Annotated in this window: 47 protein-coding genes, 2 tRNA genes, 3 rRNA genes and 2 pseudogenes (2 of these 54 running past the window's edge); 26 read left to right on the top strand and 28 right to left on the bottom strand. The window is 61.0% G+C overall.

What is annotated here, in order from left to right; all coding sequences use genetic code 11:
• From recC to ABTV87_RS03510, 8 genes are all read right to left on the bottom strand, one after another.
• Positions 1-1,173, bottom strand: partial view of an exodeoxyribonuclease V subunit gamma gene (gene recC / locus ABTV87_RS03545; RefSeq protein WP_258713586.1) — the 5' portion only. Its footprint begins 2,280 nt before the window's first position; only the first 1,173 of its 3,453 coding nucleotides appear in the window; it begins with the start codon at positions 1,171-1,173; its stop codon lies off the left edge, out of view.
• A 154-nt stretch (positions 1,174-1,327) separates the two neighbouring features.
• Positions 1,328-1,443: ribosomal RNA gene (gene rrf, locus ABTV87_RS03540) — 5S ribosomal RNA — on the bottom strand.
• Positions 1,444-1,599: 156 nt separating this feature from the next.
• Positions 1,600-4,490 (bottom strand): 23S ribosomal RNA (locus tag ABTV87_RS03535).
• Between the two features lie 244 nt (positions 4,491-4,734).
• Positions 4,735-4,810, bottom strand: a tRNA-Ala gene (locus ABTV87_RS03530).
• A gap of 30 nt (positions 4,811-4,840) precedes the next feature.
• Positions 4,841-4,917, bottom strand: a tRNA-Ile gene (locus ABTV87_RS03525).
• A gap of 81 nt (positions 4,918-4,998) precedes the next feature.
• A 16S ribosomal RNA gene (locus ABTV87_RS03520) occupies positions 4,999-6,535 on the bottom strand.
• Together the 16S, 23S and 5S rRNA genes with 2 tRNA genes alongside form the textbook arrangement of a ribosomal RNA operon.
• A gap of 633 nt (positions 6,536-7,168) precedes the next feature.
• Positions 7,169-8,662: a CoA-acylating methylmalonate-semialdehyde dehydrogenase gene (locus ABTV87_RS03515; RefSeq protein WP_011332326.1), complete on the bottom strand. Its 1,494-nt coding sequence runs from the start codon at positions 8,660-8,662 to the stop codon at positions 7,169-7,171.
• A gap of 77 nt (positions 8,663-8,739) precedes the next feature.
• Positions 8,740-10,089, bottom strand: coding sequence for an aspartate aminotransferase family protein (locus ABTV87_RS03510; RefSeq protein WP_433899002.1), 1,350 nt, complete (start codon positions 10,087-10,089; stop codon positions 8,740-8,742).
• A gap of 139 nt (positions 10,090-10,228) precedes the next feature.
• On the opposite strand from ABTV87_RS03510, the gene ABTV87_RS03505 reads away from it, so the two are divergent.
• The 6 genes from ABTV87_RS03505 (at position 10,229) to ABTV87_RS03480 (ending at position 16,618) form a co-directional block, all read left to right on the top strand.
• On the top strand, positions 10,229-11,149 hold the full coding sequence (locus ABTV87_RS03505) for a LysR family transcriptional regulator (RefSeq protein WP_007958517.1): 921 nt from the start codon (positions 10,229-10,231) through the stop codon (positions 11,147-11,149).
• 95 nt (positions 11,150-11,244) lie between these two features.
• Positions 11,245-11,895, top strand: coding sequence for a TetR/AcrR family transcriptional regulator (locus ABTV87_RS03500; protein WP_221535684.1), 651 nt, complete (start codon positions 11,245-11,247; stop codon positions 11,893-11,895).
• 8 nt (positions 11,896-11,903) lie between these two features.
• Positions 11,904-12,485, top strand: a complete 582-nt coding sequence (locus ABTV87_RS03495; RefSeq protein ID WP_433899001.1) for an IMPACT family protein — start codon at positions 11,904-11,906, stop codon at positions 12,483-12,485.
• 537 nt (positions 12,486-13,022) lie between these two features.
• A complete protein-coding gene (locus tag ABTV87_RS03490) occupies positions 13,023-14,573 on the top strand; it encodes an ABC transporter ATP-binding protein (RefSeq protein WP_433899000.1) in 1,551 nt (516 codons plus the stop codon).
• Positions 14,574-14,585: 12 nt separating this feature from the next.
• A complete protein-coding gene (locus tag ABTV87_RS03485) occupies positions 14,586-15,692 on the top strand; it encodes an ABC transporter permease (RefSeq protein WP_433898999.1) in 1,107 nt (368 codons plus the stop codon).
• Positions 15,692-16,618, top strand: coding sequence for an ABC transporter permease (locus ABTV87_RS03480; protein WP_433898998.1), 927 nt, complete (start codon positions 15,692-15,694; stop codon positions 16,616-16,618). The genes ABTV87_RS03485 and ABTV87_RS03480 overlap by 1 nt, the downstream gene beginning before the upstream one ends.
• Here the strand turns inward: ABTV87_RS03480 and ABTV87_RS03475 are convergent.
• Positions 16,615-17,031, bottom strand: a complete 417-nt coding sequence (locus tag ABTV87_RS03475) for a hypothetical protein (RefSeq protein ID WP_375745273.1) — start codon at positions 17,029-17,031, stop codon at positions 16,615-16,617. The genes ABTV87_RS03480 and ABTV87_RS03475 overlap by 4 nt on opposite strands.
• An 83-nt stretch (positions 17,032-17,114) precedes the next feature.
• Here ABTV87_RS03475 and ABTV87_RS03470 point away from each other — a divergent pair, with 83 nt between their 5' ends.
• The 3 genes from ABTV87_RS03470 (at position 17,115) to ABTV87_RS03460 (ending at position 19,804) form a co-directional block, all read left to right on the top strand.
• On the top strand, positions 17,115-17,465 hold the full coding sequence (locus tag ABTV87_RS03470; protein WP_064593282.1) for a MerR family transcriptional regulator: 351 nt from the start codon (positions 17,115-17,117) through the stop codon (positions 17,463-17,465).
• A 27-nt stretch (positions 17,466-17,492) separates the two neighbouring features.
• Complete coding sequence (locus ABTV87_RS03465) at positions 17,493-18,188, top strand: SDR family oxidoreductase (RefSeq protein ID WP_258712833.1); 696 nt, start codon at positions 17,493-17,495, stop codon at positions 18,186-18,188.
• A 257-nt stretch (positions 18,189-18,445) separates the two neighbouring features.
• A complete protein-coding gene (locus tag ABTV87_RS03460; RefSeq protein ID WP_433898997.1) occupies positions 18,446-19,804 on the top strand; it encodes an 8-oxoguanine deaminase in 1,359 nt (452 codons plus the stop codon).
• A 143-nt stretch (positions 19,805-19,947) separates the two neighbouring features.
• Here the strand turns inward: ABTV87_RS03460 and ABTV87_RS03455 are convergent, their stop codons facing one another.
• Entirely contained in the window at positions 19,948-21,039 is a 1,092-nt protein-coding gene (locus tag ABTV87_RS03455) for a calcium:proton antiporter (RefSeq protein ID WP_085609260.1), read from the bottom strand.
• A 287-nt stretch (positions 21,040-21,326) separates the two neighbouring features.
• Between ABTV87_RS03455 and ABTV87_RS03450 the strand changes: the two genes are divergently transcribed.
• From ABTV87_RS03450 to ABTV87_RS03440, 3 genes are all read left to right on the top strand, one after another.
• A complete protein-coding gene (locus tag ABTV87_RS03450; RefSeq protein WP_433898996.1) occupies positions 21,327-22,400 on the top strand; it encodes a BMP family ABC transporter substrate-binding protein in 1,074 nt (357 codons plus the stop codon).
• A gap of 143 nt (positions 22,401-22,543) precedes the next feature.
• Positions 22,544-23,509 (top strand): isopenicillin N synthase family dioxygenase, encoded by a 966-nt coding sequence (locus tag ABTV87_RS03445; RefSeq protein ID WP_433898995.1) that lies wholly within the window; start codon positions 22,544-22,546, stop codon positions 23,507-23,509.
• An 80-nt stretch (positions 23,510-23,589) separates the two neighbouring features.
• Entirely contained in the window at positions 23,590-24,543 is a 954-nt protein-coding gene (locus tag ABTV87_RS03440) for an adenosine deaminase (RefSeq protein WP_007958502.1), read from the top strand.
• A gap of 121 nt (positions 24,544-24,664) precedes the next feature.
• On the opposite strand, the pseudogene ABTV87_RS03435 reads toward ABTV87_RS03440, so the two are convergent.
• The 3 genes and pseudogenes from ABTV87_RS03435 to ABTV87_RS03425 all read right to left on the bottom strand — a co-directional run bounded on the left by ABTV87_RS03435 (position 24,665) and on the right by ABTV87_RS03425 (position 28,144).
• Positions 24,665-26,048: pseudogene (locus ABTV87_RS03435) on the bottom strand (MFS transporter).
• A 126-nt stretch (positions 26,049-26,174) separates the two neighbouring features.
• A complete protein-coding gene (locus tag ABTV87_RS03430) occupies positions 26,175-26,909 on the bottom strand; it encodes an ArsR/SmtB family transcription factor (RefSeq protein ID WP_007958496.1) in 735 nt (244 codons plus the stop codon).
• A 305-nt stretch (positions 26,910-27,214) separates the two neighbouring features.
• The gene (locus ABTV87_RS03425; protein ID WP_007958495.1) at positions 27,215-28,144 is read right to left on the bottom strand and encodes a LysR family transcriptional regulator; all 930 of its coding nucleotides are present in this window, start codon (positions 28,142-28,144) and stop codon (positions 27,215-27,217) included.
• 116 nt (positions 28,145-28,260) lie between these two features.
• On the opposite strand from ABTV87_RS03425, the gene ABTV87_RS03420 reads away from it, so the two are divergent.
• The 3 genes from ABTV87_RS03420 to ABTV87_RS03410 all read left to right on the top strand — a co-directional run bounded on the left by ABTV87_RS03420 (position 28,261) and on the right by ABTV87_RS03410 (position 29,939).
• Positions 28,261-28,554 carry a putative quinol monooxygenase gene (locus ABTV87_RS03420; protein ID WP_011332308.1) on the top strand — a complete coding sequence of 98 codons (294 nt, stop codon included), beginning with the start codon at positions 28,261-28,263 and terminating at the stop codon, positions 28,552-28,554.
• Positions 28,555-28,585: 31 nt separating this feature from the next.
• Complete coding sequence (locus ABTV87_RS03415) at positions 28,586-29,599, top strand: zinc-binding alcohol dehydrogenase family protein (protein ID WP_433898994.1); 1,014 nt, start codon at positions 28,586-28,588, stop codon at positions 29,597-29,599.
• Between the two features lie 166 nt (positions 29,600-29,765).
• Complete coding sequence (locus ABTV87_RS03410; RefSeq protein ID WP_011332306.1) at positions 29,766-29,939, top strand: hypothetical protein; 174 nt, start codon at positions 29,766-29,768, stop codon at positions 29,937-29,939.
• Between the two features lie 10 nt (positions 29,940-29,949).
• On the opposite strand, the gene ABTV87_RS03405 is transcribed toward ABTV87_RS03410, so the two are convergent.
• Together ABTV87_RS03405 and ABTV87_RS03400 are read right to left on the bottom strand one after the other, a co-directional pair.
• Entirely contained in the window at positions 29,950-31,152 is a 1,203-nt protein-coding gene (locus ABTV87_RS03405) for a multidrug effflux MFS transporter (RefSeq protein WP_127800812.1), read from the bottom strand.
• Positions 31,153-31,268: 116 nt separating this feature from the next.
• Positions 31,269-31,466 carry a heavy-metal-associated domain-containing protein gene (locus tag ABTV87_RS03400; protein WP_007958490.1) on the bottom strand — a complete coding sequence of 66 codons (198 nt, stop codon included), beginning with the start codon at positions 31,464-31,466 and terminating at the stop codon, positions 31,269-31,271.
• 148 nt (positions 31,467-31,614) lie between these two features.
• Here ABTV87_RS03400 and ABTV87_RS03395 point away from each other — a divergent pair, with 148 nt between their 5' ends.
• The 3 genes from ABTV87_RS03395 (at position 31,615) to cueR (ending at position 35,030) form a co-directional block, all read left to right on the top strand.
• Positions 31,615-31,998, top strand: a complete 384-nt coding sequence (locus ABTV87_RS03395; protein WP_085609268.1) for a hypothetical protein — start codon at positions 31,615-31,617, stop codon at positions 31,996-31,998.
• 228 nt (positions 31,999-32,226) lie between these two features.
• Positions 32,227-34,620 carry a heavy metal translocating P-type ATPase gene (locus ABTV87_RS03390; RefSeq protein WP_433898993.1) on the top strand — a complete coding sequence of 798 codons (2,394 nt, stop codon included), beginning with the start codon at positions 32,227-32,229 and terminating at the stop codon, positions 34,618-34,620.
• Positions 34,617-35,030, top strand: a complete 414-nt coding sequence (gene cueR / locus ABTV87_RS03385) for a Cu(I)-responsive transcriptional regulator (protein WP_007958485.1) — start codon at positions 34,617-34,619, stop codon at positions 35,028-35,030. The genes ABTV87_RS03390 and cueR overlap by 4 nt, the downstream gene beginning before the upstream one ends.
• On the opposite strand, the gene ABTV87_RS03380 is transcribed toward cueR, so the two are convergent.
• Together ABTV87_RS03380 and ABTV87_RS03375 are read right to left on the bottom strand one after the other, a co-directional pair.
• Entirely contained in the window at positions 34,984-36,201 is a 1,218-nt protein-coding gene (locus tag ABTV87_RS03380; protein ID WP_433898992.1) for an MFS transporter, read from the bottom strand. The genes cueR and ABTV87_RS03380 overlap by 47 nt on opposite strands.
• Before the next feature lie 56 nt (positions 36,202-36,257).
• Positions 36,258-37,154 carry a PA4780 family RIO1-like protein kinase gene (locus ABTV87_RS03375; RefSeq protein ID WP_007958482.1) on the bottom strand — a complete coding sequence of 299 codons (897 nt, stop codon included), beginning with the start codon at positions 37,152-37,154 and terminating at the stop codon, positions 36,258-36,260.
• A 442-nt stretch (positions 37,155-37,596) separates the two neighbouring features.
• Here ABTV87_RS03375 and ABTV87_RS03370 point away from each other — a divergent pair.
• Together ABTV87_RS03370 and ABTV87_RS03365 are read left to right on the top strand one after the other, a co-directional pair.
• A pseudogene (locus ABTV87_RS03370) lies at positions 37,597-38,637 on the top strand (cache domain-containing protein); the annotation flags it as partial.
• 138 nt (positions 38,638-38,775) lie between these two features.
• Positions 38,776-39,543, top strand: a complete 768-nt coding sequence (locus tag ABTV87_RS03365) for a methyl-accepting chemotaxis protein (RefSeq protein WP_371850984.1) — start codon at positions 38,776-38,778, stop codon at positions 39,541-39,543.
• Between the two features lie 49 nt (positions 39,544-39,592).
• On the opposite strand, the gene ABTV87_RS03360 is transcribed toward ABTV87_RS03365, so the two are convergent.
• Positions 39,593-40,870 carry an acetyl-CoA C-acetyltransferase gene (locus tag ABTV87_RS03360; protein WP_085666542.1) on the bottom strand — a complete coding sequence of 426 codons (1,278 nt, stop codon included), beginning with the start codon at positions 40,868-40,870 and terminating at the stop codon, positions 39,593-39,595.
• Positions 40,871-41,047: 177 nt separating this feature from the next.
• Between ABTV87_RS03360 and ABTV87_RS03355 the strand changes: the two genes are divergently transcribed.
• The 4 genes from ABTV87_RS03355 (at position 41,048) to ABTV87_RS03340 (ending at position 46,914) form a co-directional block, all read left to right on the top strand.
• Positions 41,048-42,400 carry a 3-oxoacyl-ACP reductase gene (locus ABTV87_RS03355; protein ID WP_433898991.1) on the top strand — a complete coding sequence of 451 codons (1,353 nt, stop codon included), beginning with the start codon at positions 41,048-41,050 and terminating at the stop codon, positions 42,398-42,400.
• A 2-nt stretch (positions 42,401-42,402) separates the two neighbouring features.
• Positions 42,403-43,257 (top strand): MaoC family dehydratase, encoded by an 855-nt coding sequence (locus tag ABTV87_RS03350; RefSeq protein WP_433898990.1) that lies wholly within the window; start codon positions 42,403-42,405, stop codon positions 43,255-43,257.
• Positions 43,258-43,575: 318 nt separating this feature from the next.
• A complete protein-coding gene (locus ABTV87_RS03345) occupies positions 43,576-45,108 on the top strand; it encodes a collagen-like triple helix repeat-containing protein (protein ID WP_433899832.1) in 1,533 nt (510 codons plus the stop codon).
• 135 nt (positions 45,109-45,243) lie between these two features.
• Positions 45,244-46,914, top strand: a complete 1,671-nt coding sequence (locus tag ABTV87_RS03340; RefSeq protein ID WP_433898989.1) for a ShlB/FhaC/HecB family hemolysin secretion/activation protein — start codon at positions 45,244-45,246, stop codon at positions 46,912-46,914.
• 40 nt (positions 46,915-46,954) lie between these two features.
• On the opposite strand, the gene ABTV87_RS03335 is transcribed toward ABTV87_RS03340, so the two are convergent.
• The 8 genes from ABTV87_RS03335 to cpaB are packed head-to-tail and all read right to left on the bottom strand — an operon-like array spanning position 46,955 to position 54,423.
• Positions 46,955-47,224: a DUF3613 domain-containing protein gene (locus ABTV87_RS03335; protein ID WP_007958460.1), complete on the bottom strand. Its 270-nt coding sequence runs from the start codon at positions 47,222-47,224 to the stop codon at positions 46,955-46,957.
• A gap of 16 nt (positions 47,225-47,240) precedes the next feature.
• Positions 47,241-47,963 carry a tetratricopeptide repeat protein gene (locus ABTV87_RS03330; protein ID WP_007958459.1) on the bottom strand — a complete coding sequence of 241 codons (723 nt, stop codon included), beginning with the start codon at positions 47,961-47,963 and terminating at the stop codon, positions 47,241-47,243.
• 34 nt (positions 47,964-47,997) lie between these two features.
• Positions 47,998-48,882, bottom strand: a complete 885-nt coding sequence (locus tag ABTV87_RS03325; protein ID WP_007958458.1) for a type II secretion system F family protein — start codon at positions 48,880-48,882, stop codon at positions 47,998-48,000.
• Position 48,883: 1 nt separating this feature from the next.
• Positions 48,884-49,768: a type II secretion system F family protein gene (locus ABTV87_RS03320; protein WP_433898988.1), complete on the bottom strand. Its 885-nt coding sequence runs from the start codon at positions 49,766-49,768 to the stop codon at positions 48,884-48,886.
• A gap of 18 nt (positions 49,769-49,786) precedes the next feature.
• Entirely contained in the window at positions 49,787-51,055 is a 1,269-nt protein-coding gene (locus tag ABTV87_RS03315) for a CpaF family protein (protein ID WP_085609188.1), read from the bottom strand.
• The gene (locus ABTV87_RS03310; protein ID WP_007958455.1) at positions 51,052-52,242 is read right to left on the bottom strand and encodes a Flp pilus assembly protein, ATPase CpaE; all 1,191 of its coding nucleotides are present in this window, start codon (positions 52,240-52,242) and stop codon (positions 51,052-51,054) included. Before ABTV87_RS03310 ends, ABTV87_RS03315 begins: the two co-directional genes overlap by 4 nt.
• Positions 52,239-53,462: a type II and III secretion system protein family protein gene (locus ABTV87_RS03305; protein ID WP_085609189.1), complete on the bottom strand. Its 1,224-nt coding sequence runs from the start codon at positions 53,460-53,462 to the stop codon at positions 52,239-52,241. Before ABTV87_RS03305 ends, ABTV87_RS03310 begins: the two co-directional genes overlap by 4 nt.
• Positions 53,463-53,478: 16 nt before the next feature.
• On the bottom strand, positions 53,479-54,423 hold the full coding sequence (gene cpaB / locus ABTV87_RS03300; RefSeq protein WP_433898987.1) for a Flp pilus assembly protein CpaB: 945 nt from the start codon (positions 54,421-54,423) through the stop codon (positions 53,479-53,481).
• A gap of 340 nt (positions 54,424-54,763) precedes the next feature.
• Here cpaB and ABTV87_RS03295 point away from each other — a divergent pair, with 340 nt between their 5' ends.
• The gene (locus ABTV87_RS03295) at positions 54,764-54,970 is read left to right on the top strand and encodes a Flp family type IVb pilin (protein WP_240665000.1); all 207 of its coding nucleotides are present in this window, start codon (positions 54,764-54,766) and stop codon (positions 54,968-54,970) included.
• Between the two features lie 71 nt (positions 54,971-55,041).
• Positions 55,042-55,449, top strand: a complete 408-nt coding sequence (locus tag ABTV87_RS03290; RefSeq protein ID WP_007958451.1) for a response regulator — start codon at positions 55,042-55,044, stop codon at positions 55,447-55,449.
• 22 nt (positions 55,450-55,471) lie between these two features.
• Here the strand turns inward: ABTV87_RS03290 and ABTV87_RS03285 are convergent, their stop codons facing one another.
• The gene (locus ABTV87_RS03285; RefSeq protein ID WP_309475633.1) at positions 55,472-56,248 is read right to left on the bottom strand and encodes a response regulator transcription factor; all 777 of its coding nucleotides are present in this window, start codon (positions 56,246-56,248) and stop codon (positions 55,472-55,474) included.
• A 125-nt stretch (positions 56,249-56,373) separates the two neighbouring features.
• A protein-coding gene (locus tag ABTV87_RS03280) for a prepilin peptidase (RefSeq protein WP_085609191.1) crosses the window boundary here: on the bottom strand, positions 56,374-56,707 show its 3' portion. It continues 137 nt past the right edge of the window; the window shows 334 of its 471 coding nt (coding positions 138-471); its start codon lies off the right edge, out of view — the gene reads right to left on this strand; it ends in the stop codon at positions 56,374-56,376.

Raw genomic sequence — 56,707 nt, 5'->3', positions numbered from 1 at the left:
GTGAAAGCGGATCGAATCGTCTTGAGTCAGATCGACTGCCGGCCAGAGCGTTCGAGTCTCGCTGAGCGGCCGCAGCTCCAGAATGTCGTCCTGTAACTGATTCAGCATGTTCTTCGGCTGGTTTTCGCTGAACAGATCGATACGTCCGTTGCGAAATGCTGCGCGATAGCTGTCCGGCTCGTCGTAGCTGTCGAGAAGGTTGATGTAATCGCGACCTTGCTTACCCCACGCTGCGAGGAGCGGGTGAGCATGTTGGTGGAGCGATTCCGAATCCAGCACCACAGGCATGCCGTTTTTTCGGGCCTGCCGCTTGTACTGATGACGCAAGAGATCCTTGTCGGCAACGATATCGGCCCAGTGATAACGACAGGGGTTATGGACGCACAATAAAACCTGGCTGAAACGAGACAACCCGGCCAATGCTTCCAGTACCTGGGCGGGCAACGAGGAAATTCCGAAAACGATCACTCGCTGGGGAAGTCCGGTCGGTGCGCGTTCAAGACTGTTGATGCGCTCCATGAACCGCTGGTGCACGCCCGCGCGACTCTGGGCCATGCCTTGCTCGCCCACATCGTCCAGCAGAGCGCGCCACAATTCTGCCTGCCAGCAACTGGTCGGTGAGAGCGGCTTCGCTTCACCTCTTACATTTCGGAGTTGATGATGCCCCTCTGCCCAGTCCTCAAGCCAATCAGCGCGGTAAACCTGGTATTGGTCGAAGAGGTCTGCCAGACGTTCGGACAACTGGTAGCGTTTGCGTAGATCGGTGTCATGGGTGAGGAAGCGCTGTAGCGGTTCGAAATGCGGTCGGGTGATGACCTGTGGCAACAGGCGCATCAGACGCCAGGTCAACGGTGCCTTATCGAGCAGCGACTTTGCCGGAATGTCCTCTCGTCCCAGAACCATCCGGTAAAGCTGCCACATGAAACTGCCCGGCAGTTGCACATCAATAGCGGCGGCGATACCACAGCCGCCGGAGTCGTCCTCTTCAGGATCCTCAGCCAGTGCCAGCTTGAGCCATTGAGCGATGCCGTTGCTCTGTACAAGCGCGATTTCGTTCTCCAGGGGAGCCAGTGGATAGCGCCGCATGATGCTGATCACAAGGCTGCGCAGTTCATCCAGGCTGTTGCTCTGAACGACCATGAATGCAGCGTTGAGGGACTGGGTGTCCGGCATGAAGGCTTCCTTGGAAAAGTACAAAAGCTAGGGCTGAACCTTAGCATTGTCGGCAGGCGACGACAGCCGCAAGGCGGCTGAGAATGCTGTAAGAACTTTCCTGCGGGCAAAACAAAACCCCAACTGCTTTCGCAATTGGGGTTTCGGAATTTAATCTTGACGATGACCTACTCTCACATGGGGAAACCCCACACTACCATCGGCGATGCATCGTTTCACTTCTGAGTTCGGGATGGGATCAGGTGGTTCCAACGCTCTATGGTCGTCAAGAAATTCGGGTACTGAGTCGTGACCAGATGGCCTCGCTTCAGCAAATTGGGTATGTGACAGCTTTCGGTGTTTTTTGAGCGTCGAACTTTCGGTTCATTGCGTCTTCACACACCGCAATCTGGTCTCTTTCGAGTCTACAGATTGCTTGGGTGTTATATGGTCAAGCCTCACGGGCAATTAGTATTGGTTAGCTCAACGCCTCACAGCGCTTACACACCCAACCTATCAACGTCGTAGTCTTCGACGGCCCTTCAGGGAACTCAAGGTTCCAGTGAGATCTCATCTTGAGGCAAGTTTCCCGCTTAGATGCTTTCAGCGGTTATCTTTCCCGAACATAGCTACCCGGCAATGCCACTGGCGTGACAACCGGAACACCAGAGGTTCGTCCACTCCGGTCCTCTCGTACTAGGAGCAGCCCCTCTCAAATCTCAAACGTCCACGGCAGATAGGGACCGAACTGTCTCACGACGTTCTAAACCCAGCTCGCGTACCACTTTAAATGGCGAACAGCCATACCCTTGGGACCGGCTTCAGCCCCAGGATGTGATGAGCCGACATCGAGGTGCCAAACACCGCCGTCGATATGAACTCTTGGGCGGTATCAGCCTGTTATCCCCGGAGTACCTTTTATCCGTTGAGCGATGGCCCTTCCATACAGAACCACCGGATCACTAAGACCTACTTTCGTACCTGCTCGACGTGTCTGTCTCGCAGTCAAGCGCGCTTTTGCCTTTATACTCTACGACCGATTTCCGACCGGTCTGAGCGCACCTTCGTACTCCTCCGTTACTCTTTAGGAGGAGACCGCCCCAGTCAAACTACCCACCATACACTGTCCTCGATCCGGATAACGGACCTGAGTTAGAACCTCAAAGTTGCCAGGGTGGTATTTCAAGGATGGCTCCACGCGAACTGGCGTCCACGCTTCAAAGCCTCCCACCTATCCTACACAAGCAAATTCAAAGTCCAGTGCAAAGCTATAGTAAAGGTTCACGGGGTCTTTCCGTCTAGCCGCGGATACACTGCATCTTCACAGCGATTTCAATTTCACTGAGTCTCGGGTGGAGACAGCGCCGCCATCGTTACGCCATTCGTGCAGGTCGGAACTTACCCGACAAGGAATTTCGCTACCTTAGGACCGTTATAGTTACGGCCGCCGTTTACCGGGGCTTCGATCAAGAGCTTCGCGTTAGCTAACCCCATCAATTAACCTTCCGGCACCGGGCAGGCGTCACACCCTATACGTCCACTTTCGTGTTTGCAGAGTGCTGTGTTTTTAATAAACAGTCGCAGCGGCCTGGTATCTTCGACCGGCGTGGGCTTACGCAGCAAGTGCTTCACCCTCACCGGCGCACCTTCTCCCGAAGTTACGGTGCCATTTTGCCTAGTTCCTTCACCCGAGTTCTCTCAAGCGCCTTGGTATTCTCTACCCAACCACCTGTGTCGGTTTGGGGTACGGTTCCTGGTTATCTGAAGCTTAGAAGCTTTTCTTGGAAGCATGGCATCAACCACTTCGTCGCCTAAAGGCAACTCGTCATCAGCTCTCGGCCTTGGAATCCCGGATTTACCTAAGATTCCAGCCTACCACCTTAAACTTGGACAACCAACGCCAAGCTGGCCTAGCCTTCTCCGTCCCTCCATCGCAATAACCAGAAGTACAGGAATATTAACCTGTTTTCCATCGACTACGCTTTTCAGCCTCGCCTTAGGGACCGACTAACCCTGCGTCGATTAACGTTGCGCAGGAAACCTTGGTCTTTCGGCGTGGGTGTTTTTCACACCCATTGTCGTTACTCATGTCAGCATTCGCACTTCTGATACCTCCAGCAAGCTTCTCAACTCACCTTCACAGGCTTACAGAACGCTCCTCTACCGCATCACTTACGTGATACCCGTAGCTTCGGTGTATGGTTTGAGCCCCGTTACATCTTCCGCGCAGGCCGACTCGACTAGTGAGCTATTACGCTTTCTTTAAAGGGTGGCTGCTTCTAAGCCAACCTCCTAGCTGTCTAAGCCTTCCCACATCGTTTCCCACTTAACCATAACTTTGGGACCTTAGCTGACGGTCTGGGTTGTTTCCCTTTTCACGACGGACGTTAGCACCCGCCGTGTGTCTCCCATGCTCGGCACTTGTAGGTATTCGGAGTTTGCATCGGTTTGGTAAGTCGGGATGACCCCCTAGCCGAAACAGTGCTCTACCCCCTACAGTGATACATGAGGCGCTACCTAAATAGCTTTCGAGGAGAACCAGCTATCTCCGAGCTTGATTAGCCTTTCACTCCGATCCACAGGTCATCCGCTAACTTTTCAACGGTAGTCGGTTCGGTCCTCCAGTCAGTGTTACCTAACCTTCAACCTGCCCATGGATAGATCGCCCGGTTTCGGGTCTATTCCCAGCGACTAGACGCCCTATTAAGACTCGCTTTCGCTACGCCTCCCCTATTCGGTTAAGCTCGCCACTGAAAATAAGTCGCTGACCCATTATACAAAAGGTACGCAGTCACAGAACAAAGTCTGCTCCCACTGCTTGTACGCATACGGTTTCAGGATCTATTTCACTCCCCTCTCCGGGGTTCTTTTCGCCTTTCCCTCACGGTACTAGTTCACTATCGGTCAGTCAGTAGTATTTAGCCTTGGAGGATGGTCCCCCCATATTCAGACAAAGTTTCTCGTGCTCCGTCCTACTCGATTTCATGACTAAGAGATTTTCGCGTACAGGGCTATCACCCACTATGGCCGCACTTTCCAGAGCGTTCCGCTAATCTCAAAGCCACTTAAGGGCTAGTCCCCGTTCGCTCGCCACTACTAAGGGAATCTCGGTTGATTTCTTTTCCTCAGGGTACTTAGATGTTTCAGTTCCCCTGGTTCGCCTCTTGCACCTATGTATTCAGTACAAGATAACCATCTTATGATGGCTGGGTTCCCCCATTCAGACATCTCCGGATCAAAGTCTGTTTGCCGACTCCCCGAAGCTTTTCGCAGGCTACCACGTCTTTCATCGCCTCTGACTGCCAAGGCATCCACCGTATGCGCTTCTTCACTTGACCATATAACCCCAAGCAATCTGGTTATACTGTGAAGACGACATTCGCCGAAAATTCGAATTTCTCAACTAAGAGAACTCACAAATTTTACCTTAGCCTGATCACCACCAGTGAAAGTGGATCTCAGTCTATCTTTCTATCACATACCCAAATTTTTAAAGAACGAACTAGTCAAAGACTAGAAATCAACATTCACCATCACAACGATGGAATGCTCATTTCTAAGCTCTTACTTCAGAAGCAGTAGTGGTGGAGCCAAGCGGGATCGAACCGCTGACCTCCTGCGTGCAAGGCAGGCGCTCTCCCAGCTGAGCTATGGCCCCGTATTTCTACAGGCGTTTCCCACACAAAATTGGTGGGTCTGGGCAGATTCGAACTGCCGACCTCACCCTTATCAGGGGTGCGCTCTAACCAACTGAGCTACAGACCCAATTTCGGGCTGCTTCTTTCGTCTTCTTCAATGAATCAAGCAATTCGTGTGGGAACTTATGGAGCAGCTGATGTCGTCGATTAAGGAGGTGATCCAGCCGCAGGTTCCCCTACGGCTACCTTGTTACGACTTCACCCCAGTCATGAATCACACCGTGGTAACCGTCCCCCCGAAGGTTAGACTAGCTACTTCTGGTGCAACCCACTCCCATGGTGTGACGGGCGGTGTGTACAAGGCCCGGGAACGTATTCACCGCGACATTCTGATTCGCGATTACTAGCGATTCCGACTTCACGCAGTCGAGTTGCAGACTGCGATCCGGACTACGATCGGTTTTATGGGATTAGCTCCACCTCGCGGCTTGGCAACCCTTTGTACCGACCATTGTAGCACGTGTGTAGCCCAGGCCGTAAGGGCCATGATGACTTGACGTCATCCCCACCTTCCTCCGGTTTGTCACCGGCAGTCTCCTTAGAGTGCCCACCATAACGTGCTGGTAACTAAGGACAAGGGTTGCGCTCGTTACGGGACTTAACCCAACATCTCACGACACGAGCTGACGACAGCCATGCAGCACCTGTCTCAATGTTCCCGAAGGCACCAATCCATCTCTGGAAAGTTCATTGGATGTCAAGGCCTGGTAAGGTTCTTCGCGTTGCTTCGAATTAAACCACATGCTCCACCGCTTGTGCGGGCCCCCGTCAATTCATTTGAGTTTTAACCTTGCGGCCGTACTCCCCAGGCGGTCAACTTAATGCGTTAGCTGCGCCACTAAGAGCTCAAGGCTCCCAACGGCTAGTTGACATCGTTTACGGCGTGGACTACCAGGGTATCTAATCCTGTTTGCTCCCCACGCTTTCGCACCTCAGTGTCAGTATCAGTCCAGGTGGTCGCCTTCGCCACTGGTGTTCCTTCCTATATCTACGCATTTCACCGCTACACAGGAAATTCCACCACCCTCTACCATACTCTAGCTCGCCAGTTTTGGATGCAGTTCCCAGGTTGAGCCCGGGGATTTCACATCCAACTTAACGAACCACCTACGCGCGCTTTACGCCCAGTAATTCCGATTAACGCTTGCACCCTCTGTATTACCGCGGCTGCTGGCACAGAGTTAGCCGGTGCTTATTCTGTCGGTAACGTCAAAACAGCAAAGTATTAATTTACTGCCCTTCCTCCCAACTTAAAGTGCTTTACAATCCGAAGACCTTCTTCACACACGCGGCATGGCTGGATCAGGCTTTCGCCCATTGTCCAATATTCCCCACTGCTGCCTCCCGTAGGAGTCTGGACCGTGTCTCAGTTCCAGTGTGACTGATCATCCTCTCAGACCAGTTACGGATCGTCGCCTTGGTGAGCCATTACCTCACCAACTAGCTAATCCGACCTAGGCTCATCTGATAGCGCAAGGCCCGAAGGTCCCCTGCTTTCTCCCGTAGGACGTATGCGGTATTAGCGTTCCTTTCGAAACGTTGTCCCCCACTACCAGGCAGATTCCTAGGCATTACTCACCCGTCCGCCGCTGAATCCAGGAGCAAGCTCCTTTCATCCGCTCGACTTGCATGTGTTAGGCCTGCCGCCAGCGTTCAATCTGAGCCATGATCAAACTCTTCAGTTCAAACATCTTTGGGTTTTTAAGAAACCCTAAACTTGGCTCAGCAATCGTTGGTTACATCTTTGATTTCTCGCGGAGTAACTTGTGATGCTGATAATCTTGTTGACTATCAGTCTGACTCCACAAGCACCCACACGAATTGCTTGATTCAGTTGTTAAAGAGCGGTTGGTTAAGACCTTTCGTCTCAACCGAGGCGCGCATTCTACAGCAGCCTCATTTGCTGTCAAGTGATTATTTTCAGAAGTTTTCGAAGATTTCTTCAACAACTTCAACCACTTGCGCTTCCGATCTCTCGTTAGCGGGAGGCGAATTCTACAGCGTTACACGCTGCTGTCAACACCTCTTTTTCTCCGCTTTCGACCGAGAAGATCGAACCGTTGAAAGCACCCAACAAACCGGCATTTCCAACTCCTTCCAGGCTTCGATGAACTGAAGCGACCCGCTCTCGAAACCTACTTAACTCATTGAATCTCAAGGAGTTTTCCGTTTCGACTGCGCCGGAAGTGGGGCGAATTATAGAGACTCAGAATCTGCCGTCAACCCTTAATTTCATAAATCTGTCATATCGGTCAAAAAAGTCCCGAAACGCGAAGGCCGACCTAAATAGGTCGGCCTTCTTTGTACTGCCCTTCTACTTACAAGCTAGGGAAAGCGAATTGCGAAGCCTCATGGCTCGCACGCTGTGGCCAGCGCTGAGTGATCGCCTTGCGACGGGTATAGAAGCGCACACCATCCGGACCATAGGCATGCAGGTCGCCAAACAGCGAACGCTTCCAGCCACCGAAGCTGTGGTAAGCCACCGGCACCGGCAATGGAACGTTGACGCCGACCATGCCGACTTCGATCTCGTCGCAGAACAGACGCGCCGCTTCACCGTCACGAGTGAAGATGCAGGTACCGTTGCCGTATTCGTGATCGTTGATCAGTTGCATCGCCTCTTCCAGGCTGTTCACCCGGACGACGCACAGCACCGGCCCGAAGATCTCTTCTTTATAGATGCGCATCTCAGGCGTGACGTTGTCGAACAGGCAGCCACCCAGGAAGAAGCCTTCTTCATGACCGGCAACGCTCAGACCACGACCGTCGACCACCAGGGTCGCACCCGCCGCAACGCCGTCTTCGACATAACCGCTGACCTTGTCGCGCGCCTGGCCGGTAACCAACGGCCCCATGTCCAGACCGCAAGAAGTGCCGGCACCGATTTTCAGCGCCTTGATCTGTGGAACCAGTTTGGCCACCAGTGCGTCCGCCACCTGATCGCCCACACACACGGCAACCGAGATCGCCATGCAGCGTTCGCCGCAAGAACCGTAAGCCGCGCCCATCAGTGCGCTGACCGCGTTGTCCAGATCCGCATCCGGCATCAGCACCGCGTGGTTCTTCGCGCCGCCCAGAGCCTGAACGCGTTTGCCGCGCTTGGTGCCTTCGGCATAGATGTATTCGGCAATCGGGGTCGAGCCCACGAAGCTCAACGCTTTGACTTCCGGCGCTTCGATCAGCGCGTCCACCGCAGTCTTGTCACCGTGGACCACGCTCAGCACGCCTTTCGGCAGGCCGGCTTCCAGCAGCAGTTGCGCGATCAGCAGGGTCGAGCTCGGATCACGCTCGGACGGCTTGAGGATGAAGCAGTTGCCGCAGACGATCGCCAACGGATACATCCACAGCGGCACCATCGCCGGGAAGTTGAACGGCGTAATGCCGGCCACCACGCCCAGCGGCTGGAAGTCCGACCAGGCATCAATGTTCGGGCCGACATTGCGGCTGTACTCGCCCTTGAGGATTTCCGGCGCTGCGCAGGCGAACTCGACGTTCTCGATACCGCGCTTCAGTTCACCGGCAGCGTCTTCCAGAGTCTTGCCGTGCTCTTCGCTGATCAATTGCGCGATGCGCGCTTCGTTCTGCTCCAGCAGTTGCTTGAAACGGAACATCACCTGAGCACGTTTGGCTGGTGGCGTGTTGCGCCAGGCCGGGAAAGCAGCCTTGGCGGCATCGATGGCGTGCTGGATAGTTTCGCGGCTGGCCAGCGGCAGCTTGTGGATAGCCTGACCGGTGGACGGGTTGAACACATCGACCGCGCGACCGTTCTCGGTCACCAGTTCGCCATTGATCAAATGCGGGATAACGCTCATCGGGAAACTCCTGAATTCTTGTGCGCAGACGCCCGCAAGGGGCGCCTGCTATTGGCGTATCTATATAGAAGGAAAAATCAGTCGAGCTTGTTCAGCACTTCGCCGACCGCGTCGAACAGACGATCAAGGTCCTGCGGCTTGCTGTTGAAGGTTGGGCCGAACTGCAGGGTGTCGCCGCCGAAGCGCACGTAGAACCCGGCTTTCCACAGCGCCATACCGGCTTCGAACGGACGCACGATGGCATCGCCATCACGGCCCGCGATCTGGATTGCACCGGCCAGGCCGTAGTTACGAATGTCGATGACGTTCTTCGCACCTTTCAGGCCATGCAGGGCATTTTCGAAATGTGGCGCGACTTCGGCCACGCTCTGCACGAGGTTTTCCTTTTGCAGCAGGTCGAGTGCCGCCAGGCCAGCGGCGCAAGCTACCGGGTGCGCCGAGTAGGTGTAGCCGTGCGGGAATTCCACGGCGTATTCCGGGGTCGGCTGGTTCATGAAGGTCTGGTAGATCTCGGAGCTGGCAATCACCGCGCCCATCGGGATCGCGCCGTTGGTGACTTGCTTGGCGATGCACATCAGGTCCGGGGTCACGCCGAAGGTGGTGGCGCCGAACATGGTGCCGGTCCGGCCGAAACCGGTGATCACTTCGTCGAACACCAGCAGGATGTTGTGCTGATCGCAGATTTCACGCAGGCGCTTGAGGTAGCCCTGTGGCGGAACCAGCACGCCAGCGGAACCGGCCAGAGGCTCAACGAACACCGCAGCGATGTTCGAAGCATCGTGCAGCTCGATCAGCTTCAGCAGCTCATCGGCCAGTGCGATACCGCCCTGCTCCGGCATGCCACGGGAGAAAGCATTGCTCGCCAGCAGAGTGTGCGGCAGGTGATCGACGTCCATCATCGCCTGACCGAACAGCTTGCGGTTGCCGCTGACGCCACCGAGGCTGGTGCCGGCGATGTTCACACCGTGGTAACCACGGGCACGGCCGATCATCTTGGTCTTGGTCGACTGGCCTTTCAGGCGCCAGTAAGCGCGGACCATTTTCACCGCGGTATCGGCGCACTCGGAACCAGAGTCGGTGAAGAACACGTGATTCAGGTTGCCGGGTGTCAGGTCGGTGATTTTCTCCGCCAACTGGAACGACAGCGGGTGGCCGTACTGGAAGCCCGGCGAGTAATCGAGAGTGCCCAACTGCTTGGCCACCGCTTCCTGGATTTCCTTGCGGGTATGCCCGGCGCCGCAGGTCCACAGACCGGACAGCGAGTCGTACACCTTGCGGCCCTTGTCGTCGATCAACCAGCTACCCTCGGCGCCGACGATCAGACGCGGGTCGCGCTGGAAGTTGCGGTTGGCGGTGTACGGCATCCAGTGCGCGTCCAGCTTCAGTTGGCTGGCCAGTGGCGACGACGCGTTTTCAGGCATGTTCATCGGGCAAAACCTCACAGGGCAATAAGCTTCAGAGAGATAGAAAGCGTTGTTGCAGCTAAATTGCCACGCGGATAAAGTCGGTGAAATTCAACTCTTCTAACCTTCAGTTAGAACTCTGCTAAACAATGAGAACCACAGCATGAGCAGCCGTCGCCCCGATCCACTGGCCCAGGTCAGTGACTTTGATATTCGCCTGCTGCGGATTTTTCGCAGCGTGGTGGAGTGCGGCGGCTTCTCGGCGGCGGAAACCGTGCTCGGCATCGGTCGCTCGGCGATCAGCCAACAGATGAGCGATCTGGAGCAACGCCTGGGCCTGCGTCTGTGCCAGCGCGGGCGCGCCGGTTTCTCCCTGACCGAAGAAGGTCGCGAGGTTTATCAATCGGCGTTGCAGCTACTAAGTGCGCTGGAAAGTTTCCGCACCGAGGTCAACGGCCTGCACCAGCACTTGCGCGGCGAGTTGATCATCGGCCTGACCGACAACCTCGTCACCCTGCCCCATATGCGCATCACCCACGCGCTCGCGCAGTTGAAGGAGCGCGGGCCGGACGTGCAGATCCAGATCCGCATGATCGCCCCCAACGAAGTCGAACAAGGCGTGCTCGACGGCCGCCTGCATGTCGGCGTGGTGCCGCAGGCCAGTGCGTTGTCGGGACTGGAATATCAGCCGCTGTACAGCGAACGTTCGTTGCTTTATTGCGCGGTGGGTCATCCGCTGTTTTACGTCGACGATAAACAGCTGGATGACGAGCGCCTCAACAGTCAGGACGCCATCGCCCCGACCTTCCGTTTGCCGGCGGAGATCCAGGCGCACTATCAAGCCCTCAATTGCACCGCCAGCGCTTCCGACCGTGAAGGCATGGCGTTCCTGATTCTGACCGGACGTTACATCGGCTATTTGCCCGATCACTACGCCAGTCTCTGGGTACAACAAGGTCGCTTGCGCGCACTCAAGGCCAGCACCCGTTTCTATGATTTGAGCCTGGCCTCGGTCACCCGCAAGGGTCGCCGCCCTCATCTGGTACTGGAAAGCTTTCTCGAAAGCCTCGCCGCCACCCGCTGACGACCGGGGTTTTATTCGCCCGGGGCTTGTCCCGCGCCGGTGGTTGCGCTATCAACGCAACTGGTTGCACCCCACAGACAAACCCGGAAGTGCCTATGACCTTTGAAGTCCCCGCTCACGGCGGCAAACCTGCCAGCCGCATTCGTCAGAAGAACGAAGAGACCATCATCAAAGCCGCCGAAGACGAGTTCGCCCGTCACGGGTACAAAGGCACGAGCATGAACACCATCGCCACCAAGGCCGGACTGCCCAAGGCGAATCTGCATTACTACTTCACCAACAAACTGGGACTGTACGTGGCGGTGCTGAGCAACATCCTTCAATTGTGGGACAGCACCTTCAACTCCCTCACGGCCGAGGACGATCCGGCCGAAGCGCTGACCCGCTACATCCGCGCGAAAATGGAATTTTCCCGTCGCCAGCCGCAAGCGTCGCGAATCTTCGCGATGGAAGTGATCAGCGGCGGCGAATGCCTGACCGAATATTTCAACCAGGATTACCGCGCATGGTTCCAGGGCCGCGCCGGAGTGTTCCAGGCCTGGATCGACGCGGGCAAAATGGACCCGGTCGACCCGGTGCACCTGATCTTCCTGTTGTGGGGCAGCACCCAGCATTACGCCGACTTCGCCACCCAGATCTGCCGGGTGACCGGTCGCAGCAAGTTGACCAAACAGGACATGGAAGACGCCGGCAACAATCTGATCCGCATCATCCTCAAAGGCTGCGGCCTCACTTCTTCTATATAAGTCGTTTTATGCCATTCACCCTCAGCGGCTTCTGCGAATTCCGCGAAGAGATTCGCAAAAGCCGTTTCATCACTTTCGCCGCGCCGATCGGCAGCCCCGCTGAGGCGCAAGCCTTCATCGAGCAGCACAGCGACTTGAACGCTTCGCACAATTGCTGGGCGTGGAAGCTCGGCGACCAGTACCGCAGCAACGACGACGGCGAACCCGGTGGCACTGCCGGGCGGCCGATTCTCGCGGCCATCGAAGCGCAGGACTGCGATCAGGTCGCGGTGCTGGTGATCCGCTGGTATGGCGGCATTCAACTGGGCACCGGCGGTCTGGCCCGGGCCTATGGCGGCGGCGCCAACAAATGTCTGCAGGCCGCGCCGAAGGTCGAGTTGATCAGTCGCGTGCCCGTACGTTGCGCCTGCGCTTTCAGTGAACTGGCGCTGGTGAAACTGCGGGTCGCGGATCTGGGCGGATTGGTGGTCGAGGAAAACTTCACCGCCAATGGTGTCGAGCTGCAACTGGCCGTGGGCGAAGCGCACATCGAGCTGTTGCAGAATCAGTTGGCCGACCTGAGCCGTGGGCGAATCCTGCTTCAGCGTTGAACCCTCGCCATGTTTTGGGGCACCAGCCCGTTTGCTTATGCCCGAGACTTGCCCACATCCGCTGTGCACCCGGCTGTGGATAACCTGAGCACAGGATGCTGTAACCCTTCTGTCACGTGGCTTTGCGGGATTTGTTCACTTTTCGTCCAATCGTCCATCACAACAAACAATTTCACGTAAAAACAATCGCTTAGCGTTGTTTATCGCCTTTAGAAGAAAGCCCGGCAGTGCTTATGCCCGGGATTTTGTCTTGCGCACAAATACTGTGGAGCAACCTGTGGATAAGCCGTTCATGGCTGGCGCAGTCGCAGGTTCTGCATGGCTTCGGCGAGGTTGTTCGTTTTTTGATCAGCCAGATGCGGGCAAAACTGGAGCCTGATCAAGGGCTTTGCCCTCAAGTGGTGCCGCGCAAGACGTCGAATTCATTCCACAGGCTCTACGCCACAGGCTGGCAAACAGCGGTCGCACAGGTTCCTGACTCAATGGCCAGGAAATTGCTTTATCCACAGGCACAACTCCAAGCGACCCGAGCCTGTCATGCCAAACCCCACGTCCACACCGCGCCTGCAACTGCGCCACATCAGCAAACGTTATCCCGGTTGCCTCGCCAATGACGCCATCGACCTGAGCATCGCCCCCGGTGAAATCCACGCGCTGCTCGGTGAAAACGGTGCAGGTAAAAGCACCTTGATGAAGATCATCTACGGCGTCACCCAGGCCGATTCGGGCGAGATGCTGTGGCAGGGTCAACCGGTGAGCATGCGCAACCCGGCCCAGGCCCGGCAGTTGGGCATCGGCATGGTGTTCCAGCATTTCTCGCTGTTCGAGACCCTGAGCGTGGCGCAAAACATCGCACTGGCGATGGGCGCAGGAGCCGGTTCGCCGAAACAGCTGGAGGCGAAAATCCGTGAAGTGTCGCGCCGATATGGCATGGCGCTGGAACCCCAGCGACTTGTCCACAGCCTGTCGATCGGCGAGCGGCAACGGGTCGAGATCGTTCGTTGCCTGATGCAGGACATTCGCCTGCTGATTCTCGATGAGCCGACCTCGGTGCTCACGCCGCAGGAAGCCGACGAGTTGTTCATCACCCTGCGCCGGCTCGCGGCCGAGGGCTGCAGCATTCTGTTCATCAGCCACAAACTCGGCGAGGTGCGCGCCTTGTGTCACAGCGCCACAGTTCTGCGCGGCGGCCGGGTGGCCGGGCATTGCGTACCGGCCGATTGCACTGATCGGCAACTGGCGCAATTGATGGTGGGCGACGCCGCGACATTGATCGGCGAGTTCACGAAGGTCACCGGTGGCGCAGCGTTTTTGCAAGTTAGCGGATTGAACTGGCACAACCCGGATCCCTTCGGCTGCTCCCTGAGCGACATCGACCTGCAGGTGCGCAGCGGTGAAATCGTCGGCATCGCCGGCGTGGCGGGCAACGGTCAGGACGAGTTACTGGCCTTGCTCAGCGGCGAGCAGACACTGCCCCGCGATGCAGCGCAAACCATCCGCTTCCGAGAACACGCCATCGCCGATCAGCGCCCGGATGCGCGACGCAGACTCGGCCTGGCGTTCGTCCCCGCCGAACGCCTCGGGCATGGCGCGGTGCCGGACATGAGCCTGGCGGACAACGCCCTGCTCACCGCCTTTCAACAAGGACTGGTCAACCACGGCTTGATCGAGCGCGGCAAAGTCGAAGCCCTCGCCCGAACGATCATCCAGCGCTTCGGCGTGAAAACCCCGGACACCCACACCGCCGCCCGCAGCCTGTCCGGCGGCAACCTGCAGAAATTCATTCTCGGCCGGGAAATCCTCCAGCAACCGAAACTGCTGATCGCCGCGCACCCGACCTGGGGCGTGGATGTCGGCGCGGCGGCCACCATCCACCGGGCGCTGATTGCCCTGCGCGATGCCGGGGCGGCGATTCTGGTGATCTCCGAAGACCTCGACGAACTGTTCCAGATCAGCGACCGCCTCGGCGCGCTGTGCAGCGGGCGCCTGTCGGCGTTGCAGGACACGGCGCAAACCCGCCTCAGCGACGTCGGCGGCTGGATGGCCGGCCAGTTCGACACCCCTCAATCACAACCGGCCACGGTTTAACGGAGTTTTCCCATGTTGCTTTCCCTCGAACCCCGTGGCCGGCAATCGCGCCTGATGCTGTGGTGCTCGCCGGTGCTGGCGGCGACGCTGACGCTGGTCTGCGGATCTTTGCTGTTCGTCGCCCTTGGCCACGATCCGCTGAAGACTTTGCACACCTTGCTGATCGCCCCGGTCAGCGATCTGTATGGAGTCTCCGAACTTCTGGTCAAAACCCTGCCGATCCTGTTGTGTGCGTTGGGCCTTGCAGTGACCTATCAGGCGCGGATCTGGAACATCGGCGCCGAAGGCCAGTTGCTGCTCGGCGCCCTGGCTGGCAGTGCGCTGGCGGTAAATATTATCGATATGCAAAGCCGCTGGGCGCTGGTGCTGATCCTGCTCACAGGCACCCTCGCCGGCGCCGCATGGGCCGGGCTCACCGCCTGGTTACGCACACGCTTCAACGCCAACGAAATCCTCACCAGCATCATGCTCAATTACATCGCGCTGAACCTGTTGCTGTTCTGCGTACACGGGCCGCTGAAGGATCCGGCCGGGTTCAATTTTCCCGAGTCGGCGATGTTCAGCGATGCCAGCCGCCTGCCGCTGTTGATGGAGGACGGTCGGGCGCACATCGGCGTGTATTTCGCCTTGCTCGCGCTGGTCGCGGTGTGGGTGTTGCTGCAGAAAAGCTTCGTCGGTTTCCAGATCAAAGTGTTGGGGCTGGACAAACGTGCGGCAGGATTCGTCGGGTTTCGCGAGAAGCGTCTGATCTGGCTCGCACTGCTGATCAGTGGTGGATTGGCGGGGCTTGCCGGTGTTTGCGAAGTCACCGGGCCGATCGGCCAACTGGTGCCGCAAGTCTCGCCGGGCTACGGCTATGCGGCGATCACCGTGGCATTTCTCGGGCGGCTCAATCCCATCGGCATTCTGTTTTCCAGCCTGTTGATGGCGCTGCTGTACATCGGTGGCGAGAGCGCGCAGATGACGCTGAATCTGCCGCAGGCGATCACCCAGTTGTTCCAGGGAATGATGCTGTTTTTCCTGCTGGCCTGTGACGTGCTGATCCTCTATCGGCCACGCCTGAACCTGCGCTGGGTGCGGCGCACTTCTACCACTGCCGTAACCGCCGGAGCGCTGTGATGGATATCAATCTGCTGAGCAATATTTTCTACGCCATGGTGCGCTGCGGTACGCCATTGCTGTTGGTGGCACTGGGTGAACTGATCTGCGAGAAGAGCGGCGTACTCAACCTCGGCCAGGAAGGGATGATGCTGTTTGGCGCGGTGATCGGTTTCATCGTCGCGTTCAACAGCGGCAACCTGTGGCTCGGCGTGGTGTTGGCGATGCTCGCCGGGATATTGCTGTCGTCGCTGTTTGCTCTGGTGGCGCTGGTGTTCAACGCCAATCAGGTGGCGACCGGGTTGGCGCTGACGATTTTTGGCGTCGGCCTGTCGACCTTTGTCGGCGCAGCGTGGGTCGGCAAACCGCTGGCGGGATTCGAGCCGATGGCTATTCCCTACCTGAGCGAAATCCCGCTGATTGGCCGCATGCTGTTTGCCCAGGATCTGCTGGTGTATCTGTCGTTCGCGCTGTTTGCGCTGGTGGCGTGGGTGATCGTGAAAAGCCGTGTCGGGCTGATCATTCAAGCGGTCGGCGAGAATCCTGATGCGGCCAGTGCCATGGGCTTGCCGGTGCTGACCGTGCGCACACTGGCGGTATTGTTCGGCGGCGCGATGGCCGGGTTGGCCGGAGCTTATCTGTCGCTGGCGTACACGCCGATGTGGGCAGAAAACATGACCGCCGGACGCGGTTGGATTGCCTTGGCGCTGGTGGTGTTCGCCAGTTGGCGGGTGTGGCGGTTGCTGCTCGGTGCGTATCTGTTCGGACTCGCCAGCATCCTGCACCTGGTGGCGCAGGGGTTGGGGCTGGCGATTCCTTCCAGCCTGCTGGCGATGCTGCCGTACGTCGCGACGATTCTGGTGCTGGTGCTGTTATCCCGCGATGCAGTGCGCACGCGGTTGTATGCGCCGGTGTCACTGGGACAACCGTGGCAGGCCGGACACTAAGCCGTGACGGCTCGCGACAGCGGCCGAACCGGCAACACCTGAGCAATGCCCCACGCCAGTTCGAAGACCAGGAAACCCACCAGCAACGAACTGGCGCCGTGGGCCAGGGCATACGTCATCCACGCGGCGAACAGAAACCGCGTCACCGCGTCATAGCGCCCATAAACCGGCTGCGGATCACGAATCCGCAGCACCGCCCACATGCACACCACCGAACCGAACAAATTGGCTATCAGCAGATGCGCAGGTTCGAACGGCGGCAGCTCGCCGGGCAGTTCCAGCGCCTGGCTCAGCGCCGTCAGCAACCCATGCAACACAGCAAAACTCCACGGCGTGACAAACGCCGCCGTCACGATCAAGTCATACCAGGCACTGCCGCGCACCAACTGCCGATACTGCGTTGAAGTCCACATCATCCTTGCTCCAAAATTTCAGGGAGCAACCACGGTAAAGCCTGGAGTATGCTCCAGGGTCAAACACTTTCGAGACCTGCAAGATGCGCATCGGTGAGTTGGCCCAGGCCTGCGATGTCAGCCGTGACACGCTGCGTTTTTACGAGGAGCGCGGATTGATCGCGGCGCAACGCAGCGCCAACGGTTATCGCGACTATCCGCCGGAGATGGTGCAATTGGTGCTCTACATCAAAACGGCGCAGCGTCTGGGCTTTACTCTCGGCGAGATCGGCAGCAGCGTTGGCGCGCTGTGGCAATCGCCAAATCCCGACACCACCGTCACGCAACTGCTGCAAGACAAACTCAAGCTGGTCGAAACCCGCATGGCCGAGCTCGGTGAGTTGCGCCAGGAGTTGCAGCATCGGCTCGGTCAACGCTGTCCATTGAACCCGTGATCTTTCAACTTTCAAGGAAAGCCAATCATGTCCGCACTTAATCCTGCCAAGCACGCACTGATCATCGGCGCCTCCCGGGGCCTGGGCCTGGGCCTGGTGAAAACCCTGCTGGCCGACGGCTGGCGAGTCACCGCCACGGTTCGCAATCCTGCGAACGCCGAGGCGCTGAAAGCACTGGGCAACGTGCAGATCGAAAAACTCGACATGGACGACCAGCAAGCCGTGATCGCCCTGAGTCAGCAGCTCAAGGGCGAGACCTTTGACCTGCTGTTCGTCAACGCCGGAGTCAAAGGCCCTGACGTGCAAACCCCGGGCGGCGCGACGCTGGCGGAAGTCGGCCAACTGTTCTTCACCAACGCCGTGGCGCCGATCAATCTGGCCCAGCGCTTCGTCGGGCAGATCCGCGACGGCAGCGGCGTGCTGGCGTTCATGAGTTCGGTGCTCGGCAGCGTGACCATGCCCGACGCGCCGGAGCTGGCGCTGTACAAGGCCAGCAAGGCGGCGCTGAACTCGATGACCAACAGCTTCGTCACTCAGTTGGGCGATCAGAAACTCACGGTGCTGTCGCTGCATCCGGGCTGGGTGAAAACCGACATGGGCGGCGAAGGCGCCGACATCGACGTGGAGACCAGCACCCGTGGCCTGGTGGATCAGGTGGATGCGTTCGCCGGCAAGGGCGGCCATCACTTCGTGAACTACAAAGGTGAAACCATTCCCTGGTAATCAACAGATTCCCAATGTGGGAGCGAGCCTGCTCGCGATGGCGGTGGATCAGCCAGGAAATATGTCGACTGAAACTCCGTCATCGCGAGCAGGCTCGCTCCTACAAAAGGATTTTGGTGTCTGGTCGGGTTGGACTTGCCCGTCGCAACATTTTGTTCGAAACTCCGCACCTCGTCCTTCGCGGCGACCCTGGATCAGCAGACAGGGCAACACTGAGCTGGCAACCCTGAACCCAACTTTCAGAGGAGCCGGCCACAATGCCTGCGACCCGTATCTGGTTAAAAAATCCCCTCGCCATTTTCACGGCCAACGGTCTCGATGCCCGTGGCGGTCTGGTGCTGCAAGACGGTGTGATCACCGAAGTGCTCGGCGCCGGCCAGCAACCTTCCGCACCATGCAATGAAGTGTTCGACGCTCGTGAGCACGTGATCCTGCCGGGCCTGATCAACACCCATCACCACTTCTATCAGACCCTGACCCGCGCCTGGGCGCCGGTGGTCAACCAGCCGTTGTTCCCGTGGCTGAAAACCCTGTACCCGGTCTGGGCGCGCCTGACGCCTGAAAAGCTCGCCCTCGCCACCAAAGTCGCGCTGGCCGAGTTGCTGCTGTCCGGCTGCACCACCGCTGCCGACCACCATTACCTGTTCCCGGATGGCCTGGAAAACGCCATCGACGTGCAAGTCGAAACCGTGCGCGAACTGGGCATGCGCGCCATGCTCACCCGCGGTTCGATGAGCCTTGGCGAGAAGGACGGCGGCCTGCCTCCGCAACAGACCGTGCAGGAAGGCCAGGTGATTCTCGACGACAGCCAGCGCCTGATTCACGAGTACCACGAACGTGGCGACGGCGCGCAAATCCAGATCGCTCTGGCACCGTGCTCGCCGTTCTCGGTGACCCCGGAAATCATGTCCGCCAGCGCCGAACTGGCGAACAAACTCGATGTGCGTCTGCATACTCACCTTGCCGAAACCCTCGACGAAGAAGACTTCTGCCTGCAACGCTTCGGCCTGCGCACCGTGGATTATCTGGACAGCGTCGGCTGGCTCGGCCCACGCACCTGGCTGGCCCACGGCATCCATTTCAACCCCGACGAAATCGCCCGCCTCGGCGCGGCGGGCACCGGCATCTGCCATTGCCCGAGCTCGAACATGCGCCTGGCGTCCGGCATCTGCCCGAGTATCGATCTGACCGATGCCGGCGCGTTGTTCGGCATCGGTGTGGATGGTTCGGCGTCCAACGATGCGTCGAACATGATCCTCGAAGCACGTCAGGCCCTGTACATCCAGCGCCTGCGTTATGGCGCCGAAAAGATCACCCCGGAACGCGTGCTGGGCTGGGCAACCAAGGGTTCGGCGAGCCTGTTGGGCCGCACCGATATCGGTGAACTGGCAGTCGGCAAGCAGGCGGATCTGGCGTTGTTCAAGCTCGATGAGTTGCGCTTCTCCGGCAGCCATGACCCGATCTCGGCGTTGCTGTTGTGCGGCGCGGACCGTGCGGATCGGGTGATGGTCGGCGGCAAGTGGCGTGTGGTTGACGGGCAGGTTGAAGGCCTGGATCTCAAAGGCCTGATTGCCGATCACAGCCAGGCGGCTCGACAGTTGATCGCCGGTAACTGATCCCTCCTCCTGACCTGATGATCGTTCCCACGCTCTGCGTGGGAATGCAGCCATGGACGCTCTGCGTCCGACGTTGGACGCAGAGCGTCCCGGTATGCATTCCCACGCGGAGCGTGGGAACGATCGGTCAGCGATGGTCGCCTTCAAAGGCCCAGCAGCGACAACATGATGAACGTCGCAAACAGCACAAAGTGGGTCATGCCCTCGATGGCATTGGTCTCCCCGTCATTGAGGTTGATCGCGCTGACGATCAGCGTGATGAAGATCATCACCGTCTGCACCGGCGTCATCGCCATCTGAAACGGTTGCCCCGTATAGAGCGCCATCGCTTCCATCACCGGCACCGTCAAAATCACCGTCGACAACGAAGCGCCCATTGCAATGTTGACCACCGACTGCATACGGTTGGCCAACGCCGCGCGCAACGCGGTCAGAATCTCCGGCGCTGCCGAGATCGCTGCCACCAGAATCGCCGTGATCACCGGCGGTGCGCCCGTCCCTTCCAGGCCCAGATCGAGGGTCTTGGACATCACCTCGGCCAGTGCGCCGATCACCACCACGCCGAACACCAGAATGCCGATCGACAGCGCCAGGCTGACCGGTTTCGGCTCTTCTTCCACAGGCTCTTTCTTGCGGCGTTTGTCCGGGTAGCTGTAGCTGAAAAAGTAGCTGTGCGGGCCGACCTGCATGCGCAGGAACAACGCATAAAGCACCACCATCGCGCCGATGGTGAACGCCGAATAGATTTTCCAGTTGGCCTCGGGAATGAACTCCGGCACCACCATCGACACGCCCATGGCGGTGAGGATCATCACGCTGTAACTGCGGGCCGAGTCGTCGTTGTAGGACTGCTCACCATGCTTGATCCCGCCCATCAATGCGGCGAGGCCGAGGATGCCGTTGATGTCGAGCATCACCGCCGAATAGATCGTGTCGCGCACCAGCGTCGGCGAGGCTTCGTTGCTCATCATGATCGCCAGGATCACCACTTCCACCAGCACGGCGGCGAGGGTCAGGATCATCGTGCCGTACGGGTCGCCGACTTTTTCCGCAAGCAATTCGGCCTGATGGGCGACGCGCATCGAGGCGGCGACGATGAACGCGATCAGCACCAGGCCGGCCGTCAGCGCGACGATCTGGCCGCTGTGCAGCAGCCAGTGCTCCAGCGGATACGCGACAAAAGCCGCGATCAGGGCCAGCAGCAGAAAGCTTTCTTGCTTGAGGATCGTGAGCATGGCGGGCCTTTTGGCGCAGGGGTTCGAATGAGCTACTGACTGCGGGGCGGCGCTAATGGTTCGTTACACCTTAGCGCACCAGTGGATGGCGTCCTTGTACGGGCATGCACTTTTTTCGGCCCGGCCGGCCTTATCGCGAGCAGGCTCGCTCCCACAGGGATCGCGGTGCTTTTGTGGGAGCGAGCTTGCTCGCGAAGGTCTCGCCGCGATTTCGACTCGATTTGTTGTCCGCTTGGTCAGCCTTTTGCATTGCCCTCCCCACACACAACAAAAGGGAGTTCGCGTTCATGCAAAAACGTCCACTGCAAACACTGCTGTGCATCGCCATGGGCCTTGGCCTCAGCCTGAGCGCCAGTGCCGCCGATCCACTGAAAGTCGGTTTCGTCTACATCGGCCCCATCGGCGACCACGGCTGGACGTATCAGCATGAACAGGGGCGCAAGGCGCTGGCGGAGAAACTCGGCACGCAGATCACCACCAACTACGTGGAGAACGTCGCCGAAGGCGCCGATGCCGAGCGGGTGATCCGCAACATGGCCAAGGACAATTACGACCTGATCTTCACCACCTCTTTCGGCTACATGAACCCGACGGTGAAAGTCGCCAAGCAGTTTCCCAAGGTGACCTTCGAACACGCCACCGGCTACAAGCAGGACAAGAACCTCGGCACCTACCTCGCGCGCACCTACGAGGGTCGTTACGTCGGCGGTTTCCTCGCGGCGAAGATGACCAAGACCAAAAAGATCGGTTACGTCGCCTCGTTCCCGATCCCGGAAGTGATCCGCGACATCAACGCGATCCAGCTGGCCCTGAACAAGTACAACCCCGGCACCGAGATCAAAGTGGTGTGGGTCAACTCGTGGTTCGATCCGGGCAAGGAAGCCGACGCTGCCAACGCGCTGATCGATCAGGGCGTGGACGTGGTGTTCCAGCACACCGACAGCCCAGCGCCGATTCAGGCCGCCGAACGACGTGGTGTGTATGCCGTGGGCTACGCTTCGGACATGGCGCACTTCGGGCCGAAAGCGGTGCTGACTTCAATCGTCAACGACTGGGCGCCGCACTACATTCAGGCGACCCAGAGCGTGATCGACCACACCTGGAAAGCCCAGGACTACTGGGGCGGGTTGAAGGAAGGCACGGTCGAACTGCCGATCAGCGATCTGGTGCCGGCACCGGTGAAGGCCGAAGCCGAGCAGATCATCGCCGACATCAAGAGCGGCACCTTGCAACCGTTCACCGGGCCGATCAAGGATCAGGCCGGCGTCGAGAAAATCCCGGCGGGGGTCAGCGCGACCAATGCGGAACTGGCGTCGATGAATTACTACGTCGAAGGCATGAAGGCCGAGATGCCGAAGTAATCCCGGCCCCACCACCATTCCCTTGTGGGAGCGGGCTTGCTCGCGAAAGCGTTTTATCAGGCAACTCATGTATCAACTGATACGACGCCTTCGCGAGCAAGCCCGCTCCCACAGTTGGATCTCTGCGTATTCAAGGATTGTGCATGAACAGCCTTCCGATCATCGACATCTCGCCGCTCTACTCCGACGACCAGAACGCCTGGCCCGCCGTCGCCGAACAGATCGACCACGCCTGCCGCGAATGGGGCTTTTTCTACATCAAGGGCCACCCGATTTCTGCGCAGCGTATCGAATCCCTGCTCGATCACGCACAGCGCTTCTTTGCGCAACCGGCAGAAGAAAAACTCAAGATCGACATCACCCAGACTGTCCATCACCGCGGCTACGGCGCCATCGCCACCGAACAGCTCGACCCGGACAAACCCAGCGACCTCAAGGAAACCTTCGACATGGGCCTGAACCTGCCGGCCGATCATCCCGAGGTGCTGGCGGAAAAACCCTTGCGTGGCCCCAACCGTCATCCGGCCATTCCCGGCTGGGAAGCGCTGATGGAGCAGCATTACCTCGACATGCAGGCACTCGCGCAAACCCTGTTGCGGGCCATGACGTTAGCGCTGGGCATCGAGCGCGACTTCTTCGACACGCGCTTCAACGAGCCGGTCAGCGTGCTGCGAATGATCCATTACCCGCCGCGCCACACCGCCAGTTCCGCCGAGCAGCAAGGTGCCGGCGCGCACACCGATTACGGCTGCATCACTTTGTTGTATCAGGACACCGCCGGCGGCTTGCAGGTGAAAAACGTCAAAGGCCAGTGGATCGACGCACCGCCCATCGACGGCACCTTCGTGGTCAACCTCGGCGACATGATGGCGCGCTGGAGCAATGACCGATATCGCTCGACCCCACATCGGGTCATCAGCCCGCTCGGCGTGGATCGCTACTCGATGCCGTTCTTCGCCGAGCCGCACCCGGACACCCGTATCGAGTGCCTGCCCGGTTGCCAGGACGCACACCATCCGGCGAAATATCCGACCACCACCTGCGCCGAATTCCTGCTGTCGCGCTTCGCCGATACCTACGCCTATCGACGGGAGCAAGAAGCGGTGTGATGGATCGGTTGGTCAGGTTTTGCCAATTGTTTCGGCGGGCATCTGTAGAATGCCGTCATTGCACCTGATGAGAAAAGAATATGTACGACTGGCTCAACGCCCTGCCCAAGGCCGAACTGCACCTGCACCTCGAAGGCTCGCTGGAGCCCGAGCTGCTGTTCGCCCTGGCCGAACGCAACAAGATCGCCCTGCCGTGGAGCGACGTCGAAACCCTGCGCAAGGCCTACGCCTTCAACAATCTGCAGGAGTTCCTCGACCTGTATTACCAGGGCGCCGACGTGCTGCGCACCTCCCAGGATTTCTACGACCTGACCTGGGCCTACCTGCTGCGCTGCAAAGAACAGAACGTGATTCACACCGAACCGTTCTTCGATCCGCAGACCCATACCGACCGTGGCATCCCGTTCGAAGTGGTGCTCAACGGCATCGCCGCCGCGCTGAAAGATGGCGAGCAGCAACTGGGCATCACCAGCGGTTTGATCCTGAGCTTCCTGCGCCACCTGAGCGAAGACGAAGCGCAGAAAACCCTCGACCAGGCGCTGCCGTTCCGTGATGCATTCGTCGCGGTAGGTCTGGACAGTTCCGAAATGGGTCACCCGCCGAGCAAGTTCCAGCGCGTGTTTGATCGTGCCCGTCACGAAGGTTTCCTGACCGTCGCCCATGCAGGCGAAGAAGGCCCGCCGGAGTACATCTGGGAAGCCATCGACCTGCTGAAAATCCAGCGTATCGACCATGGCGTACGCGCCATCGAAGACGAGCGCCTGATGCAGCGGATCATCGACGAGCAGATCCCGCTGACCGTGTGCCCGCTGTCGAACACCAAGCTCTGCGTGTTCGATCACATGTCGCAGCACAACATCCTCGACATGCTCGAGCGCGGCGTGAAGGTCACGGTGAACTCCGATGACCCGGCGTACTTCGGTGGTTACGTGACCGAGAACTTCCATGCGCTGCACACCCACCTGGGCATGACCCAGGATCAGGCCAAACGCCTGGCGCAGAACAGCCTGGATGCGCGGTTGGTAAAACCATAAGCAACAGCACGTAACCAATGTGGGAGCGAGCTTGCTCGCGAATAGGGTCTGTCATTCAACGAAGATGTTGTTTGATACACCACTTTCGCGAGCAAGCTCGCTCCCACAGTTGGTTCAGGGTTCAGCCAATAACTTCTGCTTCGGTCAATTCCTCCAAGGTTTTACCCCGCGTCTCCATCCCGAACAGCCACACCCCCCCCCGCCGCAATCGCAAAACACAACGCCCCCAGCGCAAACACCCCGCCCTGCCCGGTAATCGGGAACACCAGTCCGGTGACCAACGGCCCGAGCAGCGAACCTACGCGTCCAATGGCCGAGGCGAATCCCGAGCCCGTCGCCCGCGCCGAGGTCGGATACAGTTCTGGCGTGTAGGTGTAGAGCACCGCCCACATGCCGAACAGGAAAAACTGCATCAACAGCCCCGTGCCGATCAGCAGCGCCACGTTGCCGCCAAACACCGCGCTTTGTCCGTACAGAAACGCCATCACCCCGCCGCCGAGCAACGTGACGATGCACACCGGCTTGCGTCCCCAACGCTCCACCAGCCAGGCCGCCATCAGGAAGCCGGGAATCCCGCCGAGGGAAATCAGCACCGTGTAATACACCGACTGAGTTACGGCGAAACCCGATTGTTGCAATAACGCACTGAGCCACGAGGTCAGGCCGTAAAAACCGAGCAACGCGAAGAACCACAGGCTCCAGATCATCGTCGTGCGCTGGCGATACAGCGGCGACCAGATCTGTTTGAGTGCCGAAAGGAAATGGCCCGGTGGGGTCACGCTGCGTGGCAAACGAACCGGCTCCGGCAATGCAGCACCACCGAGTGAGGCTTGTACCCGCGCCTCGATCCCGCGTAAAACCTTGTCCGCCTCGTCATGCTTGCCCGCCTGTTCCAGCCAGCGCGGCGACTCAGGAATGAAAAAGCGGATCGCCAGTACGAACACCGCCGGCACCGCCAGCACCAGAAAGATGTCGCGCCAGCCGATCAATGGCAGCAGGAAATACGACAATACCCCGGCAGCCACGAAACCCAGCGGCCAGAAACCGTCCATCAAGGCGATGTAACGACCCCGACGCTGTGCAGGAATCAACTCCGACAACATCGACTGGGCAATCGGAAACTCCATGCCCATGCCGATTCCCAGCAGAATGCGAAACAGCGTCAGGCTCTCGACCGTCTGCGCCGTGGAGCACAGGTAACTGGCCAGCCCCCACAGGACGATGCTCCACTGGAACACCGGTTTGCGACCGAACCGATCCGCCAGCAATCCGGACAGCGACGCCCCCAGCACCATGCCGAAAAAACTCGAACTGGCCAGCAGGCCGGCCTGCGCACTGCTCAGGCCGAACTCGGCTTTGATCGAGCCGAGCAGGAAGGTCATCATCGCCAGATCCATGGAGTCGAAGAAAAACGCCAGGGCGATGATGATGAAGATGATCCGGTGATAACCGCTGACTGGCAGGCGCTCCAGTCGATCTGCCGCGCTGAAATTTCCCGTGTCCATGCCACCTCCTCAATCCGAAAAGTCCCCGGATCGAGTGTGCGCGATAGCGGTTGCGCGCCTGTGCCAGATGCGACGTGTTCGCAGCCGTTGGCGACGTTCAGTTGCTGTTCCGTGGAAGAAAGCGCTCTACAACGCCATTTCCAGCTCGGTTTCACAGGCAAATCGATGAATTTCCCGCTGGCCCGCCGCCGTCAGTTGCAGGGCGCGGGAATCGTTGGGCAGTACCAGCCAGCCCGACTGCATGAACAGCTGCAGCAACGCCGCGCCCAGCGAGCCCCCCATGTGCGGGCGACGCTCGCTCCAGTCCGGACAGGCGCATGCCACCTGGGCGTTGCGGTGGGCCAGCGCCTGGATGTAAACCCCGCGCCCGGCCAGTTGTGTCGAGCCTTTGTGCGTGACCACCACTCTATGCTCAAGCTGCTCGATCCAGCCGGCGTCGAGCAGGCGCTGGTACAGGTCGGCGGCCAGCGTTCCACCCAGATGGTCGTCGCAAAAACGCGCGCGCAGCAGTGACGAAGGCGCGGCCTGGGGTCTGACGACCGGCGAGGCACGCTTGAACACGTCGGGGATTTCTCGCGGAGCGCTGGCCAACGTGGCGCTGGCCAGCGCTTCGATGGCCGCGCCGATTTCGGGAGCCGCCAGGCGGAAGAAGCGTTTGCGACCGCGCGCCTCGACCTTCAACAGACCGCCAGCGGACAAGCGCCCCAGATGCGCACTGGCCGATGACGGCGAAAGCCCCGCCAGCAACGCCAGCTCCTCGGTCTGCCGCGCCGAGCCATCCATGAGCGCCCACATCATTGCGCTGCGTTTGGGATCGGCCAGCAACGTGGCGATCTGGCTGATGCAAGGTGCATGTTCCATCTATTCACTCCCTGTTGAATCGTATCGTCTACAGCTCATAGACATCTTGACCAGTAATCAGTCGTCGGCCAAGGCGCGCAAAATACCTTGAGCCCAAGCGAGGCAGCGCGCCGCAGCAAGGAAACCGCAGCACTGTCGCGACCCTCGTCCCTACCCGGCCGGTTGCGGTCTGATCGTTCTCGCATCGGCCTTTTGGTGCGGGCATCAGGCGGCCGCTAGTATAAGCGGGTTGCTCGCGGCGTCCTGCGCCGGAGCGGCCGTGGTTGGTGATTGTTCCTGAGAGAAATTTCGCTATTTACCTGCGACTAATGGTCAGACTTCTGGAAAACGGGAAAACGGCTACTCAATTCGGCGCAACGGCTGGCGAGCATCTCCCTCAGAAGGTTCACCGGCTTACTCAATTGTGCGCGATGGGCGCACAGCAGATTCAGCGGAGCGCGTTCGCAGAGCAGCTCCGGCAACAGCACTTTCAGCCGCCCCGCCAGCACATCACCGGCCACATCGAGCCACGACTTGTAGGCGATGCCGGCTCCCGCCACCGCCCATAGGCGCACCACATCGGCGTCGTCACTGAAGCGGTCGCCACTGACGGTCAGGCCGACCTCGCGTTTGCCGTCGTGGAAACTCCAATGGTCGTGCACCCGGCCGCCGAGCATGTACAGCAGGCAGTTGTGCTGAGCGAGCTGTTCCAGATGCAGCGGCTCGCCGTGCCGGGCCAGGTAGGCCGGTGATGCGCACAGCACCCGTCGGTTGTGCGGGGCAATCGGCAGCGCCACCAGACTCGAATCCTCCGGCTCGCCATAGCGCAAGGCGATGTCCACCGGCTGGCGAAACAGGTCGGCGATGCGGTCACCCAGTAGCAGGCGCACCGTCAGTTTCGGGTGTTCACGTTGAAAGTCATCGAGCCACGGCAACAGCAGATTGCGCCCGAAGTCCGAAGGCGCCGACAGCTGCAAAATCCCGCTGACCTGATCCTGCCCGCTGGCCAGCAGACGCCGACCCTCATCAAGGTTGCTCAGCGCCGCCCGGGCGTACTCGAGAAACCCTTCACCTTCGGCCGTCAGCCGCAAACTACGAGTGGAGCGTGCCAACAACCGCGCGCCCAGTTGCTGTTCGATACGTTTGAGCGCGGCGCTGGCCACGGCGGCAGACATATCCATCACCCGCGCCGCCGCCGACAGGCTGCCCAGATCCGCCGCCCGGACAAACAACTGCAAGTCATCGAAACGCAGCATCTCAGCCCCGATTATCAAAAAGATATTGAAAGAGACTGCTCTTTTAGCCGGTTTTATCTCCGGCAGAAATAGCCAATCATGCCATCCATCGAATTCATCCCGTCCCGGAGTCGAACATGTCCCAGCCTTTCACCGCCATCGCCACCCTGATTGCCCGACCTGGCCAGCAGGACGCCCTCGAACAGCACCTGCGCGCCCTGATCGAACCGACCCGCGCCGAAGCCGGTTGCGGCCAGTACGAACTGCATCAGGACCTGGCCAATCCGCTGGCCTTCTACATGATCGAGCAGTGGGCCAGCGACGAAGCCCTGCAAGCCCACGATGCCAGCGCTCATATCCAGCATTTCCGCAGCCAGGCCGAGGCGTTCCTCGAACACTTCGAACTCAAGCGCCTGCGCGTCATCGCCTGAAGCCTTCCTTTATTCACTTTCGGAGTTCTCCATGAAAGCCATCGCCTATTACGCCTCGCTCCCGATCAGCGACGAGAAATCCCTGCAAGACATCGAACTGCCGGAGCCGGTAGCCGGCCCCCGCGACCTGCTGGTGGAAGTCAAAGCGATTTCGGTCAACCCGGTCGACACCAAGGTTCGCCAGAACGTCGCGCCGGACGGCGGCGCCGCCAAGGTGCTGGGCTGGGACGTGGCCGGTGTGGTCAAGTCGGTCGGCAGTGAAGTGACATTGTTCAAGGCCGGCGACAAGGTGTTCTACGCCGGCTCCATCGCCCGGGCCGGTGGCAACAGTGAATTGCACGTAGTCGATGAGCGAATCGTCGGCCATATGCCGAAAACCCTCGGCTTCGCCGAAGCCGCCGCCCTGCCGCTGACCGCGATTACCGCTTGGGAGCTGTTGTTCGAACGCCTGCAGATTCGCGAAGGCAATACCGATGAAGGCCAGAGCCTGCTGATCGTCGGCGCGGCGGGCGGCGTCGGTTCGATCCTCACCCAACTCGCCAGCCAGTTGACCGGACTCAAGGTGATCGGCACCGCCTCCCGCCCTGAGACCCGCGACTGGGTGACCGAGCTGGGCGCTGACCTGGTGATCGATCACAGCCAGCCGTTGAGCGAAGAACTGAAGCGCGCCGGTGTCACCCAGGTGACCCACGTTGCCAGTCTGACCCAGACCGACCAGCACCTGGACCAACTGGTCGAGGCCCTGGCGCCGCAAGGCAAACTGGCGCTGATCGATGATCCGAAGGCGCTGGACGTGACCAAACTCAAGCGCAAGAGCCTGTCGCTGCATTGGGAGTTCATGTACACCCGCTCGCTGTTCGAAACGCCGGACATGATCGAGCAGCACAAACTGCTCAACCGGGTGGCCGGGCTGATCGACAGCGGGACGTTGAAAACCACGGTCGGCGAGCACTTCGGCACGATCAACGCGAGCAACCTGCGCCGCGCCCATGAATTGCTGGAAAGCGGCAAGGCCAAGGGGAAAATTGTTTTAGAAGGTTTCTAAAATCCGCAAGACCGCAGCCTTCTCCAGCCTCCGATGTGGCTGGCTCGGGGGCTGCGGTGTTTTTTTGCCGTCAGTCAGATGCTTGACCCTTGTCACAATTGCGATCGTATTCAGGACTACAATCGAGTCCTCTGCGATGCAATCTTTTACGTACGGGAGGTCAGCAATGAAGATCCTGATAAAAGAAGTGGCAAAGTCCCAGTGGCAAGTTCGTCTCGACCAGCACGCCGTGACCTTCCGCAGTGAGGCCGAAGCTCGCGCCTTCACTCGCACCCTCGAAGCGCGTATCTGCGCGCCCCACCAGATTCCCGACCTCGGCCAGCAACGCGCTGTCGGCTGAGTTCTTCCGTTCAGACTTCGGTCTGTGCCTTTGCCAGCGCCCGGGCATTCTGCATGCGCCGGGTGAGCGTCGCTGCGCACACCACCAGCAAACCACACAAGCTGATGACGATGGCCATCGGCACGGCGGTGCCATCGTGCAGGATCCCCACCAACGCCGAAGCCCCGGCGGCAACACTGAACTGCATACTGCCGAGCAACGCTGAAGCACTGCCGGCGCGACCGCCCTGCCCGTTCATCGCACACGCCGCCGCATTGGGGCTGATGCAGCCAAGGCTGGCCACGCAGATGAACAACGGAATCAACAGTGGCCACAGCGCCTCGGTGTGCAACGCGCTGACCGCGAGCAGCGTCAGCCCGGCGCCCAGGTAAACCCAGACCGCCCGCGACAGCAGGAACGCCGGACCACGTTTGGCCAACAGTCGCGCATTGACCTGCGCCACCAGAATGAACCCGGCCGCGTTGGTGCCGAACAGCCAGCCGAAGTGCTCGGCCGGTACGCCATACAACTTGATGAAGATGAACGGGGAGCCGGCAATGTAGGCAAACATCCCGGCGATGGCGATGCCGCCGGTCAGGGCATGGCCCATGTAGACCGGGTCCGCCAGGAGCCGACCGTACTGGCGCAAAGCGCCGGACAACGGCTGACGCGGAACATGCGCCGGCAGACTTTCCGGCAGGCCGAGGGCCACCGCCAGTCCGGCAAGGGCACTGAAACCGGTCAGCACCAGGAAGATCGACTGCCACCCCGTCGTGTTGACCAGCAGACCGCCGAGCATCGGCGCCAGAATCGGGGCCAGCCCCATCACCAGCATCAGTTGCGAGAAGACTTTCGCCGAACCCACTGCGTCGCATTTGTCGCTGACCACCGCCCGGGCAATCACCATCCCCGCACAACCGCCCAGCGCCTGCACGAGCCGCGCGCCGATCAGCCATTCCAGATTCGGCGCATAGGCGCAGGCCACTGACGCCAGCGTGAACAGCGTCAAACCAATGAGCAGCGGAATCCGCCGACCGAAGCGATCCGCCACCGGCCCGTAAGCCAGTTGGCCGATGGACAGGCCGAAGAAATAGGCCGACAGCGTCAGCTGGACGTGTTTCTCGTCGGTGCCGAACGCCAGCGCCATGGTGGGAAACGCGGGGAGATAGAAGTCGATCGCCAACGGACCGAAAGCGGTCAGGGCACCGAGAATCAGAAGGGTACGGAAGTTCATCAGGCGTCCACGTTCGGCAGGCATTGGGAGGGCACTTTAGTAGAGAGTGCAGCCCGACAGTCTAGCCGCGCGAAGACGCCTTGAACATTCCGGTAGCTCGCTAACTATTAAAAAGATCAGGCGAGCTTGATCGCATAACCTTCTTCGCTGATCGCCTCGATGACCTGCTCGGCACTCAACGCACTTTCGACGCCGACTTCCTTCGCCGCCAGATCGACCCGCACGCTGGCGGCCGGATCCTTGCTCTGCACCGCCTGAGTGACGGCTTTGACACAGTGACCGCAGGACATGCCTTCAACAGTGAACACTTGCATGGAAAGACTCCTTTGAGTGAGGTTGCCGGCAGTTTCGGGCTTGCCACGATGGCAAGGTCAAGTTCTGCAAAAAACTGCCGGGCTGGCAATCGTCGCCGCGCTCGGCCAAGCTGCATGCATCAATGACATGAATTCAGGAGATTCAGCCATGCGCTGGTCAGCTTTCAGCCTGTTTGGCTTTCTCAGCCTCTTTGCCGCGATCCCTTCGGTGCATGCCGCCGGGGAAGATTACGGGGTGCTGATCATTTCCCGCGAGCGCCTGGAAGTGGCGACCTCGTGCGAAATCGGCGTGTACATCCAGGATCAACTGTCGGCGCGCCTGTTCCAGGAGCAAAGCACGTCGTTCAACCTGCCGCCGGGCAATGTCTCGCTGCGCCTGAAACTGCTGCCGGGACAAATGCCGGGCTGCAACCCGGGCATGCTCGCGCCGGGCTCGCAGGAGATCAGACTGCATGCCGGCGACATCCTGAAATTCCGCATCGCGATGAACCAGGAAGGCATGTACCTCAAGCCGACCGGCCTCGGTTACTGATTCCCTCTGATCGCGCTGATCGTTCCCACGCTCTGCGTGGGAATGCCTCTTGTGACGCTCTGCGTCACGCTTTGGGACGCAGAGCGTCCCGGGCTGCATTCCCACGCGGAGCGTGGGAACGATCAGGCGGGCGAGCGGTAGCGGGTAGCCGGAAGGGGAAACTGGCGCTTGACCTTGCCAGCATGGCAAGGTTGATCCTGTAGGCATCCACTACAGGGAGTACGACCGATGTCCGATTCCATCACGTTCGATCTGCCCATCAGCGGCATGACCTGCGCCAGTTGCGCCGGTCGTGTCGAGCGGGCGTTGAGCAAAGTCAGCGGCGCCAGTGCCGTCAGCGTCAACCTCGCCACCGAACAGGCCCGGGTGCAGGCCCCCGGCAACAGCCTGCCGGCGCTGATGGAAGCGGTCGAACGCGCCGGTTACAGCGTGCCGCAGCACACCGTGGAATTGAACATCGACGGCATGACCTGCGCTTCCTGCGTCGGTCGCGTCGAGCGCGCCCTGAACAAGGTTGCCGGGGTGAAAAGCGTCAGCGTCAATCTCGCCAACGAACGCGCTCATCTTGAGTTGCTCGGCGCGGTCGACCCGCAAACCCTGATCGCCGCCGTGAGCAAGGCCGGTTATTCGGCCAGTCTCTTCGAACTCGAACACCCGCAAACAGACAATCGCCAGCGACGCCTGAACCATGAACGCTGGGCGTTGATCTGCGCCATCGCCCTCGCCTTGCCGCTGGTGCTGCCGATGTTACTGCAACCGTTCGGCATTCACTGGATGCTCCCGGCCTGGGCGCAGTTCGCCCTCGCGACCCCGGTGCAATTCATCTTCGGTGCACGTTTCTACGTCGCCGCTTGGAAAGCCGTGCGCGCCGGGGCCGGCAACATGGATTTGCTGGTAGCGCTGGGCACCAGCGCCGGTTATGGCCTGAGTCTCTACGAATGGGCCACCGCCGACGGGCGCATGCCGCATCTGTACTTCGAAGCCTCGGCAGTGGTCATCGCTTTGGTACTGCTCGGCAAATACCTGGAAAGCCGCGCCAAGCGCCAGACCGCCAGCGCCATTCGCGCACTGGAAGCGCTGCGGCCGGAGCGGGCGATTCAAGTCATCGATGGCCGCGAACAGGACGTTGCCATCAGCGCCCTGCGCCTCGGCGATCGGGTACTGGTCAAACCCGGTGAACGTTTCCCGGTGGACGGCGAAGTGCTGGAAGGTCAGAGCCACGCCGATGAAGCGCTGATCAGCGGCGAAAGCCTGCCGGTGCCCAAACAACCGGGCGACAAGGTCACGGGCGGGGCAATCAACGGCGAAGGCCGCTTGCTGGTGAGTACCACGGCGCTCGGCGCGGAAAGCGTGCTGGCGCGGATCATCCGTCTGGTGGAGGACGCTCAGGCGGCGAAAGCACCGATCCAGAAACTGGTGGATAAAGTCAGTCAGGTGTTTGTGCCGACCGTGTTACTACTGGCCCTGGCCACGCTGATCGGCTGGTGGTTGTACGGCGCGCCGCTGGAAACCGCGTTGATCAACGCCGTCGCGGTGCTGGTAATCGCCTGCCCGTGTGCCCTTGGTCTGGCGACACCGACCGCGATTATGGCCGGCACCGGCGTGGCCGCTCGGCACGGGATTCTGATCAAGGACGCCGAAGCCCTGGAACGTGCCCATGAAGTCAGCGCCGTGGTGTTCGACAAGACCGGCACCCTGACCTCCGGCACGCCGCGCATCGCGCATTTCAGTGCGATCGACGGTGACGAAAACGCCCTGCTGACAGCGGCCGGCGCACTGCAACGCGGCAGCGAACACCCATTGGCCAAAGCCGTGCTGGATGCCTGTGCCGAACGCAGTCTGAACGTACCGGATGTCAGCGACAGCCAGTCCCTGACCGGGCGCGGCATCGCCGGCAGCCTCGACGGTCGGCGCCTGGCGCTGGGCAACCGGCGCTTGCTGGAAGAAAGCGGTCTGAACGCCGCAAACCTGAGCGAATCCGCCAAGGCCTGGGAAACCGAAGGCCGCACGCTGTCGTGGCTGATCGAGCAAAGTCCGCAGCCCCGCGTACTCGGTCTGTTCGCCTTCGGCGACACCCTCAAGCCCGGCGCGCTGCACGCGGTGCAACAACTGGCGGCCCAGCATATCCACAGCCACCTGCTGACCGGCGACAACCGCGGCAGCGCCCGGGTGGTCGCCGAAGCGCTGGGCATCGAAAACGTCCATGCCGAAGTGCTGCCGGCGGAGAAAGCCGCCACTGTCGCCGAGCTGAAGAAAACCGGGGTCGTGGCCATGGTCGGCGACGGCATCAACGACGCACCGGCGCTGGCGGCCGCCGACATCGGTATCGCCATGGGCGGCGGCACCGACGTGGCCATGCACGCCGCCGGCATCACCCTGATGCGCGGCGACCCTCGGCTGGTGCCCGCAGCGCTGGAGATCAGCCGCAAGACCTATGCGAAGATCCGGCAGAACCTGTTCTGGGCCTTCGTCTACAACCTGATCGGCATTCCGCTGGCGGCGTTCGGTTTCCTCAATCCGGTGCTGGCCGGCGCGGCGATGGCCCTGTCGAGCGTCAGCGTGGTGAGCAATGCGCTACTGTTGAAAACCTGGAAACCCGAGGATCTGGAGGACAACCGATGAACATCGGCCAAGCGGCCCGCCACAGTGGCCTGAGCGCGAAGATGATCCGTTATTACGAGTCGATCGGTCTGCTTAAAGCCGCCCATCGCACCGACAGCGGCTATCGCGTCTACGGCGACGATGACCTGCACACGCTGGCGTTCATCAAGCGCTCGCGGGACCTGGGTTTCTCGCTGGAGGAAGTCGGCAAGCTGCTGACACTCTGGCAGGATCGCCAGCGCGCCAGCGCCGATGTGAAGGCCCTGGCCCGCCAGCACATCGACGAGCTGAATCAGAAGATCCGCGAACTCGGCGAACTGCGCGACACCCTGCAGGATCTGGTCGAGCACTGCCACGGCGACCATCGCCCGGACTGCCCGATCCTCAAGGAACTGGCGTCGGGCTGCTGCGCGCAACCCGCTCGCGCCTGAGCAGCAGGATTTTCATCGACAACACTGTGGCGAGAGGAATGCCGTGGAACAGCAGCACCACGGCACCCGGCGCCCACCACGAATAGAACGGTGCGGCGATCAGCATGCCGACGCCAAACCCGGTCATCTGCAACAGCGTCAGGAAACTGAAGATCGGCAGGCGCAGGGGTTCTGGTTCCCGTTGCAGCCGTGACATCAGGCCGACTTCCGAGAATCCGTCACCCAATCCGGCCGGCAGCGAAAACAGCAACAGGCCGACGACGCTGTGCTGCTGGAACATCAGGATGAAGCCGCAGGACATCAGCAGCACACCGCCGAAATAGCGGCGCTCCAGATGGATGTTTTCCGAGCCGTTGAGGCGACTGGCGATCCGCGCGCCGAGCAGCTTGCCGGCGGCCCACACCGCGAGCATCAGGCCCAGCGTGGTGCTCGCCGAGTCCGGTGTCAGCAGGTTGGAGATGATCGGAAAACCGACGTTGTGAGCAGCGCTCCCCAAGGTGTCGGCCATCGTGACAGCGAGCATCGCCGCCACCACGGGAGCGCCGCGCAGGCCTTGCAGCAATGCCGACCATTCACCCTGTTTAGCGCTGGATTCGGCCACTGGGTCCGGTGCGCTGAACCGCAGTGGCGCAATCAATACCGCCGCCAACAGATAGGTCACCGCGTTCAGCGCGAACACCGTTTCAAAACCAAACCCGGCGACCAGCAACCCGGACACCAGACTGCCGCCGACCATCGCCATGGACGAGGCGGACGTGATCCAGGCATTGGTTTTGAGCAACTGCGCCGGCTCGATCAAGCGCGGCAACTGGCTGTTGAGGCCGATGGCGAACATCGAATTGCCTAAGCCCAGGCCGAACGCGATCAGCGGCAGCAACAACGCCTGCTGACTGACCGGCACGATCAGCAACAATCCGAGCACAGCGGCGCGCAGCAGATCGAAGGCAATCAACGGCAGACGGCCACTGCATCGACGATAAAACGCGGTGCCGATCAGGCTGGCGAAAATCCCGCCGCCCACGCGACTGGCGAGAAAAATCCCCACGCTCATCGCGCTGTTGCTCAGCAGGTAAACATAAGTGGCCAGCGCCACCATGTTCAGGAACGCGCCGAAATCGGAAATCAGCCGCGCCGTAATGATCAGCCGGGCATTGCGGGAAGTGGTGGTCACAATCAATCCTTGAATGTGTAAAACCCGGCCGAAGCCGGGTTTTCTTTTTCAGATGCTCACTGCATCCACGGTGGCGGAGGCGGTTCGTCGGACTTGCCCTTGGGTTCGTCGTCCGCCGCGCGGATGGCTTGCTTGCGCTCCTCATCCAGACGCGCCGCTTCGATCTCGCGCAGCACCCCGCCGACATCGGCCAGGTCCTCGGGATCGTCGAACTCGCCGGTCAGCACGCTGGCCGGGTGCAACGTACCCGCTTCGTACAACGCCCACATTTCCTTGGCGTATTTGGTCTTCTTCAACTCCGGAGCAAAGCGGCCGAAATACGAAGCCATGTTGCCGACGTCACGCTCGAGCATGCTGAACGCGTGGTTGTTGCCGGCGGCGTCCACCGCTTGCGGCAGGTCGATGATGACCGGGCCGGTCGGTGTCAGCAGCACGTTGAACTCCGAGAGGTCACCGTGCACCAGACCGGTACACAACATCAGCACGATCTGCGAAATCAGGAACGCGTGATATTCGCGGGCCTGATCCGGCTCCAGCACCACGTCGTTCAGACGCGGGGCGGCATCGCCGAATTCGTCGGCCACCAGTTCCATCAACAGCACGCCGTCGAGGAAGTCGTAGGGCTTGGGCACTCGCACACCCGCGCCGGCCAGACGAAACAGCGCCGCGACCTCGGCATTCTGCCAGGCGTCTTCGGTCTCTTTGCGACCGAATTTCGACCCCTTGGCCATCGCCCGGGCCTGTCGGCTGTTGCGAACCTTGCGGCCTTCCTGATACTCGGCCGCCTGGCGGAAACTGCGTTTGTTCGCCTCCTTGTAGACCTTTGCGCAACGTAACTGATTGCCGCAGCGCACCACATAAACAGCTGCTTCTTTGCCACTCATGAGTGGACGCAGCACTTCGTCGACCAGACCGTCCTCGATCAGGGGTTCAATGCGTTTTGGAGTCTTCATCAGCTTTTATTGTGGGTCCTTTATTACCAAACACGCGAATGTCATTCGTTATACGGCAATCCTCGCATCACGGGGAGGGGTTGCCGACCTGTGAACCTGTGGATGCACACACTGTGCCGGATAAACCGGGCCGATCCGCCGCTTTATCGGCCGCTGCGAATCATAGCCGAGGCTGTCGAGGTTGTTGGCGACAGGACTTGAGGGCATTTGCGACAGAATCTGACATCCCGTTGCACGCAGCTCGTAAGAATTTTCTCTTCCGGCCTCAATTTCCCCCTCCGGCAGCCGAATTCCTCAGAGACAGAGGAATTTGTCCGACAATCGTTCCAAAAAAATCTTCGATGTCGCACTCAAGGAAACGGGTGGAAAACAACGTTTTTCGGCTGCCAATAACCGCGAGTCATCTGCACTGCGTGGGCCTACAAGAAAATCTGGAGCGCGGATGAACATCAAACAGAAGTTGACCTGGGCGTTTGCAATCATCGCCTGCTTGCCCGTGGTGCTGGTCGCCACGCTGGTTGTACTGAACCTGCGCAGCGATGCCCGGGACGATTTTGTCGACAGCAGCGGGCGCGAGATCCGTCAGGTCAGCAACGCCATGCAGCTTTTCTTTGACGGCATCAGCCAGAACGTCGATTACCTGGCGACGCAACCGCTGGTGAAGAACGCCGACGGCAGCGTTCGCAGCCGCATGAGCGCCAACGCCGCCGATACCTCCGATGGCGAGATCGACAAGCAACTGTTTGCACTGTTCGAAGGGCTGGCCAAATCCCACCCGGCCTACTCCTACGTGTCCTATGGATTGAACAGCGGCGGCTATGCCTTCTGGCCGGGCGATCCAAAGATGGCCAACTACGACCCGCGCACCCGCCCGTGGTACAAGACCGCCATGGCCAACCCGGGCAAGACCCTGCGCACCGAGGCCTATTACTGGGCCGGCGACGACGCGGTTCTGGTCAGCACCGTGCGCGCGGTCGCCAACCAGTTGGGCGCCCAGGGTGGCGTGGTCAACATTGACGTGTCGCTCAAGCAACTGACCGAGATCGTCAAACAGATCAAGCTCGGTGAAAGCGGTTACCTGATGCTGATGGAGAACACCGGCACGGTGCTGGTCGATCCGAAGCAACCGGAGCACAACTTCAAACGACTCGACAGCCTCGGCGACGGCTACGCGCAACTGGCCAAGGCCGGCAAAGGCCTGGTTGACATCGAGCTCAACGGCGAACGCTACATGGCCAACGTCTGGCCCTCGGAGCAACTGGGCTGGACCTTCATCGGCCTGATCAAACAGAACGACGTAATGAGTTCGGCCACTCAACTGACCTGGCTGATCGCAATCATCGCTGCGGTGTTGGCGGTGTTCTTCGCCGTGGTCGGCGCCAGTTTCGCCAGCCTCATCGTGCGGCCGATCCGCAGCGTGGCCAGCGGTCTGGAAGGCATCGCCCAGGGCGAAGGCGACCTGACCAAGAACCTCGACATCCGTGGCAGCGACGAAACCGCGCAACTGGCCAACTGGTTCAACCAGTTCCTCACCGCGATCCGCAGCCTGATCCAGCACATCGGCGGCGCGGCCGGGAAAATCCTCGCCACTTCGCAGAGTTCGACCCGGGTTTCCGGCGACATGGCCGAAGCCGCCGGACGCCAGCGCGAAGCGGTGGACATGGTCTCGACCGCGTTCCACGAAATGGTCGCCACCGCCAACGAAGTCGCCCGCTCTTGTAGCCAGGCAGCGGAGTCGGCCGACAGCGGCCAGCGCCAGGCCCGCGAAGGTCAGCAGCAGATCGATGCGGCGGTGCACAGCGTCGATCAACTGAGCCAGGAACTGGAGCAGTCGGCGCAGTCGATGCAACAACTGGAGCGCGACAGCAACGACATCCAGTCGATCCTCGGCACCATCCGTTCCATCGCCGAACAGACCAACCTGCTGGCGCTCAATGCGGCCATCGAAGCAGCGCGGGCCGGTGAGCAAGGCCGTGGTTTTGCGGTGGTGGCCGATGAGGTTCGCGCACTGGCCAAACGCACGGCGGATTCGACGGCGGAAATCGACGGGCTGCTGGGCAACCTGGCCAAACGCACCAGCGCGGTGACTCAGCAGATGCGCGCCAGCCTTGATGTGTCGCAGCAATCGGTGGCACGCATTGGCGAGGCGCGGGAGAGCTTTGGGCAGATTCGTGAGTCGGTGGATGTGATTCGCGACATGAACACGCAGATTGCGACTGCGGCGGAAGAGCAGCATCAGGTGGCCGAGGACATCAATCGGCACATCAGCCAGATTCATGGTGATGCGCAACTGGTGGCGGAGCTGGCGAATTCGGCGCGGCTGGATTCGCAGAGTCTGGCGGGGTTGTCGAATGAGCTGGATGGGTTGGTGCGGCGGTTCCGTACCTGAGTAACCTTTGGAATCCCCTCTCCCTTTGGGAGAGGGGATTCTTGTTCTTTCAGCGCTCGATGATCGCCGTCACACCTTGCCCCCCCGCCGCACAAATCGAAATCAACCCCCGCCCCTGCCCCGCCGCATCCAGCAACTTCGCCAGGTTCGCCACGATCCGCCCGCCCGTCGCGGCAAACGGATGCCCCGCCGCCAGCGAGCTGCCCTTGACGTTCAAACGGCTACGATCAATCGACCCCAACGGCGCGTCCAGCCCGAGCCGGGTCTTGCAGTATTCCGGATCTTCCCAGGCCTTCAACGTGCACAACACCTGCGCAGCAAAGGCCTCGTGGATTTCGTAGTAGTCGAAGTCCTGCAAGGTCAAACCATTGCGCGCCAGCAACCGTGGTACCGCATATACCGGAGCCATCAGCAGCCCTTCGGCGCCGTTGACGAAATCCACCGCCGCCGCTTCGCCGTCGCGCAGATACGCGAGGATTGGCAGACCACGCTCCTTCGCCCACTCCTCGCTACCCAGCAGCACCACCGAGGCGCCATCAGTCAGCGGCGTGGAGTTGCCGGCGGTCAGCGTGCCCTTGGCGCTTTTTTCGAAGGCCGGTTTCAGGGTCGCGAGTTTCTCCAGGGTCAGGTCCGGGCGCAGGTTGTTGTCGCGGGTGAGGCCGAGGAACGGGGTCATCAGGTCGTTGTGCCAGCCTTCGCTGTAGGACGCCGCCAGTTTGTGATGGCTTTCGAAGGCCAATTGATCCTGTTCCTCGCGGGGGATGTTCCAGGTCTGCGCCATCAACTCGCAGTGCTCGCCCATCGACAGGCCGGTGCGCGGTTCGCCGTTGCGCGGAAACTCGGGGATCAGGTGTCTCGGGCGCAATTGCAGGAAGGTCTTGAGCTTGTCGCCGGTGGTCTTGGCGCGGTTGGCTTGCAGAAGGATCTTGCGCAGGCCTTCGCTGACGCTGATCGGCGCGTCGGACGTGGTGTCGACGCCGCCGGCAATGCCGCAATCGATCTGGCCGAGGGCGATCTTGTTTGCCACCAGCAACGCCGCTTCCAGGCCGGTGCCGCAGGCCTGTTGAATGTCATAGGCCGGGGTCGCCGGTGACAGGCGCGAGCCGAGCACGCATTCGCGGGTCAGGTTCATATCCCGTGACAATTTCAGCACCGCCCCCGCGACCACTTCGCCGATGCGCTGGCCGTGCAGGTTGTAGCGTTCGATCAGGCCTTCGAGGGCGGCGGTGAGCATCACCTGATTGCTCGCGGTGGCATACGGCCCGTTGGAACGGGCGAACGGAATGCGGTTGCCACCAATGATCGCGACGCGGCGCAGCTGACTCATGAAATGCTCCTTGTGAAATATCCGGACTGAAAATCGAGCGCTGAAAACCCGGTCGGGCCACAAAAGCGCCGAGGGCAAACTACTCTGCTGTTCTAGCGTAGGCCTTATTGCGTGGATCGAACGATTGATTGCCCTTCGCAGTCCACACTTTGAACCCCATCTTCTGGAGAGCGTTCCATGTCTGACCGCTATATCGACTTCGCCAACTCGTCCATCGGCCACCGCCTGGTCGGAGCCCTGGGCCTGCCGTCGCCGGTGAGGCTGGAACGCTGGCAGGCCGGGCGCCTGCGGCCGGTGGAAGGTGCGCTGCTAATCGGCGGCGGGCCGCTGGCCGAGCGGGTCAGCACCTTCGCCAATCGCCTGACCGACGCGATCTACCGCTACGGCGACCAACCGGCGACCGCCACCCAATGGATTCCCGGCCATGGCCCGAAACTCAAGGCCGTGGTGTTCGACGCCAGCGATTTGCAGCACACCGACCAGCTCAAACAGCTGCGCGAATTCTTCCAGCCACTGATGAAGAACCTCGACAGCAGCGCGCATCTGGTAATCCTCGGCCGCGCCCCGGAAACCCTGCGCGAACCGTTTGCCGCCAGTGCGCAGCGCGCGCTCGAAGGTTTCTCCCGCTCGCTGGCCAAGGAGCTGCGCAGCGGCGGCACGCTGCAACTGATCTACGTCGGCGAAGGCGCCGAGGATCAGCTCGAAGGACCGCTGCGGTTTTTCCTCTCGCCAAAAAGCGCATTTGTCTCCGGGCAAGTGATTCGTCTGACGGCCTGCGCCACTCAAGTTACCGACTGGACCCGCCCGCTGGCCGGGCGCAAGGCGCTGGTCACCGGCGCGGCGCGAGGCATCGGCGCCTCCATCGCCGAAACTTTGGCCCGTGACGGCACCGAGGTGATCCTGCTCGACGTGCCGCCCGCGAAAACCGATCTCGAAGCCCTGGCCGCTCGCCTCGGCGGGCGCGCCATCACCCTCGACATCTGCGCCGAAGACGCCGCTACGCAACTGATCGAACAGTTGCCGGACGGCCTCGACATTCTGGTGCACAACGCCGGCATCACCCGCGACAAGACCCTGGCCAACATGACGCCCGAGTTCTGGGACGCGGTGCTGGCGGTCAACCTCAACGCCCCGCAAGTGCTGACCAAGGCCCTGCTCGACAGCGGCACCCTGCGCGATAACGCGCGGGTGATTCTGCTGGCCTCGATCAGCGGCATCGCCGGCAATCGCGGGCAGACCAATTACGCGGCGAGCAAGGCCGGCCTGATCGGACTGGCCCAGGCCTGGGCGCCGACGCTGCTGGAACGCGGCATCAGCATCAACGCCGTGGCGCCGGGGTTCATCGAGACCCAGATGACCGCGCACATCCCCTTTGGCCTGCGCGAAGCCGGCCGGCGCATGAGTTCGCTGGGCCAGGGCGGCCTGCCGCAAGACGTCGCCGAAGCCGTGGCCTGGCTGGCCCAACCGGGCACCGGCGCGTTCACCGGGCAAGCGTTGCGGGTGTGCGGCCAAAGCGTTCTGGGGGCCTGAACATGACCATCGAATGGCAAACGCTGCACCACGAGCCGAGCCTGCCGGGGCTGTATGCCCGGGCGGCGACCCGACGCAAAATCACCGGCACCACTCTGCCCGACAGCGGCTTGCGCTGTGCCGTCGAGGTGGATGGAAAACGGCTGGCGGCGTATCGCAAGGTCTGCGGTTTCACCGATGACGGTCTGCTGCCGCCGACCTATCCGCATATCCTGGCGTTCGCCCTGCAGATGCAATTGCTGACGGCCAAAGAGTTTCCGTTCCCTTTGCTGGGGCTGATTCATCTGAGCAACCGCATCCGCGTATTGCGGCCGATGGGCGGGATCAGTCGTGCGCAAGTCAGCGTCCGGGTGCATAACCTGCAACCGCATCCGAAGGGCGCGACCTTCGATCTGCTGACCACCCTCGACGATCAACTCGGCCCGTTGTGGGAAGCCGAAAGCCGGATGCTCTGTCGTGGCGTGAAGCTCGAAGGCGAAGCGATCGAACAGACCTGGGAGCCGACACTGCCCCTCGCGCAAGTGGCGCAATGGAAGGCGCCGACGGACATCGGCCGGCAGTACGCGAAAGTCTCCGGCGACTACAACCCGATTCACTTGAGTGCCGCCAGCGCCAAGCTGTTCGGTTTCCCAACCGCCATCGCTCATGGTCTGTGGAACAAGGCCCGGACGCTGGCGGCACTGGCGGATCATCTGCCCAAGGCCAACCTTGAGGTCACCGTGCATTTTCGCAAACCGGTGCGCCTGCCGAGCGAGGTGAGCCTGTTCGCCAGCGCGGCCGGTTCCAGCGGTGAGTTACGCCTGATCGGCGCCGGGGATCTGGAGCACATGGCGGGCAACTGGCAGCCGGTAGCCTGACATCGAGGCCGGGAAAACCTGCTCAATTGTGTATATATCACTTAAGTTTTCCCGCGCCGCACAAACGTCCCTCGCCGAAACCCAGCCTTGATTTTCAAGGCTTTTTTTTGCGCGCCTATATCCTCGGTATTAGTCGTTAGGCGGCACTCGCCGCCCCCTGCATAAAGGCGTTAATACCAACTTGAGAATGGCGTGGATCCAGCCTTGCGACTGATATGAGCACAACGGACGAAGGCATTGCCGGCAACAGAACCGGCGAGCCGTCGAAGTCAACGAACGTTGTCACAGGTGCAAGGAATAACCCTCATGAAAACCCACATGAAAGCTCAGGCGTGGTGCAAGTCGGCAACAGCACTGGCCCTTATTCTCTCTCTCGGTCTGGCCGGTTGCAGCAGTGGCGGCGGCGGTCATCACAGCAGCTCCGGCAGCTCTTCCCCCGACAGTTCGACTGCGGGTACTGGCGGCACGGGCGGTACCGGAGGCACCGGTGATACGGCGGGCACGGGTGGCACCGGCGGAACTGGCGGCACGACGACCCCGACGGATCCAACCAATCCGACCAATCCCACCGACCCGACGGACCCGACCAACCCCACCAATCCGGGCACTCCGACGCCTCTGGTTACCACCACACTGGTGCAGGACGTCGGCAATACCGTCAGCGGAGTGGGTAATGGTGTCGGCCAGGTCGGTGACTCCCTGAGCGGCGTGCCGGTCGTTGGCGGTGTGGTGCAAAGCGCAGCGAAAACCGCCGGCAACGTGGTGACCACGCTGGGCGACGGCGTAGCCAACGGCATCGGCAAACTGGCGACCACCGACAACGGTCTGGGCGTCACCGCTTCGGCTGTCGGCGGCGTGGTGCAGGATGTGGGCAACGGCGTGTCCGACCTCAGCGGCAAACTGGCGACTGCCACCGGCAGCGTTCCAGTGGTCGGCGGTGTGGTGACCAAAGTCGCTCCACTGCTCAACGGAGTCGGTGAAAAAGTCACCATGCTCGGTGACACGCTCAGCACCGCTACCACCACCGGCCCGCTCGGCTCGGTTACCAAAGAAGTGGGCAGCAAACTGGTACCGGTGATTGCCATGGTCGAAAGCACCACGGACAAACTCGGCAGCGCTACGGGGCTGGGTGCTCCCGTAAACGGCCTGCTGCAGAAAGTCGGCAGCACCGTCGATGGAGTAGGCGACAAAGTCACCGACGCCGGCAACGGCAACGCCCTGACCAACACTGTCGGCGGTGCCTTGAGCAATGTCGGCACCGCTGTCGGCAAGGCCGGTGGACTGGTCGCCAACGGCACCGGTTCGGGAACGGGCGTCGGTGGTGGTCTGGGCAACAATGGCTTGCTGCAAACCGTCGCCGGCGCAGTCGTGAACGTCGGCGCCGGCTTGAGCAGCGGCAATGGCACTCTCGCCGCACCCGGTGGCGTGCTGGCAGCGGCCGGCAACACCGTGGCCTCGCTCAACACCGTGCTCGGCGGCTCGGGCTCGCCGATCACCAGCCCGACCACTCCGTTGGCAACGCTGGGCAACAACGTCGGTGCCGGACTTGCACCGGTCACCACTGCGGTCACCAGCCTGACCCAGAATGTCGGCACTGCCACCGGGCTCGGCTCTCCGGTCGCCGGTCTCACCGGCCAGGTTGGCGGCGCCGTCGGCAATCTCGGCAACACGATTGCCAGCACCAATGCCAATCCTGTCGTCACCGCGGTCGGCAACACCGTCACCACGGTGGGCAACACGGTCACAGCAGTCGGCGGACTGGTCAACGGTGGCACTGCCACCGGGACCGGCGGCGGACTGGGTGGCGTCCTCGGCGGCCTCACCGGCGCCCTGGGCGGTCGCAATCGCTGATTTGCACCTGGCCGATTCGACGGCCTTACCTACAGCGCCTACGCTTGGTTGAGGGCGGAAGATTCCCACGAGTCTTCCGCTTTTTTCTTAGGAGAAACCCAGCCCCGTGCTGCGGGTTTGAACATGGAGTGTCCTATGCGCGTCATGGCATCCCTGCTGTTGCTCAGTCTCAGTTCCACCGCCCTCGCCGACACCCTGCCCAGCTTTCTCAACAGCAACGAAACCATCCGCAACCTGCCGGTGCCGAACCTGCCCGCCGACGCCTACCGGCCGAACGCCGCGCCGCTGCAAGTGCCGGAGCCCGGCGCCACGGCCGCCCAGCCGTTGCTGATGGGCACGAAGATCAACCTCAGGACCGTGCAGATCGAAGGCGGCACGCTCTATCCACTGAACGAACTGGCCGAAATCTACAAACCCCTGATCGGCCGCGAGAGCAGCCTCGCCGACCTGATCGAAGCCACCCGCACGATCACCCGTCGTTATCAACAGGACGGTTATCTGCTGTCCTACGCCTTCCTGCCACAACAAACCTTCGATGACGGCGTGGCGCGCGTGGTGCTGGTGGAAGGTTACGTGCGCGACGTGCAGATCGCCGGCGACGTCGGACGGGTCAAAGCCCTGCTCGACCGGCTGGCCGCCAAGCTCCAGGCCGAACGCCCGCTGACGCGCAAGACGTTCGAGCGCTACACCACGCTGATGACCCGCATTCCCGGCGTGACGATCCAGGCCCAGGTGCCGCCGCCCGGCACCACCGACGGCGCGACGACGCTGGTGGCCCAGGCCAGTCGCAAGCCGTTCACCAGCACCCTGAGCACCACCGAAGACAACCGCAACGGCACCCAGGCCCTGCTCGGCGTCAGCAGCAATTCACAAACGTCGATGGGCGAACAATTGAGCCTCAGCGGCCTGTTTCCACCGGGGGATGATCACGAGCATTACTACCGGCTGGACTACAACCAGTTCATCAACGATGAAGGCGCACAACTGAGTCTGTCGGCCTCACGCTATCGCGCCGACCCCGGCACCAACGTGCTGTTGAACAACGGACTGGAACTCAAGCCGCACCGTGAAAACGATCGTTATTCGCTCGGTTTCACCCTCCCGCTGATTGCCGCCTCGGATGAATTGCTGACCGCCGGATCGCGCCTGTACGCCGTCAACGACAAGACCCGCTACAAGGTGATCGGCTACCCGCTGAGCGTCGAAGAACGCACCGACATCCGCGCCCTCGCCTTCGAAAGCGACTGGCGCAAGGCCGATGCCCGGCAACTGCGGATCCTCAGTGGCGGCGTCTATCAGGGCTTCGACAGCCTGGGTGCACACACCAACAACAGCGCCATCGACCTCGACTTCTTCCGAGTGCGCCTGTCGGGGGTACAGAGCGACAAGTTCCTCGACAACTGGCAAGGAGTGCTGTCGGCTGCGTTGTACTGGAGCCGCGACACCCTGCCCGATAGCGAGCGCGCGGTGTTCGGCGGGCAGAATTTCGGCCGCGGATATCCCGACGATCAGGCATCCGGCGACAAGGGCTGGGGCGTGGCTTACGAGATCAACTACAGCTTCAACCGCGACGGCAACTGGGTGCGCATCCTGCAACCGTATTTCGTGCTCGACCGCTCGCGCAGCTGGTTCAATGAATTGCCGGTGCAGGCCAACAACCTGTCATCGGCGGCGTTCGGTCTGAGATTTGGCGATGCGAAGTACTACAACATCGCCCTGGAAGCCGCCAAGGCAATGTCGGATGAAGCGCTGGACACCTTCAATCGCCGGCCGCGCTACAGCATCAGTTTCAGCTATCAGTTATAGGCCGCTGCCGCAGGCAACTGCGGTGGCCTGCGAAGCGCGACTACTGCTTCTCGATCTTGCCACCCGCATCCGGGTCGTAGAAATCGGGAATCTCATATTTGTACTTCTTCAGCCAGCGCTGCATCGCCAGTTCACGCTCGGTGGCCGTGGCCGCCTGCGGATCGGGGGACGCAGCCTTGTTGCGGCTTTGCAGCAACAGCCAGCCTTCGGTTTCCTGCTGCTGCGCCGAGGCCGGGCCGGCATCGATGGCCAGTGCGCCGAGCGGCAGACTCAGCAGACTCAGGCAGCACAGCGTCTTGAACGTGTTCATGGCAGCTCCTTGAGGCTCACTTGATCGTCGCCGGTTGCGCATCAACCGCCACGGCAACCTGATTGCCAGCGACAGGTCTGGCCTTGACCGGCGACTTGAGTTTCTCCGCGCGTTCCTGGGCATCGGTGAACTGTTCCGGGGTCAGGTGCGCGCGGCTGACCACTTCCGCAGCTTGCTGCCAGTTGTTCTGGTAGAGCAGCAGGGTCACCAGATTCAGCGTCGCCAACTGATTGTTCTGCTTCAACTCGATGGCCGTCAGAAACTCGAAGCGAGCGTCTTCGAGCCGCAGCTGATTGAGGTACACCACGCCCAGATCGTTGCGGATGTCTTCATTGGTCGGCGCCAGCCGCGCCGCCCGTTGCAGGTGGGCCTGCGCCTGACCGTTGTCGCCACGGGCGGCATACAACTGGCCCAGGCCATGTTCGGCGTCGGCGTTCAGGCACGTGCCGAGCAGGCTGCGATACAACGGCTCGGCTTCGCTGCGTCCCAGCAGGCGATAGACCTTGGCTTTGCGCAGCCGCACCTCGACGAGGTTGTCGGGCAGGCCCTGCAGGTTGGCCAGGCTGGCGTGCAGCTTGCCGTCGTTGACCAGATCATCCGCCAGGTTCAGCGACAGTTCCTGTTCGGAACTCAACTTGCTGCAACTGGCCGGCGCCAGCATCGTCGTCCACGGCGCCTGACCGTCCGTTGCGCAACCGCCGAGCAGCAACAGACTTGCCACAACCATCAGTGCTTTCATCCATCGCTCTCCATCGCCATAGTCATTTTCATTGTCAGGACGCAAACGCCCGAGTGATTGCGGTAAAACCCGGGCCCGCCAAAACGATCAGCAAGGCCGGGAACAGTAACAGCATCATGACCACCGACATCTTCGCCGACATCTTCGAGATGTATTCCTGCAATCGTGTCAGGCGTCGGTCATCCAGCAGTTGCTTGAGCGTCAGCAGCGATTTCATCGCCCCGCCGCCCTGTTGAATCAGTTGTTGCAGGATCACGCAGGTGTCGGTGAACTCATCCACCGCCAGCATCGCGGCCGCCTTGTTCAACTCCTGTCCGAGCTCGAGGCCGGAGTCGACACGGGCCAGAATCAGGCGCAGTTCGCTGGTCAGCTCCGGCAGCAGTTTCTGCCCTTCGATACTGAGCACACGCAGGGCCTGTTCGACAGCCATGCCGGATTCGAACAGGATCCGCAGCAGCGGGATGAACGTCGACACTTCCACCGCGATGATTTTCTGCCGCCGGCCAGCGGCGTACGCCAGCAGGCGTTTGGGCACAAGATAACCAACGCCTGTGGCGATCATCGGCACCAGCCAGCCGTTGGGGGCGAGGGGGAAAAACACTTCTTTCAGAAACAGGCCAAGCCCCAGCGTCAGCAGCGGCGTGCCGATCTGGCACGCGGCAAACAGCGAGCGCTCGCTGGCCCGGCGCCAGCCAAGACGGCTGAGCAGGGTCTGGGTTTCACTGTCGATGCTCACCGAGCGCTGGCCGAACCGGCTGCTGCCCAGTGCCCGCAGCCAGTTGCCGAAACGGTTCTCGCGCACCAGGTGCCCCTGCAGACGCTGGTTGACCTGACGCACTCGACGCCGCTCGGTCAGCAGGTGATTGCCGACCAGCAACAGCGCCCCGAGCAACAGCATGAGACTGGCCAGCATCAGCATGTCAGACACTCCTCAACATGCGCCACAGCGCCAGGCAACCGGAGACCTGCAACACCACCGCGATAATCAGCATGGTCCGACCGCCCGAGTCGTTCCACATACCGAGCATGTAGCCGGGATTGGTCAGCATGAAGTAACTGACCAGGATCACCGGCAGCGATCCGAGCACCCACGCGGTCATCCGGGTTTCGCCGGTCAGCGCGCGCAGTTGCCGGGCACCCTGGTCGCGTTCGCGAATCAGCTTGATCAGGTTCTCCAGCAACTCGCTGGCATTACCGCCGTAGCGGTGGTTGACCTTCAGGCCCAGGGCGAACATGCGCAATTCGTCCTGCTCGTAGAGCTCGGCGAAATCACTGACCGCGTCCGGCAGGTTCACCCCCAGCTGCACGTTGCGCTGCACCCGGCCCATCGCGGCTTTCAACGGGTCCTCACTGGTTTCGATGCCGCCCATCACTGCATCGCTCAGGGTCCGGCCGGACTTGAGGCTGCGCACGGTGTGGTCGAGCAACTGCGGCAACTGTTCGATCATCCGCTTGAGCCGACGCCGATATCGCCACGCGATGTACAGCCGCAGAATCAGCGGCGGCGCGAGTATCAGCACCAGCAGACCGATCCAGTCGGCCAGCAGGTAACCCAGCATCGTGGCCACAACCCACAACGACAGCCAAAGCCCGAAGTGCTCGTTCGGCCGACCGAGGCCGGCCCGCAAAAACATCCGCTCCAGCCCGGTCCACGAGGTTTTTTCGGCAACGCCCTGGGGCTGCCCGGCGGCGAGGCGCGAGAGCACCCGTTCGTTGGCAGTCTTGCGCACACCTTGCAGGAACAGGCGAATCGACAGCCCCAACAACAGCAGGCAGAGGACGATCAGGATCACCGGTCCGATCATGACGAAGGCTCCATGCGCTTAGCCCAGACTCGACTCGTGCCGCAACTTGTCGCCGGCCGGGTTGACCGCCTCGCGCAGGAAGCCGAAACCGGTGCGCCGATCCAGACGGAACAGGGTGTTGGTGACGTACACGTCTTCGCGCACGCCGACCACTTCCACCACTTCACTGACACAGCGGCGGCCGTCGGGCATGCGGGTCAATTGAATGATCACGTCGAGCGCCGCGCAGATCATCTGCCGCAGGGTGCGTTCGGCCACCGTGCGCCCGGTCAGGCCGACCAGGGTTTCCAGACGCAGCAATGCATCCTGGGCGTTGTTGGCGTGGACCGTGCTCATCGAGCCGTCGTGACCGGTGTTCATCGCCGTCAACACGTCGAGCACTTCGACGCCGCGGATCTCGCCGAGAATGATCCGGTCCGGACGCATCCGCAGGGCGTTGCGGATCAGGTCGCTGGCCTTGACCTCGCCATGGCCCTCGGCATTCGGCGGCCGGGTTTCCAGGCGCACCACGTGAGGATGGCCGAGTTGCAGTTCGGCGACGTCTTCAATGGTTACCAACCGTTCGTGGGGGTTGATGAGTTGGCTGAGAATGTTCAGCAGCGTGGTCTTGCCGGTGCCCGTGCCGCCGCTGATCAGGATGTTGCAGCGCTTGCCCACGGCCTCCTGGAAGCACTCGAAAATCGGCAGGTCGATGGTCTGCATCGCAATCAGGTCGCTGCTCTTGAGCATGTCCTTGCGGAATTTTCGAATCGACAGGCACGGACCGTCGAGGGCGATCGGCGGGATGATCGCGTTGACCCGGCTGCCGTCGGGCAGGCGTGCATCGACCATCGGCGAAGACTCGTCCAGCCGGCGCCCGAGCGGCGCCAGAATGCGCTGCATGACCCGTTCGACGTGATGTGCATCGATGAAACGCAAGTCACTCTGATGCAGTACGCCGTCACGCTCGACGAACACCCGGTGCGGGCCGTTGACCAGAATCTCGGTCACGGCGCTGTCGCGCAGCAACACTTCCAGCGGGCCGAATCCGGTCAGCTCATCGACGATTTCTTCCGCCAGCCGCTCCATCTCGTAACGTGAAATCGCCAGGTGCAGACGGGCGATGTATTCGGCGACCTTGTCGGTGACGAATTGCGCCAGCAACTGCCGCGAACCTTCCAGCAGGTTTTTCCCGGACTCCTCGATGGCATCGATGATGTACCGATGCAGGACCAGTTTCAGGCCTTCGTGGTCGGTGTTGCCCGACTGGCCACGCGCCGGCGCACCGAAGAGTTTTTCCGGGCTCATGAGGTGCCTCGCAACCGGTCGAACCAGGTGACCTTGGGTTTGGCCAGGCCTTCGGAGCGTTTGGCCAGCCGTTCGCCGAGCACTCGCAGGCTCTGGGTGAGTTTCTCCCGGGGGGCCAGTTCAAACAGGCTGACGCCCTGGTTCTTGGCGTTCATGCGCAGCTCCGGACTCAAGGCCAGCACGGCGATCACTTCCAGGTTGAAGGTCTTGCCGAGGGTGTCCGCATCCGGCGCGACGTTGCTCAGATAGCGGTCGACCAGCAGCCGTCCGTGATCGAGTTTCATGCCTTTTTCCCGCCACAGATTGAACACCGCCAGATTGCGCCGGCAATCGAGAACGCTCTGGTCGGTGTACCACAGCAGCTTGTCGCAATGACTGACGAAGGTGCGCAGGGCTTCGCTGTCGGGCTGGCCGGTGAGGTTCACGACGATGTGCTGGAAGTGCTGGCGCAAGGCGCTGAGCAACATGTACAGCTCGGCGGCGCTGGTGCTTTCCAGCGGCTCGTCGTTGTCGGCGTACGCCAGAATCCGCAGCCCCGCTTCGGCGCTGGTGAAGGCACTGTCGATCAACGTGGCGTCGAGCCTGCGCAGGTGGCGCAAGGCATCGCCGAAGTGGAACGAACTCTCCAGCCCCAGCAACGCCAGGCTGTCGCCACGGGGCAGACCTAGATCCAGCAGCAGCGTCTGCTGTCCGCTCTTTTGCACCACCAGTGCCATATGGTTGGCCAGTAGCGCGCCGTCGGAACTGCTCTGTACGCCGTACAACACCGTCAGACCGCCCAGTTGTGCGTTATGGGTCACCGGCGGCAGGCGCTTGCTCAAGCGCCGCACCAGCCCGGCCACTTCGCTGGAACGCGAACCATAGGCGACGAAATCCCGTGCCCCGGCGCGCATCGCATTCAGTACAAGCTGATTGTCCATGCCATCGCCGAGGGCAACGATCGCCAGCATCGGTTTGGCCTCCAGCGCGCCTTCAATCAGCGCGCTCTGGGCCACCACGTGTTCGCGGTCGAGGCCGACGAACACCAGGCTGGCGAAGGTCACGTCCACCAGTGCGAGCAATTCGTCGAGGCTGCCGCCACCGGCACTGACCACCTGGCCCAACGGCGCAAGCGCGCTTTGCAGCCACTCCAGATCGGTGTTGTTGCGGGTGATGGCGAGGAAGGTCTGACTCAGGCTCTGGCTCATTGGGACAACCCGCTGCGCTTGTCGAAGTTACCGTTTTCCAGGAAGAACATGCGGTAGAAATTCGGATCGTAGTTGCGCAGTTTTTCACCCGGCAACGACGGCAGTTGTGCCTCCGCCGAGAGCGGGCGCACCAGATGCGGGGTGACGATCATCAGCAGCTCACGCTCTTCGCGTTTGATCTGCGAGCTTTTGAAAAAGGCCCCGAGCACCGGGATATCGCCCAACCCCGGAAACTTGTCGACCTGGGATGAGTTGGTGGTGCTGATCAGACCGCTGATGACAAAACTCTCGCCATCGGCCAGGGAAATGCTGGTGTCCGTGCGACGGATGGCCAGGGCCGGCACCGTGGTGCCGGCGATGTTCACCGCTTTGCTGAAATCCAGTTCGCTGACTTCCGGTGCCACTTTCAGGGCGATGCGATCGTGGCTGATGATGGTGGGCGTCAGGGTCAGGCGGATGCCGAATTCCTTGTATTCGATCGACACGTTGTCGCTACCGGAGCTGGGCACCGGAATCGGAATCTGCCCGCCCGCGAGGAAACTTGCGCTTTGCCCATTGAGAGCCACCAGGCTTGGCCGCGCCAGGGTGTAGGCGAAGCCGCTGCCCTCGAGGGCATTGATGATCGCCATGGTCTTGCCGCCGATCCACGAGAAGTTGAACAGCGCGTTGTCCACCGGCAATCGCGGTTGCGGGACGCCGTCGATGGGCGGCAGGGTTCCGGGTGAGCCGAACAGGAAGTTGCCGCGGGTGCCGATCAGCGAAGCCGACGCCTGCTTGAGCTTGGTGCGGCTGACTTCGACGAAGCGAATGTCGGTCTGGACCTGCGAGGGCAACAGCGCATCATCCGACGGCAGCGCACTGGTGTTGGTGAGGGCCGAAGTGGCGGCGCCCTTGACGAAGACCATGCTCTGACGCGGCTCGCTGGAGCAGCCGGTCCAGACCATGAGACTGGTAGCGCCCGGCGCCACGGCAGTGAGCAGGAACGAGGAATTGCCATTGGCATGCACGTCGGCGATTTTCGGATCACCGATGGCCAGGCGTGTGATCGCCACCGGTGATTGCATGTCCTGCTGCCAGCCTTCGTTGATTTCGATCACCGGCGGCAAGCGCCCGAGGGCCGCGCAGTTGCCGGTAGCCGCGTGCGCGGCATTGATTGACAGTCCCATCAGCAGCAAGGCCCGGAGCACGGGATTGAAGGTCGGCCAGGAACGACTCTGCATGCACTTGGATCCTTGCTCAGTCATGGGTTTTGTTGTTGGTCTGATTGCCGCGAATCACTTCCACTGCGGGCCGTGCCGCCACAGCTTGGTCGCCGCTCGACAACGCTTTCGGCGCTGTCCCCAGCGCCAGCTGCGTGAACTGGAAGAGTTGACTGTTGGCGGCGACCAATTTGTCCGGTGCCTGACTTTCGCCGGCCCAGTACTTGGCCAGGCGCTGTTCTTCACTGCTGCGCACGGCCAGGCGCAACGTCCCGACCTGAGTGGCGAGCATCATTCGACTCAACAATTGTTCAGGCACCGCCAGCACCACGGTGCGCGCGGTGAGCCGGCGCTGGTCCTGTTTGATCTTGTCGTCGGCACTCATTGCGGGAGCGGACGGCTGACCGTCGTTGGTCAGGCCGTACTGTTCGCCGACTCCCAGCACGCGCATGGCCGGTACCACAATCTGTGCCGACTGCTGCGGATTGCTGGCGTCCTGGCGCAGGTACAACAGCACGTCGACGTAATCCCCGGGGATCAACTGCCCGGCCGCACCGATCACTTCATCGACCGACACGGCCAGTGCGCGCTCGTCACTGTGGATCATGCGCGCCAGTGTGCCGCCAGCCTCGAAGCTTTCTTCGTTGAGCCAGGTGCCGGCGCTCAGGTGGCGCCACGGCGTGCGGCCCACGGCCTGCTCGATGGTGCCGAGGCTGCCGGCGGGGGCGCTGAGCAGTTTTTCAACGGCCAGATCGGCGGCAGTAAGGGGGGTGAATGGCGGGACGTCACGCACCAGCACCACGACAGGTTGACGGGTCTGGTCTTCGGCGGCAGCGACGGTTGTTTCGACGGTGACCACCGTCGGCGCGGGAGCCTCGGCCACCGGAGCGGGTTGGCGGCTGAGCACCAGGCCCCAATATCCGACAACGATGGCGCCCAGTAAAAGCACCGCTGCAAGGCCCATGGTCACACGACTGTTCATGACGGCTCTCCCTTTCCTGCTGCACTACCAGCCCGCACTTCCTACCAAGGGAACATCGCAATCAGGCAGCTATGAACATCCAACTATTTCGCTATTTCCACGCTAGCTGAAACAAGCCAAAACGCCATTACTGACAGGCAAATAACCCACGAAAGTATGGGTGTTGGCCAATTAGCAGTCGAAATACCGGGAGAGACGAAGCGACTAATCCTTTATGACTAATCCGTTCTTACAGTTGTTGGGAGGGGGTTTGTTGACAATGCTCAAATGGCACGGCGAACGCTTTGCCGCTGCCGTTTCATCGGCGCCAGGAGCGCAAAGGAGTGGGCACATGTTTCGAATGATCGTTGATTATTTAATGGCCAAAGCCCTGCTGTTGTACAAACATGAAGAGGGCGCTTCGGCAATCGAATACGCCATCGTCGTGGCCATGGTCGCCGTGGTGGTTGTCGTTTTTGTCACCCCGCTGGGTGATCGTATGCTGGCGATCTTCAACAACGTCCTGGTGTCGCTGGGCGGCACTGCGCAAACCCGGCCAACTCCGTAATCGAAGTTGCGCCAGCACCTTGCTGATGTCGGGCTACACTCGATCTTCCATTCAGCTTTCAGGTACTGCCCATGAACGTGTCTTCTTCCCCACGCCAACAGTTGCTTCTGGTTGACGACGAAGAGGACGCGTTGCTGGAGCTGGCGGAGTTGCTGGAAGGCGAAGGCTTCGTCTGTCATACCGCCACATCGGTCAAACTCGCCCTGCATCACCTGACCCGCCATCCCGATATCGCCCTGGTGATCACCGATCTGCGCATGCCGGAAGAGAGCGGCATGTCGCTGATCAAGCGTTTGCGCGAGCACACCTCGCGCCAGCATCTGCCGGTGATCGTGACGTCGGGACATGCGGACATGGAGGACGTGAGCGACATGCTGCGGTTGCAGGTGCTGGACCTGTTCCGCAAGCCGATCTATCACGTGCGGCTGCTGGAAACCCTCGACAACCTGTTTCCCAAGCCAAAGGTGAATGCCGGGTAAAGAGAATGCCCGGCAGTCCGTTTCAGTGGGCAGTTACCCGCTGACGCAAACCGGAATTGCCCGGCGATAACGCCAGCGCCAACTGCGTGCGGTTATGCATGTGGGTCAGGCGCAACACCTGCGAAACATAGAGCTTCACGGTGTTTTCGGTGATGCCCAGCTCACAGGCAATCTGATAATTGGTCTGCCCCTTGCCCACCAGACGCGCCACGTCCAGTTGCCGCGGCGACAGCTGATTGAAGATCGCCGGGATCTCCAGTTCACCGGTCTCGCGGGCGGTTTCGTCGCTGACCGGCGCCGGCCCTCGACGCACCTTGTCCAGATCCTGATAAAGATCGTCGATGGACGAAGACAGGTCCTGAAGCTTCTGGTTCAGATGGCCCAGTTGCAGGGTTTTCTGCCGCTCCTGCAGCACCGTTTCCTGGCGTTGCAGGCCTTCGAGCAATTCATCGAGATTGACCGGTTTCTGGTAGTAGTCGGCAATCCCGGCGCGCAAGGCCTTGATCACGTCCTGCTTGTCGGCGCGGCCGGTGAGCATGATCGCTTCGAACGCCCGGTGTTTGCCGGCCAGCCGTTGCAGTTCCTGCACCAGTTGAATGCCGTCCATGTCCGGCATGTGCAGATCGCACAGCACCAGTCCGATCGCGAGGTCGTCCGAAAAACGCTCGATCGCCTCTTTACTGGACTCGCACGGCACACAGCGGTAGCCGCTGCTCTCGAGAAATTCGCAGAGTTCTTCGACGATCAGAGGCTGATCGTCGACAACGAGGACTTTTACCGCAGATGTAAGCTTGTTCACGTGCCACTCCATGCCCAGGCCAAAGCTGACCATTCCTGTACTGTCAGCCGTCGGCTGTATAACCATTACCTTTGAAAGTAGACCCACTTTCCGACTATGTACATAAGACTAGTGGCGTTCGGCGACTAATGGATCCAAGGTAGCGCAAGCACAAAACCGATCAGCACGAACGGCGCAAATGGCAGCTTTTTTGACATGGATGGCGCCATATATCGAAGACGATGCCTAAGCCCTTGACTCATATGCAGCCAGAGTCTTGGCGCCAGAAGAATCCAGAGCAGGCTCGCCGCACCGGCGCCGATGAATATCCCGAGCAGCGACAGGCCGTCCGTCGAAAGACCGAGAGCTGTCATTAATTTCACATCGCCAGCGCCCATTCGCCCCATGAAATACCCCGGCAGCGTGAACGCCAGCGCCACGACACAGGCCCAGCCGCCCTGCCCGGCTTCGGCGCCCATC

Origin of the sequence: Pseudomonas sp. PSE1(2024) (assembly GCF_050990555.1) — a bacterium.
Lineage (GTDB): Bacteria > Pseudomonadota > Gammaproteobacteria > Pseudomonadales > Pseudomonadaceae > Aquipseudomonas > Aquipseudomonas aphyarum.
Note: the sequence above shows the minus strand (reverse complement) of the source record. Positions and strands in the feature narration are given on the sequence as shown.

Excerpts from the sequence above, each read along its gene's own strand:
- ABTV87_RS03515 (WP_011332326.1), bottom strand. The coding sequence starts at position 8,662 with ATGAGCGTTATCCCGCATTTGATCAATGGCGAACTGGTGACCGAGAAC.
- ABTV87_RS03510 (WP_433899002.1), bottom strand. The coding sequence starts at position 10,089 with ATGAACATGCCTGAAAACGCGTCGTCGCCACTGGCCAGCCAACTGAAG.
- ABTV87_RS03505 (WP_007958517.1), top strand. The coding sequence starts at position 10,229 with ATGAGCAGCCGTCGCCCCGATCCACTGGCCCAGGTCAGTGACTTTGAT.
- ABTV87_RS03500 (WP_221535684.1), top strand. The coding sequence starts at position 11,245 with ATGACCTTTGAAGTCCCCGCTCACGGCGGCAAACCTGCCAGCCGCATT.
- ABTV87_RS03495 (WP_433899001.1), top strand. The coding sequence starts at position 11,904 with ATGCCATTCACCCTCAGCGGCTTCTGCGAATTCCGCGAAGAGATTCGC.
- ABTV87_RS03490 (WP_433899000.1), top strand. The coding sequence starts at position 13,023 with ATGCCAAACCCCACGTCCACACCGCGCCTGCAACTGCGCCACATCAGC.
- ABTV87_RS03485 (WP_433898999.1), top strand. The coding sequence starts at position 14,586 with ATGTTGCTTTCCCTCGAACCCCGTGGCCGGCAATCGCGCCTGATGCTG.
- ABTV87_RS03480 (WP_433898998.1), top strand. The coding sequence starts at position 15,692 with ATGGATATCAATCTGCTGAGCAATATTTTCTACGCCATGGTGCGCTGC.
- ABTV87_RS03475 (WP_375745273.1), bottom strand. The coding sequence starts at position 17,031 with ATGTGGACTTCAACGCAGTATCGGCAGTTGGTGCGCGGCAGTGCCTGG.
- ABTV87_RS03470 (WP_064593282.1), top strand. The coding sequence starts at position 17,115 with ATGCGCATCGGTGAGTTGGCCCAGGCCTGCGATGTCAGCCGTGACACG.
- ABTV87_RS03465 (WP_258712833.1), top strand. The coding sequence starts at position 17,493 with ATGTCCGCACTTAATCCTGCCAAGCACGCACTGATCATCGGCGCCTCC.
- ABTV87_RS03460 (WP_433898997.1), top strand. The coding sequence starts at position 18,446 with ATGCCTGCGACCCGTATCTGGTTAAAAAATCCCCTCGCCATTTTCACG.
- ABTV87_RS03455 (WP_085609260.1), bottom strand. The coding sequence starts at position 21,039 with ATGCTCACGATCCTCAAGCAAGAAAGCTTTCTGCTGCTGGCCCTGATC.
- ABTV87_RS03450 (WP_433898996.1), top strand. The coding sequence starts at position 21,327 with ATGCAAAAACGTCCACTGCAAACACTGCTGTGCATCGCCATGGGCCTT.
- ABTV87_RS03445 (WP_433898995.1), top strand. The coding sequence starts at position 22,544 with ATGAACAGCCTTCCGATCATCGACATCTCGCCGCTCTACTCCGACGAC.
- ABTV87_RS03440 (WP_007958502.1), top strand. The coding sequence starts at position 23,590 with ATGTACGACTGGCTCAACGCCCTGCCCAAGGCCGAACTGCACCTGCAC.
- ABTV87_RS03430 (WP_007958496.1), bottom strand. The coding sequence starts at position 26,909 with ATGGAACATGCACCTTGCATCAGCCAGATCGCCACGTTGCTGGCCGAT.
- ABTV87_RS03425 (WP_007958495.1), bottom strand. The coding sequence starts at position 28,144 with ATGCTGCGTTTCGATGACTTGCAGTTGTTTGTCCGGGCGGCGGATCTG.
- ABTV87_RS03420 (WP_011332308.1), top strand. The coding sequence starts at position 28,261 with ATGTCCCAGCCTTTCACCGCCATCGCCACCCTGATTGCCCGACCTGGC.
- ABTV87_RS03415 (WP_433898994.1), top strand. The coding sequence starts at position 28,586 with ATGAAAGCCATCGCCTATTACGCCTCGCTCCCGATCAGCGACGAGAAA.
- ABTV87_RS03410 (WP_011332306.1), top strand. The coding sequence starts at position 29,766 with ATGAAGATCCTGATAAAAGAAGTGGCAAAGTCCCAGTGGCAAGTTCGT.
- ABTV87_RS03405 (WP_127800812.1), bottom strand. The coding sequence starts at position 31,152 with ATGAACTTCCGTACCCTTCTGATTCTCGGTGCCCTGACCGCTTTCGGT.
- ABTV87_RS03400 (WP_007958490.1), bottom strand. The coding sequence starts at position 31,466 with ATGCAAGTGTTCACTGTTGAAGGCATGTCCTGCGGTCACTGTGTCAAA.
- ABTV87_RS03395 (WP_085609268.1), top strand. The coding sequence starts at position 31,615 with ATGCGCTGGTCAGCTTTCAGCCTGTTTGGCTTTCTCAGCCTCTTTGCC.
- ABTV87_RS03390 (WP_433898993.1), top strand. The coding sequence starts at position 32,227 with ATGTCCGATTCCATCACGTTCGATCTGCCCATCAGCGGCATGACCTGC.
- cueR (WP_007958485.1), top strand. The coding sequence starts at position 34,617 with ATGAACATCGGCCAAGCGGCCCGCCACAGTGGCCTGAGCGCGAAGATG.
- ABTV87_RS03375 (WP_007958482.1), bottom strand. The coding sequence starts at position 37,154 with ATGAAGACTCCAAAACGCATTGAACCCCTGATCGAGGACGGTCTGGTC.
- ABTV87_RS03365 (WP_371850984.1), top strand. The coding sequence starts at position 38,776 with ATGGCCGAAGCCGCCGGACGCCAGCGCGAAGCGGTGGACATGGTCTCG.
- ABTV87_RS03360 (WP_085666542.1), bottom strand. The coding sequence starts at position 40,870 with ATGAGTCAGCTGCGCCGCGTCGCGATCATTGGTGGCAACCGCATTCCG.
- ABTV87_RS03355 (WP_433898991.1), top strand. The coding sequence starts at position 41,048 with ATGTCTGACCGCTATATCGACTTCGCCAACTCGTCCATCGGCCACCGC.
- ABTV87_RS03350 (WP_433898990.1), top strand. The coding sequence starts at position 42,403 with ATGACCATCGAATGGCAAACGCTGCACCACGAGCCGAGCCTGCCGGGG.
- ABTV87_RS03345 (WP_433899832.1), top strand. The coding sequence starts at position 43,576 with ATGAAAGCTCAGGCGTGGTGCAAGTCGGCAACAGCACTGGCCCTTATT.
- ABTV87_RS03340 (WP_433898989.1), top strand. The coding sequence starts at position 45,244 with ATGCGCGTCATGGCATCCCTGCTGTTGCTCAGTCTCAGTTCCACCGCC.
- ABTV87_RS03335 (WP_007958460.1), bottom strand. The coding sequence starts at position 47,224 with ATGAACACGTTCAAGACGCTGTGCTGCCTGAGTCTGCTGAGTCTGCCG.
- ABTV87_RS03330 (WP_007958459.1), bottom strand. The coding sequence starts at position 47,963 with ATGAAAGCACTGATGGTTGTGGCAAGTCTGTTGCTGCTCGGCGGTTGC.
- ABTV87_RS03325 (WP_007958458.1), bottom strand. The coding sequence starts at position 48,882 with ATGCTGATGCTGGCCAGTCTCATGCTGTTGCTCGGGGCGCTGTTGCTG.
- ABTV87_RS03320 (WP_433898988.1), bottom strand. The coding sequence starts at position 49,768 with ATGATCGGACCGGTGATCCTGATCGTCCTCTGCCTGCTGTTGTTGGGG.
- ABTV87_RS03315 (WP_085609188.1), bottom strand. The coding sequence starts at position 51,055 with ATGAGCCCGGAAAAACTCTTCGGTGCGCCGGCGCGTGGCCAGTCGGGC.
- ABTV87_RS03310 (WP_007958455.1), bottom strand. The coding sequence starts at position 52,242 with ATGAGCCAGAGCCTGAGTCAGACCTTCCTCGCCATCACCCGCAACAAC.
- ABTV87_RS03305 (WP_085609189.1), bottom strand. The coding sequence starts at position 53,462 with ATGCAGAGTCGTTCCTGGCCGACCTTCAATCCCGTGCTCCGGGCCTTG.
- cpaB (WP_433898987.1), bottom strand. The coding sequence starts at position 54,423 with ATGAACAGTCGTGTGACCATGGGCCTTGCAGCGGTGCTTTTACTGGGC.
- ABTV87_RS03295 (WP_240665000.1), top strand. The coding sequence starts at position 54,764 with ATGATCGTTGATTATTTAATGGCCAAAGCCCTGCTGTTGTACAAACAT.
- ABTV87_RS03290 (WP_007958451.1), top strand. The coding sequence starts at position 55,042 with ATGAACGTGTCTTCTTCCCCACGCCAACAGTTGCTTCTGGTTGACGAC.